General features: G+C 41.7%; 49 protein-coding genes and 3 tRNA genes (2 of these 52 cut by a window edge). 23 read left to right on the top strand and 29 right to left on the bottom strand.

The window, feature by feature from the left end; translation table 11 throughout:
* On the bottom strand, positions 1 to 181 hold the beginning of the coding sequence (trxB, locus tag KHS79_RS00465; protein WP_212715723.1) for a thioredoxin-disulfide reductase. It extends 770 nt beyond the left edge of the window; only the first 181 of its 951 coding nucleotides appear in the window; it begins with the start codon at positions 179 to 181; its stop codon lies beyond the left edge, outside the window.
* Between the two features lie 567 nt (positions 182 to 748).
* Here trxB and cysZ point away from each other — a divergent pair.
* Together cysZ and KHS79_RS00455 are read left to right on the top strand one after the other, a co-directional pair.
* Complete coding sequence (gene cysZ, locus KHS79_RS00460; protein ID WP_212715721.1) at positions 749 to 1,504, top strand: sulfate transporter CysZ; 756 nt, start codon at positions 749 to 751, stop codon at positions 1,502 to 1,504.
* A gap of 78 nt (positions 1,505 to 1,582) precedes the next feature.
* Positions 1,583 to 2,761, top strand: a complete 1,179-nt coding sequence (locus tag KHS79_RS00455) for a glycosyltransferase (protein WP_212715719.1) — start codon at positions 1,583 to 1,585, stop codon at positions 2,759 to 2,761.
* Positions 2,762 to 2,768: 7 nt separating this feature from the next.
* Here KHS79_RS00455 and KHS79_RS00450 read toward each other — a convergent pair whose 3' ends face one another.
* Positions 2,769 to 3,371, bottom strand: a complete 603-nt coding sequence (locus tag KHS79_RS00450; RefSeq protein WP_027706456.1) for a Yip1 family protein — start codon at positions 3,369 to 3,371, stop codon at positions 2,769 to 2,771.
* Positions 3,372 to 3,643: 272 nt separating this feature from the next.
* On the opposite strand from KHS79_RS00450, the gene KHS79_RS00445 reads away from it, so the two are divergent.
* The gene (locus tag KHS79_RS00445; protein WP_027706457.1) at positions 3,644 to 4,183 is read left to right on the top strand and encodes a hypothetical protein; all 540 of its coding nucleotides are present in this window, start codon (positions 3,644 to 3,646) and stop codon (positions 4,181 to 4,183) included.
* A gap of 108 nt (positions 4,184 to 4,291) precedes the next feature.
* Here the strand turns inward: KHS79_RS00445 and KHS79_RS00440 are convergent, their stop codons facing one another.
* Both KHS79_RS00440 and KHS79_RS00435 read right to left on the bottom strand, forming a co-directional pair.
* The gene (locus KHS79_RS00440; protein ID WP_212715717.1) at positions 4,292 to 6,787 is read right to left on the bottom strand and encodes an ABC transporter permease; all 2,496 of its coding nucleotides are present in this window, start codon (positions 6,785 to 6,787) and stop codon (positions 4,292 to 4,294) included.
* Positions 6,784 to 7,464: an ABC transporter ATP-binding protein gene (locus KHS79_RS00435; protein WP_212715707.1), complete on the bottom strand. Its 681-nt coding sequence runs from the start codon at positions 7,462 to 7,464 to the stop codon at positions 6,784 to 6,786. The genes KHS79_RS00440 and KHS79_RS00435 overlap by 4 nt, the downstream gene beginning before the upstream one ends.
* Between KHS79_RS00435 and KHS79_RS00430 the strand changes: the two genes are divergently transcribed.
* From KHS79_RS00430 to KHS79_RS00415, 4 genes are all read left to right on the top strand, one after another.
* Entirely contained in the window at positions 7,463 to 8,128 is a 666-nt protein-coding gene (locus KHS79_RS00430; RefSeq protein ID WP_233468147.1) for an arylesterase, read from the top strand. The two genes, KHS79_RS00435 and KHS79_RS00430, sit on opposite strands and share 2 nt — an antisense overlap.
* 572 nt (positions 8,129 to 8,700) lie before the next feature.
* A complete protein-coding gene (locus KHS79_RS00425; RefSeq protein WP_027706460.1) occupies positions 8,701 to 9,891 on the top strand; it encodes an acetate kinase in 1,191 nt (396 codons plus the stop codon).
* 103 nt (positions 9,892 to 9,994) lie between these two features.
* Entirely contained in the window at positions 9,995 to 12,127 is a 2,133-nt protein-coding gene (gene pta, locus KHS79_RS00420; protein ID WP_094788410.1) for a phosphate acetyltransferase, read from the top strand.
* Positions 12,128 to 12,391: 264 nt separating this feature from the next.
* Positions 12,392 to 13,312, top strand: a complete 921-nt coding sequence (locus KHS79_RS00415; protein WP_212715705.1) for an acyltransferase — start codon at positions 12,392 to 12,394, stop codon at positions 13,310 to 13,312.
* 37 nt (positions 13,313 to 13,349) lie between these two features.
* Here KHS79_RS00415 and KHS79_RS00410 read toward each other — a convergent pair whose 3' ends face one another.
* From KHS79_RS00410 to KHS79_RS00400, 3 genes are all read right to left on the bottom strand, one after another.
* Complete coding sequence (locus KHS79_RS00410; RefSeq protein WP_212715703.1) at positions 13,350 to 13,946, bottom strand: OmpA family protein; 597 nt, start codon at positions 13,944 to 13,946, stop codon at positions 13,350 to 13,352.
* A 129-nt stretch (positions 13,947 to 14,075) separates the two neighbouring features.
* Positions 14,076 to 15,263 (bottom strand): PleD family two-component system response regulator, encoded by a 1,188-nt coding sequence (locus tag KHS79_RS00405; protein ID WP_212715701.1) that lies wholly within the window; start codon positions 15,261 to 15,263, stop codon positions 14,076 to 14,078.
* Positions 15,264 to 15,307: 44 nt separating this feature from the next.
* The gene (locus tag KHS79_RS00400; RefSeq protein ID WP_212715699.1) at positions 15,308 to 16,969 is read right to left on the bottom strand and encodes a fatty acid--CoA ligase; all 1,662 of its coding nucleotides are present in this window, start codon (positions 16,967 to 16,969) and stop codon (positions 15,308 to 15,310) included.
* A gap of 419 nt (positions 16,970 to 17,388) precedes the next feature.
* On the opposite strand from KHS79_RS00400, the gene KHS79_RS00395 reads away from it, so the two are divergent.
* Both KHS79_RS00395 and KHS79_RS00390 read left to right on the top strand, forming a co-directional pair.
* Complete coding sequence (locus tag KHS79_RS00395; protein ID WP_212715697.1) at positions 17,389 to 18,576, top strand: thiolase family protein; 1,188 nt, start codon at positions 17,389 to 17,391, stop codon at positions 18,574 to 18,576.
* A gap of 106 nt (positions 18,577 to 18,682) precedes the next feature.
* Positions 18,683 to 19,006: a DUF3094 family protein gene (locus tag KHS79_RS00390; protein ID WP_212715695.1), complete on the top strand. Its 324-nt coding sequence runs from the start codon at positions 18,683 to 18,685 to the stop codon at positions 19,004 to 19,006.
* A 209-nt stretch (positions 19,007 to 19,215) separates the two neighbouring features.
* Here KHS79_RS00390 and KHS79_RS00385 read toward each other — a convergent pair.
* From KHS79_RS00385 to KHS79_RS00375, 3 genes are all read right to left on the bottom strand, one after another.
* Positions 19,216 to 19,291 (bottom strand) — tRNA-Lys (locus tag KHS79_RS00385).
* A 5-nt stretch (positions 19,292 to 19,296) separates the two neighbouring features.
* Positions 19,297 to 19,373 (bottom strand) — tRNA-Pro (locus tag KHS79_RS00380).
* Positions 19,374 to 19,378: 5 nt separating this feature from the next.
* Positions 19,379 to 19,454 (bottom strand) — tRNA-Asn (locus KHS79_RS00375).
* A 414-nt stretch (positions 19,455 to 19,868) separates the two neighbouring features.
* Here KHS79_RS00375 and KHS79_RS00370 point away from each other — a divergent pair.
* On the top strand, positions 19,869 to 22,349 hold the full coding sequence (locus KHS79_RS00370) for a DUF1631 domain-containing protein (protein ID WP_212715693.1): 2,481 nt from the start codon (positions 19,869 to 19,871) through the stop codon (positions 22,347 to 22,349).
* A gap of 11 nt (positions 22,350 to 22,360) precedes the next feature.
* Complete coding sequence (locus KHS79_RS00365) at positions 22,361 to 22,726, top strand: PilZ domain-containing protein (RefSeq protein WP_094788415.1); 366 nt, start codon at positions 22,361 to 22,363, stop codon at positions 22,724 to 22,726.
* Positions 22,727 to 22,763: 37 nt separating this feature from the next.
* Here KHS79_RS00365 and clpB read toward each other — a convergent pair whose 3' ends face one another.
* The 3 genes from clpB to rluD form a co-directional block, all read right to left on the bottom strand.
* Positions 22,764 to 25,337 (bottom strand): ATP-dependent chaperone ClpB, encoded by a 2,574-nt coding sequence (gene clpB / locus KHS79_RS00360; protein WP_094788416.1) that lies wholly within the window; start codon positions 25,335 to 25,337, stop codon positions 22,764 to 22,766.
* 307 nt (positions 25,338 to 25,644) lie between these two features.
* Entirely contained in the window at positions 25,645 to 26,409 is a 765-nt protein-coding gene (gene pgeF / locus KHS79_RS00355) for a peptidoglycan editing factor PgeF (RefSeq protein WP_212715691.1), read from the bottom strand.
* Between the two features lie 50 nt (positions 26,410 to 26,459).
* A complete protein-coding gene (gene rluD / locus KHS79_RS00350; protein WP_212715689.1) occupies positions 26,460 to 27,422 on the bottom strand; it encodes a 23S rRNA pseudouridine(1911/1915/1917) synthase RluD in 963 nt (320 codons plus the stop codon).
* Positions 27,423 to 27,793: 371 nt separating this feature from the next.
* Between rluD and KHS79_RS00345 the strand changes: the two genes are divergently transcribed.
* Positions 27,794 to 28,825 carry an outer membrane protein assembly factor BamD gene (locus KHS79_RS00345; RefSeq protein WP_084611042.1) on the top strand — a complete coding sequence of 344 codons (1,032 nt, stop codon included), beginning with the start codon at positions 27,794 to 27,796 and terminating at the stop codon, positions 28,823 to 28,825.
* Between the two features lie 105 nt (positions 28,826 to 28,930).
* Here KHS79_RS00345 and KHS79_RS00340 read toward each other — a convergent pair whose 3' ends face one another.
* The gene (locus tag KHS79_RS00340) at positions 28,931 to 30,541 is read right to left on the bottom strand and encodes an NAD+ synthase (protein WP_212715687.1); all 1,611 of its coding nucleotides are present in this window, start codon (positions 30,539 to 30,541) and stop codon (positions 28,931 to 28,933) included.
* 244 nt (positions 30,542 to 30,785) lie between these two features.
* Between KHS79_RS00340 and KHS79_RS00335 the strand changes: the two genes are divergently transcribed.
* From KHS79_RS00335 to KHS79_RS00325, 3 genes are all read left to right on the top strand, one after another.
* Positions 30,786 to 32,396 carry a sensor histidine kinase gene (locus KHS79_RS00335; RefSeq protein ID WP_212715685.1) on the top strand — a complete coding sequence of 537 codons (1,611 nt, stop codon included), beginning with the start codon at positions 30,786 to 30,788 and terminating at the stop codon, positions 32,394 to 32,396.
* Positions 32,389 to 33,771, top strand: a complete 1,383-nt coding sequence (locus KHS79_RS00330; protein ID WP_212715683.1) for a sigma-54-dependent transcriptional regulator — start codon at positions 32,389 to 32,391, stop codon at positions 33,769 to 33,771. The genes KHS79_RS00335 and KHS79_RS00330 overlap by 8 nt, the downstream gene beginning before the upstream one ends.
* Positions 33,772 to 34,235: 464 nt before the next feature.
* Entirely contained in the window at positions 34,236 to 34,868 is a 633-nt protein-coding gene (locus tag KHS79_RS00325; RefSeq protein WP_212715681.1) for a GspH/FimT family pseudopilin, read from the top strand.
* Positions 34,869 to 34,889: 21 nt separating this feature from the next.
* On the opposite strand, the gene KHS79_RS00320 is transcribed toward KHS79_RS00325, so the two are convergent.
* Positions 34,890 to 35,114: a DUF2835 domain-containing protein gene (locus KHS79_RS00320; RefSeq protein ID WP_212715679.1), complete on the bottom strand. Its 225-nt coding sequence runs from the start codon at positions 35,112 to 35,114 to the stop codon at positions 34,890 to 34,892.
* A 392-nt stretch (positions 35,115 to 35,506) separates the two neighbouring features.
* Between KHS79_RS00320 and KHS79_RS00315 the strand changes: the two genes are divergently transcribed.
* Entirely contained in the window at positions 35,507 to 36,121 is a 615-nt protein-coding gene (locus KHS79_RS00315; RefSeq protein ID WP_212715677.1) for a carbohydrate binding domain-containing protein, read from the top strand.
* Between the two features lie 111 nt (positions 36,122 to 36,232).
* On the opposite strand, the gene KHS79_RS00310 is transcribed toward KHS79_RS00315, so the two are convergent.
* Positions 36,233 to 36,976 (bottom strand): substrate-binding periplasmic protein, encoded by a 744-nt coding sequence (locus KHS79_RS00310; RefSeq protein ID WP_212715675.1) that lies wholly within the window; start codon positions 36,974 to 36,976, stop codon positions 36,233 to 36,235.
* 301 nt (positions 36,977 to 37,277) lie between these two features.
* Entirely contained in the window at positions 37,278 to 37,775 is a 498-nt protein-coding gene (locus KHS79_RS00305; RefSeq protein WP_094788426.1) for a hypothetical protein, read from the bottom strand.
* A 427-nt stretch (positions 37,776 to 38,202) separates the two neighbouring features.
* Here KHS79_RS00305 and KHS79_RS00300 point away from each other — a divergent pair, with 427 nt between their 5' ends.
* Both KHS79_RS00300 and KHS79_RS00295 read left to right on the top strand, forming a co-directional pair.
* Positions 38,203 to 39,378, top strand: a complete 1,176-nt coding sequence (locus KHS79_RS00300) for an efflux RND transporter periplasmic adaptor subunit (RefSeq protein ID WP_212715673.1) — start codon at positions 38,203 to 38,205, stop codon at positions 39,376 to 39,378.
* A gap of 14 nt (positions 39,379 to 39,392) precedes the next feature.
* Complete coding sequence (locus tag KHS79_RS00295) at positions 39,393 to 42,506, top strand: efflux RND transporter permease subunit (protein WP_212715671.1); 3,114 nt, start codon at positions 39,393 to 39,395, stop codon at positions 42,504 to 42,506.
* A gap of 115 nt (positions 42,507 to 42,621) precedes the next feature.
* Here the strand turns inward: KHS79_RS00295 and KHS79_RS00290 are convergent, their stop codons facing one another.
* The 3 genes from KHS79_RS00290 to KHS79_RS00280 all read right to left on the bottom strand — a co-directional run bounded on the left by KHS79_RS00290 (position 42,622) and on the right by KHS79_RS00280 (position 44,995).
* The gene (locus tag KHS79_RS00290; RefSeq protein WP_094788428.1) at positions 42,622 to 42,888 is read right to left on the bottom strand and encodes a hypothetical protein; all 267 of its coding nucleotides are present in this window, start codon (positions 42,886 to 42,888) and stop codon (positions 42,622 to 42,624) included.
* A gap of 111 nt (positions 42,889 to 42,999) precedes the next feature.
* Complete coding sequence (locus KHS79_RS00285; RefSeq protein WP_212715669.1) at positions 43,000 to 43,878, bottom strand: TPR end-of-group domain-containing protein; 879 nt, start codon at positions 43,876 to 43,878, stop codon at positions 43,000 to 43,002.
* Positions 43,879 to 44,107: 229 nt separating this feature from the next.
* Entirely contained in the window at positions 44,108 to 44,995 is an 888-nt protein-coding gene (locus KHS79_RS00280; RefSeq protein WP_233468146.1) for an ion transporter, read from the bottom strand.
* A 458-nt stretch (positions 44,996 to 45,453) separates the two neighbouring features.
* Between KHS79_RS00280 and KHS79_RS00275 the strand changes: the two genes are divergently transcribed.
* The gene (locus tag KHS79_RS00275) at positions 45,454 to 46,746 is read left to right on the top strand and encodes a hypothetical protein (RefSeq protein WP_212715667.1); all 1,293 of its coding nucleotides are present in this window, start codon (positions 45,454 to 45,456) and stop codon (positions 46,744 to 46,746) included.
* Between the two features lie 462 nt (positions 46,747 to 47,208).
* Here KHS79_RS00275 and KHS79_RS00270 read toward each other — a convergent pair whose 3' ends face one another.
* The 3 genes from KHS79_RS00270 to KHS79_RS00265 form a co-directional block, all read right to left on the bottom strand.
* On the bottom strand, positions 47,209 to 48,210 hold the full coding sequence (locus KHS79_RS00270; RefSeq protein WP_212715658.1) for a Gfo/Idh/MocA family protein: 1,002 nt from the start codon (positions 48,208 to 48,210) through the stop codon (positions 47,209 to 47,211).
* 75 nt (positions 48,211 to 48,285) lie between these two features.
* Positions 48,286 to 48,414 carry a hypothetical protein gene (locus KHS79_RS26045; protein ID WP_267910753.1) on the bottom strand — a complete coding sequence of 43 codons (129 nt, stop codon included), beginning with the start codon at positions 48,412 to 48,414 and terminating at the stop codon, positions 48,286 to 48,288.
* 672 nt (positions 48,415 to 49,086) lie between these two features.
* Complete coding sequence (locus tag KHS79_RS00265; RefSeq protein WP_212715656.1) at positions 49,087 to 49,485, bottom strand: hypothetical protein; 399 nt, start codon at positions 49,483 to 49,485, stop codon at positions 49,087 to 49,089.
* 414 nt (positions 49,486 to 49,899) lie between these two features.
* Here KHS79_RS00265 and KHS79_RS00260 point away from each other — a divergent pair, with 414 nt between their 5' ends.
* Positions 49,900 to 50,124 carry a hypothetical protein gene (locus tag KHS79_RS00260; RefSeq protein ID WP_212715654.1) on the top strand — a complete coding sequence of 75 codons (225 nt, stop codon included), beginning with the start codon at positions 49,900 to 49,902 and terminating at the stop codon, positions 50,122 to 50,124.
* A 132-nt stretch (positions 50,125 to 50,256) separates the two neighbouring features.
* Positions 50,257 to 50,955 carry a hypothetical protein gene (locus KHS79_RS00255; protein WP_212715652.1) on the top strand — a complete coding sequence of 233 codons (699 nt, stop codon included), beginning with the start codon at positions 50,257 to 50,259 and terminating at the stop codon, positions 50,953 to 50,955.
* A gap of 306 nt (positions 50,956 to 51,261) precedes the next feature.
* On the opposite strand, the gene KHS79_RS00250 is transcribed toward KHS79_RS00255, so the two are convergent.
* The 6 genes from KHS79_RS00250 to pdsR form a co-directional block, all read right to left on the bottom strand.
* Entirely contained in the window at positions 51,262 to 51,435 is a 174-nt protein-coding gene (locus KHS79_RS00250; RefSeq protein WP_212715651.1) for a hypothetical protein, read from the bottom strand.
* Between the two features lie 62 nt (positions 51,436 to 51,497).
* Positions 51,498 to 51,650: a type II toxin-antitoxin system HicB family antitoxin gene (locus tag KHS79_RS26320; RefSeq protein WP_407704214.1), complete on the bottom strand. Its 153-nt coding sequence runs from the start codon at positions 51,648 to 51,650 to the stop codon at positions 51,498 to 51,500.
* A 125-nt stretch (positions 51,651 to 51,775) separates the two neighbouring features.
* Positions 51,776 to 52,219, bottom strand: coding sequence for a TM2 domain-containing protein (locus KHS79_RS00240; RefSeq protein WP_212715647.1), 444 nt, complete (start codon positions 52,217 to 52,219; stop codon positions 51,776 to 51,778).
* Positions 52,220 to 52,851: 632 nt separating this feature from the next.
* Positions 52,852 to 53,247, bottom strand: coding sequence for an ASCH domain-containing protein (locus KHS79_RS00235; protein WP_212715645.1), 396 nt, complete (start codon positions 53,245 to 53,247; stop codon positions 52,852 to 52,854).
* Between the two features lie 69 nt (positions 53,248 to 53,316).
* The gene (locus KHS79_RS00230; RefSeq protein ID WP_212715643.1) at positions 53,317 to 55,425 is read right to left on the bottom strand and encodes an ATP-binding protein; all 2,109 of its coding nucleotides are present in this window, start codon (positions 55,423 to 55,425) and stop codon (positions 53,317 to 53,319) included.
* 8 nt (positions 55,426 to 55,433) lie between these two features.
* On the bottom strand, positions 55,434 to 56,135 hold the full coding sequence (pdsR, locus tag KHS79_RS00225) for a proteobacterial dedicated sortase system response regulator (RefSeq protein WP_027707103.1): 702 nt from the start codon (positions 56,133 to 56,135) through the stop codon (positions 55,434 to 55,436).
* 326 nt (positions 56,136 to 56,461) lie between these two features.
* Here pdsR and KHS79_RS00220 point away from each other — a divergent pair, with 326 nt between their 5' ends.
* Positions 56,462 to 56,911: a transposase gene (locus tag KHS79_RS00220; RefSeq protein ID WP_051310889.1), complete on the top strand. Its 450-nt coding sequence runs from the start codon at positions 56,462 to 56,464 to the stop codon at positions 56,909 to 56,911.
* A gap of 240 nt (positions 56,912 to 57,151) precedes the next feature.
* Positions 57,152 to 57,671, top strand: partial view of a phage tail protein gene (locus KHS79_RS00215; RefSeq protein WP_212715641.1) — the start only. Its footprint extends 641 nt past the window's final position; only the first 520 of its 1,161 coding nucleotides appear in the window; it begins with the start codon at positions 57,152 to 57,154; its stop codon lies beyond the right edge, outside the window.

The raw sequence follows: 57,671 nt of genomic DNA, 5'->3' as shown, positions 1-57,671 counted from the left end.
GTAATCCTTCCACATCACCAGGCCAGTTATCCACATCTGTTGTAGTAGTTAACTGTCCACCCATTTGCATGCCGGTAATCAATACAGGGTTAAGGTTAGCTCTAGCAGCGTAGACAGCTGCAGTGTATCCGGCAGGACCTGATCCTAATATCAACAAACGTGCATGCTTTGTATCGGCCATTACTTTTCTCCACTTAATTCTTTGCAAAGCCTTATATAATTCACTGCATTAGCGAGATGCGATTATACTTGCTACTTTCTGAGATACCGCCTTATACAGGCGATTATTCAGTCGACGAGTGAGTCTATTTCACAAAGCGGTAACTTTAACAGTTTCAAAGACTCTTTCGCCCTCTCTTTAGCAAAAAATAACATCCATAACGAGAGATACACAGTCGACAAAGCTTTTCATGTCGCTATGATACGTTAACTAGACAGCCACTGAGTAGTTGATAAAAACAATCAAGCTAATATAAAAAAACTATCAAACATCAAAACACACTGTTTAGCATGTAACACTGTGACCAAATAACCTCAATGTTAGATGAACTTGATACGCATACTATACCTAAAACGAAGGGTTTTTAGGGGCGGCCGTCAAGCGATGAAGCCTCCAGTAGCTTATATTAATAAGTGACTGGGGTGAAAAGCGCCGACAACAAACCCTAAAAATGATTCGTGAAGGGTATATGCTCCACGATATACTACGCAATGACTGTAAAGATTAATCAAAAACCCTTCAGACGCTATGGCTACTATGCAGCAATCCAATCAATCAACGCACTATTTTTTTGCCGGTTTAAAACTAATTTTTCAGCCGGGGATGCGCCGCTTTGTATTTATCCCGCTTACTCTTAATATCATCCTTTTTTCCGTGATGATTTATTATTCTATTGGCTTTATTGATTCACAAATTAGCAACTTCATAGCTTGGCTACCCGAATTCTTAAGTTTTCTTAGTTGGCTTATATGGCCTATAGCCTTAATCCTAATGTGTTTGCTGGTATTTTTTTCATTTTCGTTGATAGCTAATTTTATTGCAGCTCCGTTTAACGGCTTTTTATCAGAAGCGGTGGAGAAACATACTCGCCAACAACAAGGCCTACCAGTATCAGAAACCCCTCTAGACTGGAAAGAGCTTTCTTTGTTGATTCCTAGAACATTAAGCCGCGAGCTTCGAAAGCTAGGCTACATTGTCCCTCGCTGGCTATTATTAGTAATACTGACGTTTATTCCTGTCATTAACTTTATTGCGCCTATTGTCTGGTTGATATGGGGTGCCTGGATGATGGCGGTTCAATATGCCGATTTTCCCGCCGACAATAACAAAGTGCCATTTCCTGCACTTTTGAACAAACTAAAACAACGTAAAAGTATGACTTATAGCTTTGGCGGGCTTGTCTATTTAATGACGCTTATCCCCTTTGTCAACTTACTCGTTATTCCTGCAGCCGTTGCCGGAGGAACAATTCTTTGGGTCAATGAAAAGCTCTACGAGCAATAATATTAACATCATATTTTTTTCACACCTTCGTCATGGTGAAGATGCATAGTCTCTGGTAATTTGACTAGCAGCTTCCCTATGACCCACAAGCCAACCACCATTGCCATTGTCGCTAATACGCCTGTTCTATTTAATCAGGCACATAATACGATGCTGCGCCACTTGATTGATGGCATGCTCCATCATGGGTTACAAGTACAACTAATATGCCCACACACTCAAGAAGAAGACCATCGATATCATCCTGGATTAATCTGTGTAACACCTTCACACATGATGGCATCCAGCAAAAAAAAACTATCACTTTCCCCTATTGCATGGCTTGCTGACTATTGGGCACAAAACCCACCAGACGCCGTATATATTTCCTCACCCAGCTTTATGGGCTGGCAGGTAACACGTTTAGCTTCTCGGCTAGCCATCCAAACAGTGACAGGTTTTTTTGATTTGACAATACCCTCTCACTTTAATTGTGTAAAACATATTGCAAATCACTTGGTTTTGCCTTGGTTTAACAGCAAGAGCAAATATTCACTGGTTAACTCAATCCATCATGCTCGACAATTTCAATCATTACGCCTGAAGCGTTTAGCCATTCTTAGTCACGGAGTTGACAGCAAACGTTTTGCCCCCTGCTACCGCAGTACTGAACTTCGACAGCAGTGGCAAGCAGGCCGTCATGATCTAGTTTTTTTATATACAGGTCCATTGGATCAAGCTCATAATGCTGAACTTGCTCTACGCACATTTCGCATTATCAAAGATCACTTTCCTAGCAAACAGCATAAAATGTTATGTATTGGCAGTGGCAAACAAGCCGAGCATTTAAAACACCGTTTTCCTGGCATCACCTATATAAACCATGTTCCTGCCAGCCAACTGCCAAAAATATATGCGTCTGCCGACATATTACTACAGCCCAATAAACAAGGATTACTGGGCAATACTGTTATAGAGGCAATGGCAAGTGGTGTTGTTGTCGTTGGATTTAAACGAGGCGCAGTGGCTCAACATGTACAAAACCATGTATCAGGCCTGTCAATTTCTTTAAATGGCGGCTGGGTTGATGAAGAAACCTTTATTGATCGGGTATTAGCACTATGTGACCGACCGGATAAAATCGCCTCTATTAAACGTAATGCCCGCTATACGGCATTACGTCAGGACTGGCAGTATGTGACACAGCAGTTCATCCATTTGCTGCTCTCACCTGCACCTTATACTTCCAAAACACAAATACAGCCATCCCCGCTGTAAGAATGAGTTAAAAGCTGTAGACAGGGCCAATGCCAATTCCCCAAAAAATAGCAGTAACTACTTTCATTGATACCAACAAGACAAGGCCCACACACACCACTGATGTAGAAAACAAGAAGCCTCGCTCTGGCGGTATTTCCATCACCCTGGGAATACCTATGTATAATAAATATGCAGTATACCCAATGGCGATAATTATCGCGGTCATAGTAATTGGAATCGAAGGATAAATACCGACAATACCCACTAAATAAAGTGGTGTACCAACATAAGCTGTAAAAATAATACACTTTATTAAGCTAGGGTCAGTACCATAGGTTTTTGCCATCCAGTGAATAAAGGCCCCCATAATAAAAACCGCAACAATAATCGCTAGATAAGACATTAAAGACATCAACAAAGCGCTACCCGCTGTTAATTTAGCAGAATCCAACTCACCAATAGACCAACCTGTCCAGGTTGCGCCAACATACGAGCTAATCGCTGGTACAGCAGCCAAAATTAACACATGAGACAAATAGCGGTGTTTGTTTACCAGTGTTTCCTTGCGAATATCCACCCATTCTTCACGGGGATGTGTGAATAAACCCCAAACATGATTAAGTACCATCGCAAATCTCTCCCTTACATTTGCTTAATCTATAGCACTAAAGGTGTAACTTTAGCTTTTCAAGTTATACAAGATACTATGCCTTTAGCACCTTGTGATAAAACACAATTCACTACCACCTAAACATCTAACCTAATAATAAATAACGTTTTATCAAAGTTTTCTATAGCAAACCGAAACTTACGAATTTTTCTTAATGCTAATTTTGTATTAAAAAACCATGAAAACTTATACAAATATAAACTATTGTAAAAGGTAAAAGGAGGTGCGCTATGAGACAGCTTCATATCCTTACCAACAACATTAAAACCGTCAATCAACTTACCCAACAACTTTACAAGTCAGGAGTAAAAGAGAATAACATCCATGTTGTACATAAAGATCACTCCCTTATCCAGTTTCACGGACTTAATGACAGTAGTTTTTGGCAAGAGCTGGATATTATTCACTGTGGCCAACGCGGCCTACTGATAGGCTTGCTAGTAGGACTCACTGCAGGTAATGGGCTGCTATTGTTTTTCCCTGAAGCCAGTGAGCATCTAGCCCTAATCATCTTTGTTATCGGGCTTTTAACCGCATTTTCCACTTGGGTTGGAGGTATGATAGGCGCTGCACATGACAATTATCGAATAGCGCCTTACCACCACCATTTGAAAAAAGGGAGCTTTTTACTGCTAGTTGATATTGAGCCTAACCAATTAGTAACTGTTAAACAAATAGTGCAACAACAGCATAATGCTCAATATGTAGGTTCTACCTCTACTATCAGCAACCCTTTTAATGGTGGCGAACTAGTCCGTCATGACTTTTAAAAGGGCTTTTACTTACAAAAAGACACTAATGACCAATATATGCCCTAAGGCACTTAAGAACATGTACTACTTTTATAGAACATGTTCTACTTTGACAGTTAAAAAGCCTTACGGGCTATTTGTCAACAGCTTCATTGGTGAGGCTGTGGTCACTTGACGAGTGGTTAGCCAACCTATAGCACCAATTAAGCATGTACCACTAATAGGTAATACAAACCAATACAGCAGGTGAAAGCTAAAATCTAAATTAAAGACTTGCTCGTATAAAAACCAAGTAGTTAATTCGAGCCCAACTACCGCCAAAGTACCAGCCAGTGCACCTAACAGTGCAAACTCTGTAATAATTGTGCGTCGAATACGGGCTGTCTCTGCGCCTAATGCTCGAAGAATAACCGCTTCTTGAAGCCGTTCATCACGACTTGACGCAATCGCAGCAGCTAACACCGCCAGCGCAGCTGCCAACACAAACCCCAGTACACACTCAATGGCTAGCGTTACTTGCGTTAAAATCTGCCGAACCTGTCGTATGACTAAATCAATATCCAATAGCGTCACGCTAGGAAATTGCTTAATCAAGTCAATAATAAAGTGCTCTTGTCCGGGTGGCAGATAAAAACTCAATAAGTTAGTTGCAGCATATTCATCTAATACTTTTTTAGGAAAAATAAAATAAAAGTTCGGTTTAAATGATTCCCAGTTAACTTCACGAATGCTGGTCACTTTTACCGTGAATGTCTGCCCCGTGATATTAAACAGCAATTGATCACCAAGCTTTATGCCTAATTTTTTAGCCAGCTGCGACTCAATGGAAACTTCTTCTGAACTTACCTCCTTCGTCCACCACTGTCCTGCAACTAGTTTATTATCAGCCGGTAACTCATCTGACCATGTAAAATTAAGTTCACGTCGAAGGGCGTTATTATCTTGTGCTTCTTTTGTCACAGCTTGTTTGATAGGCACTTGATTAAGTTCTTGCAATCTTCCCCGGATAATGGGGTAAACAGCTGAGCGACTGACGTTCCCCTGAGTTAATTGCTGTAATAGCTCAGGGACCTGATCAGACATTATATTCATTGCAAAGTAGTTTGGTGTTTCAACAGGAAGTTGCTTCTGCCAATCGCTCAACAAATCAGTTCGTAACAAGAATATGAGCGCCATTACCATCAGAGTTAAACCCAACGCAAGCACTTGCCCCACTACAAACCTCAGATGTCGTAACAAACGACGGCTGGCAAAGCGTAATAACAGTGGTAGTTTTTCACGTTGCAAACGCTTGAGCAGAAGCCTGATCAACGCCAGTAATACCATGCTCAGTACTAATCCAGAACCTAACATAGCGACTAAAATGACTATGGCCAAAACCCAGTCCTGAGTGATCCACCACATCAAAAGGCCTAATGTGAGTACTGCAATACCATACCACAACTGACTTCGAATTGACGGTGGCAATAAATCTCTTCGTAGCACACGCAAGGGAGGAACCTGCTTTAGCTGCAATAAGCTGGGTAACGCAAAACCTAGCATAACGCCTAAACCAGCAAGCAAACCAATACCCCATGGCTGCCAGCCTACTGGGGGAAGTGATGGAGGCAGCAATTCCCCTAAAATTAAAATAACGCCATGATGTATTGCTAACCCTAAAATTGAGCCAATAAGCCAAGTTCCACAGACCAAGCACACCAGTTGCAGCATATGTAACTGCAACACAGCAGCCTGGGTGTACCCTACAGCTCGCATAATCGCAACCGCATCATAGTGTCGCTGTGCATAACGTTGCACACCAACCGCAATGGCAACACCCGCAAGCGCTAATGCAATCAGGCCAGCCAGCCTTAAATATCGCTCTGCTCGTTCTAAAGCATTACTTAATGCTGGTCGATTGGCTTTAACATCCAACAAGCGCTGACTGGGCTGTAATTTGGATGTAAGTCGTGTTTTTAGCTGCTCAATAGTCTCTGGTAAGCCACTAAACAAATAAAAGTAAGCTACTCGACTCCCTGGTTGAATGACTTTCGTTGCAGGCAGCGACTTGAGATTAAGCAAGACTCGAGGAGACAATGTATAAAAGTCACCACTTCTATCTGACTCATAAGTGAGTACCTGGGTCACTTTAAAGTTTGCATCTCCTATCGTTAAAGTCTCTCCAAGCTTAATATTGAGCAACCCAAACAGCCGCGGCTCAAGCCATACCTCTCCTTCTGCAGGGACTGCCTGAGTTTTTTGACCAGGCCCATAAACCTGCTGTCCAACCCTTAACTCACCGCGCAGAGGATACCCCTCACTCACAGCTTTTATAGCCGCCAGCTGAAAATTGTTATTGGCAACGACCACACTTGGAAAAGTGACTGTCTCAGCATGCTTTAGAGGTAAAGTCTTTACTTCAGCCAATAGTGAATCTTGCGCAGGATAAGCACTGCGTAACACCAAGTCAGCCCCAAGCAACTCAGTGGCCTGACGACTCATGACTTTTTCCAAGCGCTCCGTAATGCTGTTTATGGCAACTACTGTGGCAATAGCCACTAATAATGCGGCAATAATGACATTAAGCTCACCTGAACGAATATCACGCAATAACAGACGTATACTTAGCAGTACTCGTTTCATGATGCAGCTACCAACTGTCCAGCATCTATGTGAAGTTGTCTTTGACAAGCACTAGCTAGCTGCATGTCATGGGTTACCAAAATAAGTGTCGTATTTTCCTCTTCATTCAGCTGAAACAATAATTCAATAATACGCTCACCCGTATGCGTATCTAAGTTACCAGTTGGCTCATCCGCAAATAAAATAGGAGGACGATTGACGAAGGCTCGAGCAATAGCAACGCGCTGCTGCTCACCGCCAGAAAGCTGCTTGGGATAGTGCTGCAAACGATGGTCTAACCCTACACGCACCATAAGAGATTTAGCTTCCGTTTCAGGAGAAGGATGTCCAGCAAGTTCCAAAGGCAACATAACATTTTCCAGTGCTGTCAGCGCAGGAATTAAGTGAAATGACTGAAAGACAAAACCTACTTTTTCACCACGAAGCTTGGCTCGCTCATCTTCCCCAAGAGAGCTAATGACTTCACCATTCAACATGATGTCTCCCTGACTGGGTGTATCCAGACCAGCTAATAAACCTAACAAGGTCGACTTGCCAGAACCTGAGGCGCCAACAACAGAGACAGACTCCCCCTGCTTGATCTCAAAGCTAATACCCTCCAATATAGTGAGTACTCCATCGGGGGTTGTAACATGCTTACCGATATTTTTCGCCGCTACAGCACTGGGTATCGACATGGAATTCCTTCTTTCGTATTGGCAACAGACAGTTCGAGTTATTCTGATGACTTTGACACTCAGCTTAACGCAAAATGTATTCGCTAAAACCCTTTTAGTCGTAGGTGATAGCCTGAGTGCTGGTTATGGTTTAGATCCAGCCGCTGGCTGGGTCAACCAACTGGCAGAACGACTTAAAGCTCACGATATTCCTTTATCAGTAGCTAATATAAGCATTAGCGGAGAAACATCCGCTGGCGCATTACGCCGCCTACCCTCTGCACTTGCTAAATATACGCCAACTATCGTACTGATTGAACTCGGAGCTAATGATGGCCTACAAGGGCTTCCTTTAAAGCTTCTTGAGCAAAACCTTCGACAAATGATTCTGCTCTGTAAACAGCAAGGTGCCTTACCAGTACTCTTCACGATGCATATCCCGCCCAACTACGGCAAGCCCTACACAACAGCATTTAGTCAGCTTTTTTCCACCCTCAGCCAAGAACAAAACATTCCACTAATGCCTTTCTTTCTAGAAGGTGTTGCAGGAAATCCAGAGTTTATCCAGGCTGATGGTTTGCACCCCAACCAGGCAGCTCAGCCTATTATTTTGAAAAATGTATGGACTGTACTGGCCCCATTGATTAAACAACAGTTAACGATTGAAGAGAGCGCCACTCAATAATGAAATACCTGTAGCCTGTTTTATAAACAGCTGAATGGCAAACGTATTCAGCTATCATTTTCCTCTTCAATTTAAGAGAGTATTTAAGTGCAACCTGCTCAAGGTTTACCAGAACAGAAAACTTACGAAAAGTGTGTTTAATTGTAGTAATTTTAACAAATTTACATAACTGAAAAGTTTATAAAGCAAGTGAATCATTTTCCAAAACATACTGCTAATTCAATCTGTTCAACAACCTCCCACTCAGATCAATTAATACGTGTTTTTCCGTAGCTTTACGTATACCCGATATTGTTTTTCCGGTTACACTTCCCTGCATAATCGCTACAAGTCCATAATCATCCGTCATCAACCCTCATTCAGCACTATACTGACTTGGGGTAAATTGATCCGGGCGATCAAACAATAGCGTCTCACATCACGCTTTTATAGGTAAGCACACCAGTAAGCTTCCAGACTTGTGTGAATGATTGTCTCCAGCAGCCCTCAGCCTCTGACACCCGCAGACATAGGTGACCTAGTCAGTGTGTAAGGCCTGTCAAACTCTAGCTTTAGCAGTTGTGAAGGTAACTATGAGTAAGCAAAATATTCTTGTCATCAATTCAGGCAGTTCCTCAATCAAGTTTGCAGTCATCAACCCCCAAAATGAACATGAATATGTCAGTGGTTTAGCTGAGCGTTTAAGCCAGCCTGAAGCACGTATCATTTGGAAGCAAGATGGTGAAAAAACCATTTACGATATGCCTAATGCAGATCACGATATTGTCTGCCAGAAAATTCTCCACTTACTGGAAGAGCAACAACTGACAGAAACCCTTGCCGCTATTGGCCACCGTGTTGTACATGGCGGTGAGCACTTCAAAGCTTCTACCCTCATCAATGATGATGTAGTACAAGCCATTGAAGACTGTAAAGGGCTTGCACCTCTTCACAACCCAGCACATTTACTGGGCATTAGAATTACTCAAAAGTATTTTCCAAACTTGCCTCAAGCTGCTGTATTCGACACTTCGTTCCACCAAACTATGCCTCCTCAGGCTTACCTCTATGCTATTCCTCATTCTCTCTATCGCGACCATCATGTCCGCCGTTATGGTTTCCATGGTACCAGCTACCGCTTTGTCACAGGGGAAGCCTGCCAGCGCCTTAATATTCCTGTAAATGAAAGCAATATTTTATGTGCTCACTTAGGTAATGGTTGCAGTGCTGCTGCCATATATCATGGCCAATCAGTAGATACGACGATGGGCCTAACGCCATTAGAAGGGCTGGTCATGGGCACGCGCTGTGGGAATATTGATGCCAATATTTTCAACTTCCTTCATCAACAGCTTGGCTATGATATTGACCGTATTACCACATTACTTAACAAAGAAAGTGGATTACTTGGTCTATCTGAACTCAGTAATGATTGTCGTACACTTGAAGAAGCTATGGAGCAGGGTCACGAACAGGCAACACTGGCAATAGATGTATTCAGCTATGTGCTGGCTAAATCCTTGAGTGGCCTTGCCAGCTCACTGGACCATATTGATGCCCTAATCTTTACAGGTGGTATTGGTGAAAACTCTCGCGTAATACGTGCTAAGGTTTTACAACAACTGCGTATTTTTGGCTTTCAACTTGATGCTGATGCCAATGCAAACAACGGTAAAAATAACAAAGGCATTATTACTACTGCAGATAGCCCTGTTGCCTTGGTCATCAATACCAATGAAGAACTCATGATTGCTCGTGACGCAGCTCAACTTGCAGGCTGTTAATTTGAAGATATAGCCGCAGCAAGCTCATATTTGTCATAGCTTTTGTTTGCTATGTTCACAGTTTGCTGGGGGTATATACAGTTGCTGTAGAAGGATTAACTGTATGCATACTTTTTTTCTTGCACCCACAAGTGCTGGAGTCGGACTCACATCCGTATCTATGGGGCTGGTCCGTGCCTTTGATAACGTCGGCCTGCGGGTTCATTTTTTTAAGCCTATTGGGCAGCTTCACATCTCAGATCGAGGCCCAGAACGTTCAACACATGTCATTCAGCAACACATGGGGCTAAATCCACCCACTCCGATTTCACTGAGTGAAGTGGAAGATTTGCTGGGTGATAATCAAAAAGATAAGTTACTGGACCGTATCATTGAGCTGTTTGATCAAAGCGCTAAAGATGCTGATGTGGTTGTCATTGAAGGCTTAGTTCCCACTCGAAGTGCTCCTTATGTCACTCACTTAAACCGCGAAATTGCAAAAGCAATTGGTGCAGAAGTCATTTTGGTTGCTTCATGCAATGAAAGCACACTGGAAGAAACAGCAAACCGCTTAGAAATTGCGGCTGAGAATTTTGGTGGTATTGGTAACAACAAGCTACTGGGTTACATTCTTAACAAGGTTCCAAACGCCGACTATAAGAAAATTTGCCCTGGTAAGCCCATAGAGCTACGAAAACTTGCCGCCTTTAACCGCAAAGAGTTTGCCCCTATTGGTGCAGTTCCTTGGGATGAGGCGTTGTCTTCTCCGCGCACCAAAGATATTGCTGAATTACTGGACACCAAAATTATCTACGAAGGGGACATCACCTCTCGAAGAGTCACCTCTAAAGTGCTATGTGCACGAACTGCGGCCAATATGAGCCACCACCTTAAGCCTGGTAAGTTGATCATTACCCCTGGTGATCGTGATGATGTGATTCTTGCCTCCAGTATGGCCGCATCGAATGGCGTCCCTTTGGCAGGCTTAATGCTGACCAATGGTATCGAACCCGATCCTCGGATTTTTGAGCTGTGTAAAAAAGCTATTCATGAGAGTGGCTTACCTGTATTGCTTACAGGCTTAGACTCTTTCAACACAGCTGCAGCACTGACTCAAATGAATACTGAGGTACCTCTTGACGATTATGACCGTATGGAACAGGTCATGAACTTTGTGGCTGATCACCTCAATGCTGAGTGGTTAAAAGAACGCTGTGGTACAGCTATTGAAACTCGGATGTCTCCTGCAGCATTTCGTTATCAGCTCACCAAGCGCGCTAACGAAGCGAAGAAAAGAGTCGTGCTGCCAGAAGGTAATGAACCCAGAACAATTCAAGCCGCTGCAATTTGCCATGACCGAGGCATTGCCCAGTGTATCCTTTTGGGTAACCGGGAAGAAATCTATCAGGTTGCAGCAAACCACGGTGTTGAGTTACCTGAGACAGTCATTATTATGGACCCTGAGGCCGTCCGTGGACGCTATATCCAGCCAATGGTTGAACTGCGGAAGCACAAGGGCCTGAATGCTCCTATGGCTGAAGCACAACTGGAAGATAACGTGGTATTAGGCACTATGATGTTGGCTATGGATGAAGTTGATGGACTGGTATCCGGTGCTGTGCATACCACTGCGAACACCATTCGCCCTGCTTTCCAGCTGGTTAAAACCAAACCCGATGCCAAGCTAGTCTCTTCAGTTTTCTTTATGCTGCTACCTGATCAGGTACTGGTCTATGGTGACTGTGCAGTAAATCCTGAGCCTACAGCAGAAGACCTGGCTGATATCGCTATTCAAAGTGCTGAGTCAGCGAAAGTCTTTGGTATTGAGCCAAGGGTTGCCATGATCAGCTACAGTACAGGTTCTTCAGGCTCTGGCAGTGAAGTAGAGAAAGTAAGAAAAGCCACAGAGATTGCGCGTAGCAAGCGCCCTCACCTTTTGATTGATGGTCCCTTGCAGTACGATGCTGCTGCTATCGAAAGTGTTGCTAATAAAAAAGCTCCTGATAGCCCTGTGGCAGGTAAAGCAACCGTCTTTATTTTCCCTGATCTTAATACTGGAAATACCACCTATAAAGCTGTGCAACGTAGTGCAGATGTAATCAGTGTAGGTCCTATGCTGCAGGGGTTAAACAAACCTGTAAACGACCTATCCCGTGGTGCTCTGGTTGATGATATCGTCTTTACAATTGCTTTGACCGCAATCCAGGCGGAACAAGTACAGCGCGAAGCTGCTGCAAGAAAAGCAGAAAGTAATTAACCCAAACAGCGTGTGCCTTGTTCAAGGTATACGCTCCTCTTTCTTTAGTTCTACCTTAATTGCCATCTTATTTAAACAAGATGAAATCCTTTCCTAAACCTGTCAAACTCCGCGTTACTCATCGTACTCATATTGCACTTTTATTAAAATCCATCGTAAGCTGCTGCTTTTAGTGATAATACTCTCTTATTGCTTTGGATAGAGCACATAATAAACACTAAAAACCAGCTACCAAGGAAATCATAAAAAAAGAGACGAAAACACATGCTGTATTTTTTACCATCAACAGTTCGTGGATGCGTTGCAGGATTACTGCTGGTGCTTAATACGCTGACTTTGTGTTGGCCATTATTTATTATCACTTTTTTAAAGCTGATTATTCCTATTCAAGGGTGGCGGGCATGGTGCGCTAAAGTCTCTATTCGTATTGCTGAATTATGGATGACCATTAATAGCGGCTGGATTCACCTTACCCAAAAGCCAAAGTGGCATATTGAGGGTCTTGAGCAGCTCCAGAAAGAGGGCTGGTATTTAGTTACAAGTAACCATCAGTCTTGGGCTGATATTACAATTTTGCAGCATATACTCAACCGACGTATTCCTATGCTTAAGTTTTTCCTCAAGCAAGAGTTGATATGGGTACCTTTTATTGGGTTATGCTGGTGGGCTTTAGATTTTCCATTTATGAAGCGCTATAGCAGAGACTACCTTGAAAAATACCCAGAAAAAAAAGGTCAAGATTTAGAAACAACAAGAAAAGCCTGCGAGAAATTCCGAAACACACCCGTTGCCATTTTTAATTTTTTAGAAGGAACCCGCTTTACACCACATAAACACCGGGACCAACAGTCACCTTATCAGTTTCTACTGAAGCCCAAGGCAGGAGGTATTGGCTTTGTATTAGGCGCCATGGGTGATCAGCTAAAGAGTATGCTGAATATTACGATTTATTACCCTGCTCAGTACCGCTCTTATTGGGACTTTTTATGTGGAAAATTTCGTAATGTGGTTATTAAAATTGAGCAAACAGAAATCCCTAACGAGTTTAAAAACAAAGATTATCTCAATGACCCGGTGTTTCGGGAGCAATTCCAGTTTTGGGTAAGTGATCTTTGGCAAAAAAAGGATAAATTGCTAGCGGATATGCAGCAGCAATACACTCAAAGATCACACAATAACCCCTAAAAAAATATAGCTGCTTTAACGGCAGCTATATCACCATTTAATGTTTCGGGGGTTTGATATTAATTTCAACTCGACGATTCATCATACGGCCAGATGAAGTATCATTACTGGCTATTGGACTATCAGGTCCCATACCATAAAAAGTGACACGAGAAGCTGCAATACCTCTTTGTGTAAGATGATAAGCTACCTCTCTTGCTCGCTCTCGGGATAATCGCTGATTAAATTGATAGTCACCTGTATTGTCAGTATGTCCAATAATTTCAACCGTATTCTGATCAAACTCCGCTAAAACATTTGCTAATGCATTAAGTACTTTGCTAAAGTCCTGGCGGATATGTGTAGCATTGATAGCAAAACTCGCCTCCTCAGGCATTATCAATACTAAATGATCTAAATCGCGAGAAACACTTACTTTTGTTTTTTCTAATGCTTGACGCAAAGACTCTTCTTGCCGGTCAATATAAAAATTATCTTTAGCAGAATAGTTTTTGTTCGCATCAACCTTTGCCGTTTGCTTAGCGAATGGTTCCTTAAACCAGTCGCCATCAACTAACTTTTGGCATCCCACAACACCCCCACCCAATAAAGCAATGATCAGCCCGACTCGCGCATATTCCTGTAACTGCCTCATTATTTCCCCCACCTAATTTGGCTTTTTATAGTATGCTCCTTCACTTACTATGAAACACAGCGTTAAAGGCTAGTGCTTCATTTTTACCTCTCGTATCGTTGGCTTGAAAATTAGCCTCCCAACAGTGAGTCAAATAGTGTTAACAGACTCTAGTTCATTATCGATAATATCTTTCAGCAAGCTAGCTCTGCTTTCACTCTCTTGTCCATTAATAACAGCGTTTAACTTGTAAACTAAACGTTCAAACTCATTTTCGATATAAATACTTTGCTGGAAAACACTTTGTAGTTGTTTATTTGTCTCAGCCCATACCTGGTCTATTGTTTCCGAGGACGCAGGATATGATTTACCATGCACAACATCACCCAGTTGCAACGATAAATTATCAAATAAATCAGCAACCTCTCTAAGGGAGGCTTGATAGCCATCTTCTACTTTTTGTATAAAACGCTGCACCCTAGCAATAAAAATATTGATAAAAGCACGCTCAGCTTGCAATGCCATACTCATATCCAGCTGTTGGATTTTCTGTTCGACAATAGCAACATGAACACTTAACCATTGCCTGAATGCATCAACCTCTTTCCCAGAAAAGTCCGGTGCTTTTTTTAATAAGAGCGATACTCGCTCAGTATTGAATACACAACGTCGACCAAATACATGCCAGGCACCCTGTTTACATAACTTATCCAACAAGTGTGTTTCAAAGGCTTTCGTCATACCATGTGCTTCCATGGTTTTTTTGCCGAACTGAGCCCGCAACTGAACACTTGCGGCAATATCGAAGCTTTCCAGCTGAGTAAGCAAACATTGCCCTAACTGATCGAGATTTTCACTGCTGAAACAGTCCTGAACAAAGTCATAAGACACACCCTGAGGTAAATTATCGATACTTGTTAGCTGCTGTCTTAGGGAAAGTTTTAGGCGCTTTTTCAGCTGCTGATTAGCAATGGTGTGGTAGATTTCTTTAGTCAGCCTAGCATGTAATTCATTATCTCCCATAGCAACATGAATAACATCATTACACCCCATTTCATAAGCATGCATACGAAACTCAAGGTCTTTTTCGTAAGCCACCAGCACAATAGAGGTCCCTTCAGTCAGGCCATTCTCATATAAATGCTGACACATCGATAATGCTGTAGCCATCGACTCAATGGGGAAAATAACAATTAACTTTACTGACTCACTACTCGCCGCATGTTGCATTTCATCCACAGAGTTGAGCTTAAGCACATGAAAAAAACGCTCAACTCTTCCAACCCATGCTGTTGCAGGTGACTCATCAAAAACAGCGACTTTATACTCTAATTGCATAGCACACTCCTTGTGCTACTGAGCCAACCAGTAAAAAATAGCGCTTACTGGATTTTTTCTGCACGTATTTTTTTCTTATCAATTTTTCCTACACTGGTTTTAGGAATAGCATCAACGAACTCTATTACTTCAGGAATCGCCCACTTATGAATCTTCCCTTGTGCTACAAATTGCTGTAAGTGTATCTGTATATCTTCACCCTTTGTTTGCTTATCTTTTAATACAATCAAAGCACATGGTCTTTCCCCCCACTCAGGATGAGGTAAACCAATAACAGCAACTTCAGATACACCCGGGTGCTGACTGATTAAGTTTTCCAGGGTCAGTGAAGAAATCCACTCTCCACCAGTCTTTATGACATCTTTAATTCGGTCAGTAATTTGAATAAAACCAAGTGCATCAATGGTTGCCACATCACCAGTATGAAGCCAACCATCACGCCATAATGCCTCACTTCCTTTTTCTTCTTTTAAATAACCTTGAGTGAGCCAAGGCGCCCGACACACTATTTCACCTACTTGCTGACCATCATGGGCTAAATCATTACCCTCTTCATCAACAATTGCCAACTCCACCAAAGGTGCAGGTATACCAGTTTTAATTCTAAAATCAATTTGCTCATCCTCAGGCAAATTTCTTAGCTTTTCGTTTAAATAAGCAACTGATAGCAACGGACATGTCTCTGATAAACCATAAGCCCCTGTCAAAATAACGCCTTTTTCTCTGGCAGCAACAGTCAACCCTTTCGTTAAAGCCGAACCTCCAATTAAAATACGCCAACCAGATAAGTCTGCCTGCTTTGCAGCCTCTGAGTTTAAAAGCATATTTACAATTGTGGGTACACAATGAGAAAAGCTAACTTTTTCTTGCTGTTGTAATTTAATCAGCAAATCAGGCTCATAGCGTCCAGGATAAACTTGCTTCGTGCCCATCATTGTTGCTGCATAGGGCACTCCCCAAGCATGAACATGAAACATGGGTGTGATAGGCATATAAGTGTCGCCAGAGTTCATCAATGGCTGGCCCGCTAAACTGCCTAATGATAAAGAAATCACCAAGGTATGCAGAACAATTTGTCTGTGGGTAAAATAAACTCCCTTGGGATTTCCGGTAGTACCTGTTGTATAAAAAGTAGTAGCTACAGAGTGCTCATCAAAGTCAGGGAAATTATAGGTAGTCTCACTTTCAGCCAAAAGCGCTTCGTACTCTCCCTGAAATGAAACGCCTTGCGAAGACAAGTTATCATGCTTACTTTCAGATGGCTTGTCTGTTAATAGCCAGAATCCTTCAACCGTATTTAACTTGTCTTTTATTTGTGCCATTAACGGTACAAAGTCATCATGAACTAGCACTAACTTATCATCGGCATGATTCATTGTGTATAAAATCTGCTCGGGAGATAAGCGAATATTTACCGTATGGATAATGGCACCGATCATGGGAATCGCAAACATACACTCAAGGTAACGATGAGAGTCCCACTCTAAAACTGCTACAGTATCTCCAGGTCTCACTCCCGCTTTTGTTAAGGCATTTGCTAAACGACAGATACGCTCATAAAGCTCGCCGTAGGTATAACGAAATAAATCACGATAGACTATTTCCTGCTGAGGCTCATAACGCAGACCAGAGAGTAAAATCTGCTTAATTAAAAGAGGATATTCGTACGCACTGGCAGTGGGTTTAACAATTTTTGTTTTTAGCATGAATTGTCATCCTTAACGTGTCATATTAACGACTTAAATACATCATAAAGCCTTCGACACTGTGATCACGAAGTTGTAAAGCTTATTAATAAAGCTTAAATGCACATAAACTGACCGTCGAGTTACTGCTTTATATAAACTCCTAGTCATTCTATACACCACACTAACGTTTATACTCTTAACAGAATAAATATACGACATTGATCGTGCATGTAGCTAAGTGCAAAAAGCAATCTTTAAGACAAAAAAGTCATTAACATTTCCAAAACTTACCAGTCAGTTATTACGTAGTATTTCCCCTTTAAAAACAGTTAAAATCTCACTACAAAACGTAATAATCATCCCCTTACCCTCTAAGCAAAGGGTATTGCAGAAGAATAAATCTAATAACAAATTTTCTAATATGAACAGGTAAGCTCATGCAAAATAAGGATGCAGTTGTTCTGGTTGATGGCGCCCGCACTCCCATGGGCAGCTTTCAAGGTGCATTTAAAACACTGTCGGCTGTTGATTTAGCTGCTATTGCTGTCAAAGAGGCCATTCAAAGAAGTGCTTTGTCACCCACAGATATTCAAGAAGTTATCATGGGTTGTGTGTTACCTGCTGGTCTGAAGCAAGGTCCTGCTCGCCAAGCTAGTCTCCAAGCAGGCATTCCTGTAAGTACAGGCTGTACAACGATTAACAAGTTATGCGGCTCAGGTATGAAAGCAGTCATGCTTGCCCATGACTTAATTAAGGCGGGTACGAATACCATCATGCTAGCTGGCGGCATGGAAAGTATGAGTAATGCACCTTTCCTTCTTGAAAAAGCCAGACAAGGTTATCGAATGGGACATCAACAGGTGCTAGATCACATGTTTACTGATGGGCTTGAGGATGCAGAGACTGGCAAGCTCATGGGTTGGTTTGCACAACATACGGCAGATGAACATGAAATTAGTCGAGAAGCCATGGATCAATTTGCTATTAACTCATTGCAACGTGCCAATGATGCAATTCAAACCAATAAGCTCGACGCTGAAATTGTTCCTGTTCCTGTACAAACGCGTAAACAAACAACCCTCGTTCAAACCGATGAGCAGCCGGGTCAGGCAAATATTGAGAAAATCCCTTCCTTGAAGCCAGCATTCGCTCAGAATGGCTCTATTACTGCCGCAAACTCCAGCTCTATCTCGGATGGTGCATCAGCCATTGTGTTAATGTCTGAGTCAGAAGCTGTACAGCGTGGTTTGACTCCCAAAGCCCGTATTATTGCTCATAGCACCCACTCACAACATCCATCGACCTTTACAACAGCCCCTGTTGGCGCCATTAAAAAAGTTCTGGATAAAGCTCAGTGGCAAAAAGATGATGTCGATTTATTTGAGATCAATGAAGCTTTTGCCATGGTCACCATGTTTGCCATGCAAGCCTTAGATTTACCTCATGAGAAAGTCAATATTCACGGTGGTGCATGTGCTCAGGGCCATCCTGTTGGCTCAACAGGCTCCAGAATTTTGATTACGCTCATGTATGCGCTTGAGCATTATAATTTGAAACGTGGCATTGCTTCTCTATGCATTGGTGGAGGTGAGGCCACAGCAGTAGCCATTGAGCGGATTTCATAAAAAAATAACTGACTATCAAATACGACATGTAAAGCCAGCTTCAGGATAAGCAGGTTTTACATGTTGATTAAACTGAACCGTAAAATGCATGGAGCACATTAAGGCTATGTCTGCAGCAACCCCAAGCAAAAATAAACATGACCAGTCGCCCAGCTCAAAATCACTCTCTACTGAAGACCTCGCCCGTGTAAATGAGTACTTAAGTTCACCTGTCCACCAAATCGAACGATCACCCTTTAAGCCATTAAAGTTACTTGGCTGGCTTATGCTGATTATTATTGGGCTGGGGGTAATCAGTCGTGAGTTAGGTAATTACTTTATGAGTCAGCTTTTTGGCGGATATACCCTTTACGAATCATTTTCAGGGTTTGTTGTCATCGCTCTTGACCACCAAGGATGGTGGAAATGCAGTTTATGCATGAGCATTTAACTGCCACCCCAGTCACTTATTAATATAATCTCCTGGGTCTTCATCATTTGACGGCCGCCCCTAAAAACCCTTCTTTTTGGGTATAGGCTAGGTCAAAATAGATTAAGCTGCAGAGCCGCTATTTGCTTAGATCAGAGGCAAGTGGAAAGATTTTAAATTTAAGGATTTTAAGTAAGGTATGGTTGATATAAAAGAGAGGTCTTTAATGATGGTGGGTCGTGCAGGATTCGAACCTGCGACCAATTGGTTAAAAGCCAACTGCTCTACCGACTGAGCTAACGACCCAAAGATGGTCGGGGTAGAGAGATTCGAACTCCCGACATCCTGCTCCCAAAGCAGGCGCGCTACCAGACTGCGCTATACCCCGTGATTTGGCTCCCCGAGCTGGACTCGAACCAGCGACCCAATGATTAACAGTCATTTGCTCTACCAACTGAGCTATCGGGGACCGACTCAACGCTGAGGTTTTTGCTGTCTCCCTCAACGTTGGTGGCGCGCATGATACCGTACTGGTAGAAACTGTCAACCCCTTTTATAGCAAAATTAGCTAACTCTTTTGTAGCTAGACATATTTTAAACAATTTCGTATAAAGCCGCTGCAAGCAATACCAGCCTAAACAATTTTGGTTTAATTAGAGTAAAAGTGGCTCATCCTATCAATCCACACCCAAAAATTGTTTGCCAACTATACTCAAGGTAATGTGTTCAAAAACCAGAGCTGATGAGTTGATCTATTCACCAAACCACGACCGAGCAGATTATCCGTGATCTACTCTCACCAGAACAAAGCAAACCCAATTTTTAGCAGGACTATGCAACCTGTTGTCGATGTTTTCGGGACTCCCAGAGCGCAAGGACAGATATGACAAAGCCTGAAAATAACAAGATCGTCGATTTAGCCTCTAAACAAAAAGGCCCGCGCAGGCAAATTGAGCCTCGATTTGAAAAATTACTGCAAAGTTGCCGTCAAATCACGATGAATCATACAGCAGAAATGCTGACCAACCTGTTCAACAATATTGATGATGCTTTCTTTGCTGCAGCAGACCAGGCAGAAACCAACAGCATCCAAACCATCTTCTTTGATGCCATGCGAGAGCTTCGCATGCAAAGAGCTTCTATTGAGCGAGCTTTTCATCAACATCTAGCACAACACTTTGAAAACCACCTTTATGGACCTCAAAACCAAAACAGTAATGGATTTGAAGATATTACCGCAGACCAGCTCAACCTCGTGCAGCAAGAGGAATTTGAGCAAACTGTCCTGCTGACAAGCATTGCCAGTCGAGCAGTAGCCAAAAATAACGAAGCTTTATATAGCCTCAGCCAACGTTTTGCTTTATTGCTAAAAGCTGAGCGACTGCCTATTGAAAAAATCCCATTTGCCCCAGTGAGCATTGCAGAGTGTTTTGCAAAAGCTATTAGCGTCGTAGCACTTAATAAGCGTATTAAAAAGGCTTTATTTGAGCTATTTGAGTTATACGTTATGAGTGAGCTAGCTACTGTTTATGAGGCACTTAATGACCGATTAATTGAGGCAGACATCTTACCGAACATTCGGTACAGCAAAGTTAAATCAACCATTACATCTCGTGGTCAAAGCTCTTCTCAGCCACAAAATCAACCGACAGCCAAACAGGCCGAAACAGAGAGCGCACCATTAACTACAAAGGTCTCTGCACCAACTTCACCACAGACAACAGCAGACAGTGAGCCTGGTTACAGTGAGAGCACCGCTGATCCCTCTCAAAAAGCCGCCACCTTATTCAATGCCATTCATGACCTGTTAGCTGACTATCGCGATATTTTTAGTGGCACCTCCCACCCCGTTGACGGACTAAGCACACCGCAGCTTGCAACAGGCTCAGCTGTAAATCGTCCATTTCGAAGCATTCATCAGTTTAATGCTGATGTTGACAATAATACTCCAGACTATTCAACAACAGATGTCGTTGACGCCCTTAACACTCTGCAAAACCATGCTCAGCGGCCGCTAACTGAACCATTTCCAAAAGAGCAAGTTGTTAATGAGCTAAAGGAAGAGCTTGTTGCAACACTTAGCCAAGGCCATGAGCATGCGCAACCTATCGCTTCCAATGATGCAGATATTATTGACTTGGTAGGTATGCTCTTTGACTTTATTCTTGATGAACAAACCCTTCCAGATAAAGCCAAAGTCATCCTCAGCCACCTGCACACCCCCTATCTCAAGCTTGCATTAATGGATAAGGCCCTTTTTACCCTGCACACTCATCCTGCCAGGCGACTTCTCAACACTATGGCGCAAGCTGCCATAGACTGGGTGGAAAACAATGAAGATAGCCATGGAGTTATCGACAAAATTCAGTTTACTGTCCGTACAATACTTAATGAATTCAATACTGACATTGAGTTTTTCGAGTTACTTTTCCAAGAGTTTGACCAGTTTATTAAACAACTGGAGCGACAAGCAGAAATCATCGAACGGCGAACGGTTGAAGCTGAAAAAGGACATGATCGTCTACAGGCAGCTAAAGAAGAAGCCAAGCAAGTTATTCAGCAGGCTATAGCCAGCTTCAAGTTCAAAGTACCTCAACCTATTCACCACTTTTTATTCTCGCTATGGCATGAGGTATTAGTGTTTCACTACCTGCGAAAAGATGACAAGCATAGTGAGTGGCAAAAAGCTCAAGACTTGGCTCATGAGCTTTTGTGGAGTATCTCACCCAAGTTAACACCAGGAGATAAAAACTTACTTCGGCAGTCTCAACCCCATCTGATTAATGAATTGCGACAGTTTATTCTTGCTTTAGGCGGCCACCAGGAAAGCTATATAAAAGAAGCCATGCGCCCGCTGGTCAGCTGTCAGCGTGCAGCACTAAATGCTATTGAGGAAGAAGTAATACACTCACCGCCTTCAACTGCTACTAAGTCCGCTCAGGAAAAAGAAGAAGATATTACTAAGCACGAAGAAGCAAAAACCAGCTCAGCCGCAGTAGCTCCTCAAGACACATCAGATGACATCTCTGATCCTGAAGCCGTTGAAGCGATAGAGCAGTCACTATCGCTCAAAGAGAAGTTAAGCAAGATTGACTACGGCACCTGGTTTTCATTTAAGGTGCAAGATGATTGGATAAGGCTAAAGCTGTCCTGGTACAGCAATACAACCTTTCACTACATGTTTGTTGATAGCTCTGGGCACAAGACCATGGTTAAAACACTGAGTGAGCTGGTTGAAGACTTTCAAAGTAATAAAGCGGACTTTTATACATTACCCGCCAAAACTCCGTTAATGGATCGTGCATTAGAAAAGATTCACTCTTTTTTAAAGCGGCTTTCCCGTCCCAAAAAATCCAAAGAATGAAGGCTTAGGGTATGAATGATCGGCGCAAAGAACAGCGTATATCCATTGCACAACCGCTTGAGGTATACGATGTTCACACTGAGCATAAGCTTGGCTCATTAGTAGACCTGTCGTACAGCGGATTTATGCTGCTCACCACACAGTCCATTTCACCAAGCCGCATTTTTCAATGCCGCCTACATCTAACCGATGTCCCTAAAGAAGAACGCACTCTTAATTTAGGCGTTGAATGCTTATGGGCCACCCCCAGCAATGCCCCCACCCTATTTTGGGCGGGGTTTCATATCATTGATATTAGCGAATCAGCTCAAAGTGCTTTAGAGCAGTTTATTGATGCTCACAGCGAAGCTTATCAAACCAGTGAGTCCAATAGCTAAATCAGCAAAGCCCTAATTTAACTGACTTAGAAACTGCTTACTCCTGGCGAAAGCTAATCTCATCATCCGCCAAGTAGGCAACTATCGTACTTCCTGGCGCAAACTGCCCCCCCAAAATATATTGAGCCAAAGGGTTCTCAAGCCAGCGTTGTATAGCACGTTTTAGAGGACGAGCCCCATAAACAGGATCAAACCCTACTTCAACTAATTTACTCATCACCTCACTACTGACCTGAATGTTTAAATCCAAGTCAGCGAGACGACGCTTCAAAAGGTTGATCTGAATTTCCGCAATGCCTTTAATCTGCTCTGCGGCCAATGGATGGAAAACCACAAGCTCATCAATCCTATTAACAAATTCTGGCCTAAAGTGGGTTGCTACAATATCCATCAAGGTATTTTTTACCTTTTTAAAATCCTGCTCATCAATCCGTTGTAACACATCCGAACCTAAGTTAGATGTCATCACGACAACCGAATTTTTGAAGTCAACGGTACGTCCATGACTATCTGTTAGCCGGCCATCTTCCAGGACCTGAAGCAAAATATTAAAGACATCAGGATGCGCCTTTTCCACCTCATCCAACAGAATCAAAGAGTAAGGTTTTCTTCTAACAGCCTCAGTGAGGTAGCCACCTTCTTCATAACCAACATAACCAGGAGGTGCCCCCACTAAGCGCGCTACAGAGTGTTTCTCCATAAACTCTGACATATCAATGCGCACCATGGCTTCTTCAGTATCAAATAGAAACTCAGCCAGCGCCTTACATAATTCTGTTTTACCGACACCTGTTGGCCCCAGGAACATAAACGAACCGTTAGGTCGGTTAGGATCAGCAAGCCCTGCCCGTGAGCGTCGTACTGCATTGGACACCGCTCGTACGGCCTCTTCCTGCCCCACAACACGGCGATGCAGAGCTGACTCCATACGTAACAGTTTATCCCGCTCCCCCTCCAGCATTTTGGCCACAGGAATACCCGTCCACTTGGAAACCACTTCAGCGATTTCTTCTTCACTGACTTTGTTGCGCAGCAGCTTCATTGAACTCATCTCTGCCTGGCCTGCTAAATCAAGCTTTTTCTCCAGCTCAGGAATGCGTCCATACTGCAACTCAGACATCCGGGTTAAATCCCCACTACGCCTTGCTGCGTCCAGTTCAGTCCTAGCACGCTCCAAATCTTCTTTAACCTTTTGTGAGCCTTGCAAAGCTGCTTTTTCAGCCTTCCAGACTTCTTCAAGGTCAGCGAATTCTCGCTCAAGACGTTCAATGTCACCTTCTAACTTTTCCAACCGCTTACGAGAAGCCTGGTCTTCTTCTTTTTTGAGTGCCTCTTGCTCAATTTTTAATTGGATTAAACGACGCTCAAGCTTATCCATAGATTCCGGCTTGGAGTCCATCTCCATCCGAATCCGACTAGCTGCTTCATCAATTAGGTCAATTGCCTTATCAGGTAGCTGCCGATCAGTTATATAACGATGAGAGAGTTTCGCAGCTGCAATAATTGCTGAGTCAGTAATATTAACCCCATGGTGTACTTCATAACGTTCTTTCAAACCACGTAAAATGGCTATGGTGTCCTCTTCACTAGGCTCATCAACCAATACTTTCTGAAAACGTCGTTCTAACGCAGCATCTTTCTCAATATACTGGCGGTACTCATCAAGCGTGGTAGCACCAACACAATGTAGCTCCCCCCTGGCAAGCGCAGGCTTAAGCATATTGCCTGCATCCATAGCACCTTCAGCTTTGCCAGCACCAACCATGGTATGCAACTCATCAATAAACAGAATGATGCGCCCTTCCTGCTTGGAAAGCTCATTCAGCACAGCTTTTAGGCGCTCTTCAAAATCACCACGAAATTTTGCTCCAGCAATCAACGCCCCCATGTCTAAGGCTAAAATCCGCTTATCTTTTAAGCCATCTGGGACTTCACCATTAATAATACGTTGCGCAAGACCTTCAACGATTGCAGTCTTACCCACCCCTGGCTCCCCAATCAACACTGGGTTATTTTTAGTCCTGCGCTGCAAAACCTGAACTGTGCGACGAATTTCATCATCTCGACCAATAACAGGGTCTAACTGACTTTTTTCAGCTCTTGCCGTTAAATCAATTGTGTACTTGTCTAATGCCTGACGATGCTCTTCAGCATTAGGGTCGTTAATCGACTCACCACCGCGCAGGTTAGCAATAGCGTTTTGTAATGCCTGCTTACTGATACCCTGCCGACGTAATAACTCACCTAACGCTCCTTTATCTTCCATGACAGCCAACAATAAGGTTTCACTGGAAATAAACTGGTCACCTTGCTGCTGGGCCTGCTTATCGGCCATGTTAAGTAAACGTCCCAGATCTGGTGACATTTGCACATTACCATCAGGGGTCTTCAAGGTAGGCAAGCGACTCAGCGCTAAATCTAAGTCCTGACGCAGTTGTTGGAGGTTGAACCCAACCTGCATTAATAAAGGCTTTACGGAGCCACCCTGCTGCTCAAGCAGAGCCACCATAAGGTGCAATGGTTCTATGTAGTTATGGTCTTTACCTACGGCTAGAGACTGAGCATCAGCAATCGCTTCCTGGAGTTTTGCAGTCAGTCGGTCAATTCTCATCTTCGTTCACCCTATCTTTAGCAAACTGTTGATAAACCTGCCAAGCGATGGTGAGTATGCCCTGAACTCTCTTTTTTATTGATTGTTAGGAGTCAGACCATTTACTCCTTTGCCAATTAATACGGTACTTGGCGTTGGAATTCTGAAAAGGAGAAGCTATTAACTACCTGTGACTGTCCTTCTTCTCCGGACAGAATCTACTTGTTTACTAATATGGAGTTCAGAGAGGGGGATTCAAGGCCAGCAGGTTAAACCCAATGACCTTCGATAGGAGATTACTAAAAATCAGCAACTTAAAGAGCGTTGCCTAAGCAAACCAAATAACGCTAGCCATGCGACCTGTTTGGTTTTCTCGTCGATATGAATAAAAGTATTCAGGCTGGCTAAAGGTACACAAATTTCCACCATAGATCGCTTCTATTCCCAGAGAATACAAGCGTATTCGTGCTAATTCATATAAATCAGCAAACCAGTGCCCTTTACGCTGACTTGGTTGAAAGCAACGGTTTGTATCCTGGTGACCTGCAAAGGCCTGCATGACCTCTTCACCAACCTCATACTGCTGCTGACTAATGGCAGGTCCCAACCAGACCATAAGTTGCTCGGGGGGTTCCTCTAGAATATGAATGGTATTTTCAATAACACCTTCAGCCATTCCTCGCCAACCCGCATGAATAACAGCTACTTTGCTTCCACTCAGGTTAGTGACAAAAACTGGCAGGCAGTCTGCCGTTAACACGGCACCCGCAAGGTTAGGCTCCGTTATAATCACAGCATCAGCTGTACGTTCCTTGCCATCATTACAGGCATTAATCACTTCCACGCCATGCTCTTGCTTCAACCACTGTATAGGCTGGGAAAGCGCCCAGTCTTCCATTAAAAGTTTACGGTTTTCAGCAACACGGTCTTCATTATCCCCAACATGTAATGCCAAATTAAAGTAGCCATAAGGCGGTAAACTGTTACCTGATACCCGTGTAGTAACCAAAGCATGAACATTAGCCGGTGCAGGCCACTCTGCCAGCAAATAACGATGCTTGCATAGCTTTTCTGCTTTGGTTTCCACCTTCATTCCTATTCCTCTTCTATTGATAGGTGTTGCACTTTTGATAGGTGTTACACTTAGCCTTGCTCAAACGCACTGATCAATTGCTGAAAATCTGCAGGGCGATCAACTTGCCACTCGCAGTATTCCTCTTGACTTGGGTGAATTAACCCCAAACGTCTGGCATGAAGGGCCTGTCGAGAAAAACCGTGTAACACAGACTGCAGCTGAGGTGAAGCACCCTTGGGTAGACGTAACCGGCCACCATAAAGCGTGTCTCCCACTAAAGGATAGTGCAAATAGCTCATATGTACGCGAATCTGATGGGTACGACCAGTTTCTAACTTCACTTTTACGAGCGTAGCTGACTCAAAACGCTGTAAAACACGATAGTGGCTCACAGCTGGCTTACCTGTTTCTACCACTGCCATTTTTTTGCGGTCATGAGGGTGACGGCCAATGGGCTGCTCAACAGTCCCTCCAGCGGTCATAGCGCCATACACTAAGGCCTCATACTCACGACTCACTGTTCTAGCCTGAAGCTGCTCGACGAGGTCACAGTGCGCTGTTAAATTTTTAGCTACAACCATCAGGCCTGTCGTATCTTTGTCTAAGCGATGAACAATGCCTGCTCGCGGTACAGTGGCAAGCGCAGGACAATGATGTAATAAGGCATTCAACAATGTGCCCTGAGCATGCCCTGCCGCAGGATGCACAACCAATCCTGCAGGCTTATTGAGAACAATGAGATCATCATCCTCAAAAACGATATCCAGTGGAATATCTTCTGCAACCCAACGCTCTTCAGCTTCCAGCGCTGCTTGTACAGTTAATGTTTCACCACCCAGCAGCTTATCTTTAGGTTTAGCCTGGTGTTGATCCACCTTCAGTTGTCCTGACTTTATCCAAGCCTGTAATCTTGATCTAGAATACTCACTGAAGCAGTGTGCTGCGATCTGATCCAAGCGTTGCCCACTCATCGTCATGGGCACTACTGCTTCTAATTCTATCTGTGTTTCGTGCTGTGTATATTCAGTCATAAACCTGCTGTCATGTCGCAAAACCGTAATAGGTAGCTTTTATGCTTTGGATTCAATAGGTTGCTGTGGTTAAATAACACTAATCGTGGGTCATTGAGCAAATAATGCATAACCGATAAGGCTAGCCCCAGCAGCGCTGGCAGTAAGTCTATCATAGCCTTATCCAACTTAGTGCATCATCTGGGGGAGATACCAGCAAACAAGTTTTTGAAAAAAGCTTGGACTGGTTCAAACCTCATGTCACTGATCCGGTTGAACACTTAAGCAGAAAATTACAAGATAAATGGTTCACTGATTGCTGTTAAAGCACGAATCAATTCACTTAACCTGTTGGCCTACACGTTAAGTACTAATAGGGATAAGCACACAACATGCGTATTGCTAAACACTTAATCATTCTCAGCTTTATTAGCTTATTAGTAGCATGTGCCTCAGACTCCAAAAAAGAGATTGATGAAAGCCTGACTGAGTCAGAGCTTTATGAGCAGGCACAAGTGGCTCTTGATACCAGTAATTACAATGATGCAATTGATAAACTGAAAGCCCTGGAAGCCCGCTTTCCTTTTGGCTCCTACGCTGAGCAAGCCCAGTTGGACTTAATCTTTGCTTATTACAAAAACCAAGAGCAAGGATCCGCGATTGCCGCAGCAGACCGATTTATCCGCTTGCACCCCAACCATGAAAATGTTGACTATGCCTACTACCTGAAAGGCTTATCTTCATATACGGCTGATGTTGGCATTGTTGAGCGCTATGTTGAGATTGATATGAGCAAGCGTGACCCAGGCCAGGCACGAGACTCATTTAATGAGTTTTCTGAACTATTACGCCGTTTTCCAGACAGTCGCTATGCACCGGACGCTCGAAAACGGATGATATTTCTTCGTAATCAACTCGCTGCCTATGAAGTGCATGTTGCAAACTATTACTTGAAGCGCAAAGCTTACGTGGCTGCCGCTAATCGTGGTAAATATGTGGTTGAAAACCTGCAAGAGACCCCAGCAGTGCCTGATGCACTAGCAATTATGGTCGAAGCATACCAGCACTTAGGCCTGACAGCTGCAGCGAACAATGCACTGGAAACGCTGAGATTAAATTCACCTAAACATAAATCCCTGGATGAGAACGGCAAATTCGTCAACTACAAGGTTTACCATGATGTTGACCCATCAATATGGAACATTATGAGCTTTGGCTTGCTGGATGACCCTGAAGATGTTGAGCCACCGTCTCGCCGGAAAAGTCGTGACCAATTAGATCTGGAAGCTGAAGTAGGCCATGAACGCTCTTGGCTAAACGTTATCAGTTTTGGCTTAATTGGTGATGATGGAGAAGAAAATTCCGAAACGTCTAAAACAGGCAAAACGGAAACAGCTGAAGATATCTTGCAGCGCGATGAATAGTGTTATTCTTTCATTAAAAAACGGGGCTAATGCCCCGTTTTTTGTGTTCACTGCCTAGCGAGGTGATTAGTAAACTTCCTATTAAGTAAGCCCACAATAGGTAGCCTATTCACCTAATTTCCAGCCATTAGTCACAGGGTATCGCCTGTCTCGCCCAAATCCACGACGAGTAACTCTCACGCCAATAGCCGCTTGACGCCGCTTATACTCATTAATATCAACTAAACGCAGTACACGATAAACGTCGTCTTTTGCAAAACCCTGCTCGACAATAGCATCAGCACTTAAATCATGCTCTATATAGTTCGCTAAAATAGCATCCAGCACATCGTAACTTGGTAAGCTATCTTCGTCTACCTGACCTGGCGCCAACTCAGCCGATGGCGGTCGGGTTATAACCCGCTCAGGAATAACAGGCGAGATTGTATTTCGATACCGCGCCAACTCAAAAACCAATGTTTTTGGCACATCTTTTAACACATCAAAGCCACCAGCCATATCACCATACAGCGTGGCATAACCAACAGCCATTTCACTTTTGTTACCCGTTGTCAGTACCAAATAACGCTTTTTATTAGAAAGCGCCATCAGTAGTACACCCCGACAACGTGCCTGAAGGTTTTCCTCTGTCGTATCTCGAGTCGTGTCTTTAAACTCATCTGATAGGGCTGACATAAATGCATCAAACATAGGTTCAATAGGCAGCACTTTGTAGTCTACCTTTAATGCTTTTGCTTCAGCCTCAGCATCTTCCAGACTCATGGATGAGGTATAGTGGTAAGGCATCATAATGGCAGACACACGTTCATGGCCCAGCGCATCGACAGCAACAGCTAAGGTCAATGCGGAGTCAATACCACCAGACAATCCTAAAATAACGCCCTTAAAGCCATTCTTTTCGACATAGTCTCTTACCCCCAACACCAAAGCCTGATAAATACTTGGCATTTTTGCTGGCGGATGAACTTGTTTTCCAGTCACAATGGATTTTGATGTTAAGTCAACCTCAACAGGGTAAAGCCCTTCTTGATAATAGTCTCCACCTACTGCTATGACACCATCAGCACTCATCGCAAAGGAGCCACCATCAAATACCAGCTCATCTTGCCCTCCCACTTGGTTAACATAAATCATGGGAAGTTGGCTTTCAGTACAGCGCTGTCTAGCAACTTGCTGGCGATCCGCTACTTTATCCATATGATAGGGAGAAGCATTTAAGCACAATAGTAACTCTGCACCTGCTTGCTTAGCTGACTGGACAGGACCTGGCTCCCAGATATCCTCACAAATACAAAGCCCGATCTTAACGCCATTATGGTCATATACTGTGGTTTCATGGCCTGGTGTAAAGTAACGTTTTTCATCAAATACTTGATAGTTCGGTAGCAATTGCTTGGCATAGCGGGCTTTAATCTTGCCATCCCTTATCACTACAGCCTGGTTTTGACCATCAAAGGGCAAGCCAATAACAATATCAATTCCAGTTACCTCTCCTAGCTGGGTTAATGCCTTCTCAACCCTCAATTGCATACTGTCTCGTAAAAGCAAGTCTTCTGGCGGATAGCCACACACACTTAATTCAGAAAATACGATGATTTCTGCTTGATATAACTGCTTTGCCTGCTCAGCAGCTGCAATAATTTTTTTCGTATTACCCTGAATATCCCCAACTAAAAAATTCAGTTGAGCCATGACAATCGAAAGCTTCGCGGACATAAAAACCCTAGTGGTCAATTGAAAAGTTTGCGCTATTTTGGGGGAAACAAAGCACACTGTAAAATAGCTTAATACGTTACATCATCAACAGTGTTTGTAGTATAGCGACTTCCCCTTTTACATCACTGAGCTGCCACCTTGAACAAACATTCATTTGCTACACTGAACTCAAAATAAAAACCAGAGCACTGAAAGCGACTTAACGCTTGTCTTATTCACTTTCAAAATAGTCAATAACATCCCGATGCCGGTCACTGTCTACAACAACGAATTATCCAATCGACGATTTCATGCACTGAGGGTATATAATCTATATCGCGCGATTTTAGGCCTGCTTTTCATCGCTGCGGCATTCAGCCCTATCGGCAAAGAGCTGATCACACCAGATACATCAATCCATTTCAAAGTATTTGCATTTATTTACCTTGGCATCAATATGCTGATCATTGCTATCAGTAGAAAGCCGCCAAATACGATACAGATTTTTACTATTGTCTGTTTGGATATTGTTTTACTAAGCTTGCTTTTTTATTTAAGTCGTAAACAGGCAACAGGCTTGGGCAACCTGTTAATTGTTTCTGTTGCAGCAGGCAATATCTTATTAAAGGGGCGAACCGGTATTGCCATTGCGGCACTGGCAACCCTATGCATTATCGCTCTGAGTATTTATCAAACGCTGGTTCCCGACCAACAAAGCAAATCAATTAATGCTGGTCTGTTAGGTGCAATTATCTTTGCAACAGCCATTTTTGTGCAAAGTCTATCTGAGCGGATACGACGTAGTGAGGAGCTTGCCAGGCAGCGAAGTACTGAGTTCTATAACCTGCAAAAGCTTAATCAGCTAATCATCCAGCGTATGCGAACAGGCATTCTGGTCATTGATGCCCATGAACGTATTATTATGATGAACCAAGCCAGTCACTTTTTTTTAAATAGCCCTGTGCAAACGCCCACCCTGCTCCAGGCTTCTCCTGACTTACATGCCTGTTACCAGCAATGGAAAGAAAGTCCTGAGCAAACGCCTAAACCCTTTCAAACCAGTCCAGACCGCCCTAAAGTGCAGTCAAGTTTCACCCAGATATACGACAATGAGTCGAGTAAAGTAATTATTTTTCTTGATGATCTGACAGCATTAAATCAGCAAGCTCAACAGCTCAAACTCGCATCTTTGGGAAAACTTACTGCGGCCATTGCCCACGAGATCCGCAACCCGCTTGGCGCTATTAGTCATGCTGCACAATTACTGAATGAGTCAGACCAGTTAAACAATGCTGATCAGCGGCTCATTGAGATTATTCAAAATCACTCACGCCGGATGAACATCATTATTGAAAATGTTCTGCAACTTACTCGTCGTAAAACCAGTAATCATCAAACTCTTTTACTCAATGACTGGATTAAGCAGTTTTTGACAGAAGAACCCTTTCCAGGCTTCAGTAACCCAGTCATTAGCTTCCTCCCCTCCCCTCTACCCATTCAGGTTATGGCTGACCCCGACCAGATCACTCAAGTTGTCACGAATCTTTGTCAAAATGGACTACGTTATAGCTTTAAGAAGAATCAGCAAGCCACGCTACAATTACATACAGGGTTACGAGAAGATAACGGTCTACCGTATCTTGATATCACTGACAACGGACCAGGTATGAAACCCGAGGTTAGAAACCACTTATTCGAACCCTTTTATACCACTGAACCAAGAGGCACAGGTCTAGGGTTGTATATATCCAAAGAACTATGTGAAGCCAACCAGGCAACCCTAGAGCTAGTTCAGTACGAACCAGGCTGTACCTTCAGAATCACATTCACTCATGGTCAACAAGAAAGCTTGCATTTAAACGATACCGATGAATAACCCAAAAGTTCTCATTGTTGATGATGAACCCGACATTCGAGAGTTACTGGAAATTACTCTAGGCCGCATGCGTCTTAATACTTTAGCTGTCGATAGCGTCAGTAGCGCAAAGTCTGCCCTGGCCGAGGATACATACAACCTTTGTCTTACTGATATGAACTTACCTGACGGTAACGGCATCGATTTAGTTAAGCATATTAGCCAACACTACAGTGATATGCCCGTTGCGATGATTACAGCCTATGGCAGCATGGATACGGCGATTGAAGCCCTGAAAGCTGGAGCCTTTGACTTCGTCAGTAAACCTATTGATTTACAACGACTTCGAGAGCTTATTAACAATGCCCTGCAGCTTGTTACCCCAATAGCAGATACCACCATTAACAAACAAACTCAGCTACTAGGGCAGTCAGCCGTCATGATTCAGCTGGGAAAGCAAATCATCAAACTGGCCCGAAGCCAAGCACCTGTTTACATCAGTGGTGAATCCGGAACAGGTAAAGAAATGGTGGCTCGTTTGATTCATGAGCAAGGGCCCCGTGCCGACCAGCCTTTTATTCCAGTTAACTGTGGTGCAATTCCTTCAGAGCTGATGGAAAGTGAATTTTTTGGCCATAAAAAAGGTAGCTTTACAGGTGCTACCAATGATAAAGAGGGCCTTTTTCAATCGGCAGATGGAGGTACTTTATTTTTAGATGAGGTTGCAGATCTTCCTGCCCCTATGCAAGTAAAACTGCTACGTGCTATCCAAGAAAAAGCTATTCGTCCAGTGGGAAGTCAGCAAGAAATCAAAACTAATACCCGTATTCTGAGCGCTACCCACAAAGACCTAGCCGAGATGGTGGCTAATGGTCAATTTAGACAAGACCTATTTTATCGTATTAATGTGATTGAACTTAATGTCCCTCCGCTCCGCGAGCGACAAGAAGATATTCTACTCCTGGCCAACTTCTTTTTAAGGCAACTTGCAGAGTCATGCCAAACACCCCCACCTCACCTTACTCCTGAGGCTGAAAAAGCACTACTTGCTTATAATTTTCCAGGCAATGTTCGAGAGCTAGAAAACATTTTAGAGCGTGCTTTTACATTGTGTGAAGCAGATGAAATATCAGCAAGTGACTTAAAATTAAATGTTGATAGCGCCACACCTGCTACCAGTATCACACCAGATTCTGATCAACAATCCGTAACAACAGAATCACCTATCCCTCTTGATGGAAGCCAATCGCTAGAAGATTACTTAGCGGAGTTGGAACGTAAAGCCATTGTCCAGGCACTTGAAGAGTCTCGCTGGAACAAAACAGCCGCCGCAAAAAAATTAGGAATAACTTTCCGCGCACTTCGCTATCGCCTGAAAAAGCTAGGATTAGACTAGGGCCTGTTAACACTATTTGAATATCACTGTTATGACGGTAAAAGCACTAATCTAGGCGCGAAGAGTGAAGTTTAGTTGTTCTAAATGAACAATGAGCAACAACGAGTAGTGCTTTTACCGTCATAACCCTTCGGGCCGTGATTATTTTTCCACCTAGCAGTGTTACAAGTCATTTATGTAGAATAACACAGCATTCCTTGTGCCTTGCTAGGCGAAAAAATAGTCTACGGCAGTGTTGATTCAAATAGTGTTAACAGGCCCTAGCCAAAACTGAGCTAAATCAACGTTAACCCAGAGAACATTTTCAAGCACAAAAAAGTTGCTGAAGAATTAACAGATTTTTTCCCAAAAACAAATATGATCATTTTTTATACAGATTTATTTTTACTTTTTAGGGAAAGCAACTTACCTCGTATATACACCTTTTGTTAACGGTATATGCACTATTAGACCAAGGAGGGCACATGCAATCATTTGTAATCCATCAAAATTCTACGCCTCCCCAACAAACACCATCAATTAATAACATTAACACTCCCCATAATATGCGAGGGTTTACACTGATAGAATTACTGGTGACTTGCAGTATTCTATTAATTCTCATTGGCTATGGCCTGCCAGCACTCAATCAATTTATACAAAGCAGCTCAACCCGGACCAGTATCAACACAATTCATAGCGCTATCGCTACAGCGCGTACGCAAGCTGTGGTACACAAAACCACTGTCACACTATGCCCTTCAGCAGATGGCATTTCCTGCCAGGCCAAGTGGCAGCAACATATCATTGTTTTTAGCGATCCTAATAAAAATAAGCAGATTGACGCGGGAGAAGCGCTTTATCAAATATTTGATTTAAACACTCGAGTTAAAATATCAAGCCGATTGTCAGCAGGTAGAAGTTATCTACGCTTTAAACCTGATGGCATCATTTCTGGTACAGCAGGCACTTTAACCGTCTGCCCTTCCGACAATAATAATCGTCATGCACGACAGCTTATTGTTAGCTTTACTGGACGAACAAAACATGCCGCAGATACAGATGGTGATGGCATAATTGAAACAAGAAAAGGCAAGGACGTTCAGTGCACCAGCTAATGCGCTTCAGGCTATAACAACTTAACAAGAGATATCTTTAATAGACTTAAAGTGTCCTGCATTATCAAACTCAATAACAAACTGTCCATGTATTCCTTCATGCGTTAAGAAACGCTGTAAGATATTAGCAGGGAAACTAACTGAACGACCATCGACCGTGTGCGCTATTACTTGTTTTGCAGAGCCTCTGTAATAACGCAAAAACTCCTCTGTAGATATACTCAATGCTACTGTAACACTCGGCATAATGACCCCCCCCCCTTTCCAATATTAAGCATACCAGGCTGGCAGAACACTTAGCCACAGATATAAGCAGACACTTATAATTGAAATAGATCACATAACAAACGATTAAACTTCACTATACCTTTGCAAAACCCGCCTTGTGCCTTACATTCTTGATTCGCCTTTTTACCTGATACTTAATTTTTAACAAAACTTAGTCTATGCAAGTTAAGCTGTGCTCAAGTAAGACAATCACCAACCTCCAGAGTACTCTTGTAGAGTACTTGTGTAAGTGTAAGGTACTGTGCAATCAAAGGCTTGAGGACAAAAATACTCTTTTTGTTTTGTGTTTCTTATGAATTGTATAACCACAATAAAAAAGCGATAAAAAGTTTACCTATAAGGAGAAAGGTATGCTCAACTCTAGCAAGGAGCGACTCGTTACCCGCTATCGTCTTCAGTTGTTATGGGGAATAATCAGCTATACTTGCCTTATTCAAGAAATCTATGCCAATCACCTTCAGCCTTATTCAGAAAAGCTTAAGGCAACGCATAACTACACTTCTTCATACTCCATAAAAACTTTACCAAGCCTGCATTTTGATTTTGAGTATGACTCTCAACATTGGCAAGGTATGTTTGGTGCCAGTGTAGAACAACAATATACCCAGTCAGAGCAAGGTGGTGTCTTACATATTTTTAATCGCCATAAATGGTTTTCAGCGGCTAAACTACCTGCAAAAAAATTACTTCTCGCAGGGCACCAGTATCAACTAAGCTTTGAGATTAATATTCCTAGCACACAACAATACAGTGATAATGTTTGCGTACACCTCTTTATTGACAGTAATGAAGGTCTACAAATACAAGATATCTTTCTTGGCAAAGTACCTACTCAACAATGGTGGCCCGTGACAGGAAGTTTCACTACACCCACTAAATTAAATATTAAAAGCCTGGATATCATGATTTTTGGTCCTCATAGTGATAACTTTTTTATCGACAATGTTCGACTATCACTAAAATAAGAACACACAACTTAAAATAAAAAACTCTTGACTGATTAATCAAGAATAATTGATAAGCTTAAAAAAAAGGATATGCAGACGTCAATTTTACAGTATTAACAGTTGATGGCATTAACGTCGAAAAAATTCATCTACCCATCGTTGAATAATTCCAGACTCTCTTAACTCAACGATGACAGCATTCATTTTAGGTTTTAAGTAACGAAACTTTGAGTGTTTAGAAAAAGCAAAATAAAACTTTTCTTCAACAACAGGGGTAGGAATTACCTCAAAAACGTCTTCATAACCATGTATCTTAAGTTGGGCTGATGCAGGATAAAGCCCATATAGAAAATAATCGATCCGGCCATGGGCAAGTTTCCGAAAGTTATCTACAGATTCATGCTCCCACTCCATATAAAGATACTTTTCAATAAAGCGGTCAAATGCTTCTCCAAAGCTTTCACCTAAATTAGTGGAACCTTTCCTGCCAATCAAGTCTTTCCATTGACGATAAGGAAACGCATTGCCTTTCTTAACAAAAATGACAACAGGATCTGTCATGAACCACTCAGCATAATCCAAATAGGCTGTTCGATGTTCATTCAGATACACTCCAGCAATCATGTCAATTTCCCCTTTCTCAGCAGCCCAGTGGACACGCTTCCATGGACCTGAGGAAACAAGTTGATATGAAATGCCAAGCTGATCTGCAATGGCCGTTGTTACCTTGGCAGCAACACCGGTGATTAATTCTCCTTCAGCCTGAGATACGGGGGGATAGCTTGAATGCCCCGATACTATTAAGTCATCACTATAGCTATTACATGAAAAAATCACTGCCAGCCACAGAGTAAGGTGCCAAATATTTATCATTGTTATCTAGTTTTTAAACCTGACTTTTTTAGTGTGATTACCCAAACTTTAGCCACTTTTATGGATCGCATTCATCATCCCTTGCTTACTAAATTTAGCATGAATACTCTTAGCGATTAGCAATAGAGACCATATCAAGCAATAAACTAAAGGGTACCTCTAAAAATAAAAAAAGCATTATGTGTATAATGCTTTTCAAAAGGAAATATGTAGTTAGAAATCACTTACAATGTAAACTTCACTTGTGAAATACTCAGTCAATAACTACCACTCCTTCAGTTACCACCCCACTCTTTAGCTATTACGCTACTAATAACATCGAATGGCAGTCTCGTAACGACTTCCACGACTGCATAAACACATTTACTGTCTTACCTTCTGAGCCATTCTCAAAATTCTCCAGCCAAAAATGAGCTAGTTGATATGGGTCGGCTGTTGCGGGTAGAGCAACGCCAGATTGAAGATAAAGCTGCCAGGCAATTGCCGTTGCATATGATAGGTTACCTAAAAGCTCTAACTCAGGTTGAATTAAAAACAACTGCTGAGATGCCAACCCACGTACTTTACTAGCTAAATCAGGATGCTGAGCTAAGTATGCATCCCACAGGTAACGGTGACTTTCAGCTGAAATATGATAGACCCCTAACCCCTCATTACCATCATATTGATGTGTGGCAAGACTGCTTTCTGCATAGGCTGTTGTGACCATTAAACAGGCTGCCACAGGTGAATGTACATTCAAATATGACAACGTTGCAGGAACCACTGTATGAAGGAGGTTGATCACTTGATTATTCATCTCACACCTCCTGACGAACCTCTTTTACCATCGCTTACTACTTATATCGGCTTCCAAAAGAAAAGGATTAATAAAATCAATAAAATTTTATTTTTAATGTCAATCTTTGTACTACTAACGCTAACTATAATGTAATATTATTTAAATACTTAGAACACTATGTTCTTTCAATACTTTTTTCATCTCTATTAATTAAGATACTAAAGATACATTTTTAGATTCATGTTAATTAATAATAACTATCACTCAGTTATAACTATAATCTATATATAAAAACTATACTCTATAAATAAAATAGCAAGGAACTCAGCACACTTTACTTTACATAAATAGTAACTTACTCAGCTCTATAACGATGAACGATGACCAAGCTAGAATGTACTTTTTTTAATATTCGAAGTAAGCAATGCCTTAAGGAGCCACAGGGATGTCTGTCGTATCTTACGAAAGGAAACAACCAATCTCGCTGATAGCAACTTTAATACTGATTACGTTTCTAGGTATAAGCACCACTGGTTGTGAGCAAGAACCAATCACTCAAGAGCCTCCTGCCGTCATCGTAACCACTGTTAAAGAAGACAAAATATTTCATTCCATCGACCTGGTAGGTCGAACCGAGGCCAGTGAAGATGTAAATATTCGCTCTCGAGTTGAAGGAACATTACTGGAAAGACACTTTAATGAAGGTGATGAAGTCAAAAAGAATCAGCTATTATTCACGCTGGACCCAGCCCCTTACCAAGCTGTTGTAGACCAAAGCCAATCAGAAATTGACCGCTTACAAGCCATATTAGATGAAGCAACAATTAACTTTGATCGAGGGGAACGACTTGTCAAAAAAGGAACTATCAGTCAGTCTCAAATGGATGAGTTAACCAGTAAAAAAATTCAAGCTGAATCAGCACTTAAAGGCGCGCAAGCCCAACTCGAAAAAGCTGCTTTAAATTTAAGTTACACCAAAATTACAGCACCTATCACTGGTCGTATAGGCAAATCATTATTAAGTTTAGGAGACCTTGTCACACCTAATCAGGATACACTGGCAACCATCGTTAAACTTGATCCAATCTACGTCAATTTTCAGGTTAGTGAAAAAGCATTTGTGGATTTCCAAGAGGAAGCAAGAAAACGAATTTCGGCCGGCCAGGAGGAACCTTCAGTAGTCCCCCGATTAAGGCTTTCAAATGACACCATGTACCCTCATGAGGGACAGTTTGATTTTATGGATAATCGGGTTGACCAAACTACAGGCACCATAAAAATTCGCGCAGTCTTTCCTAATGAAAATAAAACACTGCTTCCAGGCCAATATGTAACGCTCATTTTACGGCAAAAAACACCACAGCAAGCTCTGCTGGTTCCACAAGCTTCCGTTCAAGAAAATCAACAGGGCAAATTCGTTCTGGTGGTGAATAGTGAAAAAGTGGTTGAAGCCCGCCCAGTTAAACTAGGACAACGCGTCAAAACACGATGGGAAGTGATAGACGGATTAAATCCTGGTGAAACGATTATTACAGAAGGTATTCAAAAAGTTAAAATTGGTGGAAAAGTCAAACCGACTGAACAACAGGTTGCGCCTTTTAAAGAAACAACAGCAAGTTAATTAGGAGGCATACCATGATCAGCCAATTTTTTATTTATCGGCCAAAATTTGCCTTTGTCATTTCGATTATTATTACCCTTGCAGGTTTACTTGCTATTCCTGTGTTACCCGTTGCTCAGTTTCCCCCTATTACCCCCCCCGTTATCGAAGTCACAGCCAACTTTCCTGGTGCCAGTGCCAAAGTGGTTCAAGATACCGTCGCCAACCCCATTGAGTCTCAGGTCAATGGGGTTGAAGATATGATTTATATGTCGTCTAAAAGCGCTAATGATGGCAGCTATCGATTATCTGTTACCTTTGCCGTGGGTACCGACCCAAACATGGCCCAAATTAATGTTCAAAACCGTGTTGCTTTAGCCAATCCACAGCTTCCAGCTGAGGTTACACGACAAGGGGTAGCAGTTGATAAAAAGTCATCTGACATGCTGTTAATTGTTAATTTGATTTCCCCAAATAACACTTATGATGGCCTGTTTTTATCGAACTACGCCAGTATCAATATTAAAGACACATTAGCAAGGGTATCAGGGGTCAGTGATGCCCAGATTTTAGGTGCGCAAGACTATGGAATGCGTATTTGGCTTGACCCGGCAAAAATGTCGACTTATGCCATCACCACGCAAGACATTGACAATGCTATTAATGAGCAAAATGTTCAGGTACCCGCCGGCCAAATTGGTGCAGCACCTTCACTCCCTACTCAACAGTTTCAATACTCTTTACAAGCAAAGGGACGACTCTCATCTCCTGAGGAATTCGAGCAAATTATATTAAAATCACGCAATGATGGATCATCAATTTACTTGAGGGATGTTGCACGCATTGAGCTAGGTTCTGCCTCTTATGGCTGGTTTGGTGAGCTTAATAATAGCCCCAGTGTTATTCTCGCCGTCTACCAGTTACCTGATGCAAATGCTTTGGAAGTGGCACAAAAAGTCAAAGACGAAATGGAACGACTGGCCAAGCAGTTTCCGAATGATATCAGTTTCGAAGTTTTATACGACACAACACGATTTATTGAAACATCCATTGCCGAAGTGGTTGAAACCCTTTTTGTGGCTGTTGTACTGGTCATACTTGTCGTCTTTCTATTCCTGCAAGACTGGCGATCAACACTAATTCCCTCTATTGCCATTCCAGTATCCCTCATAGGCACGTTTGCTGTTCTACTGGCTATTGGCTTTTCAATTAACACCATTTCACTTTTCGCTCTTATTCTCGCTATTGGTGTCGTTGTTGATGACGCGATAGTGGTCATCGAAAATGTTCAGCGATTAATGGAAGAAGAAAAACTATCTGCAGTCGAAGCTACCGTTAAAGCTATGCAGCAAGTAAGTGGACCAATTATTGCGACAACTCTTGTATTGCTTGCGGTTTTTACACCTGTGGCGCTTATGCCAGGCATTACAGGACAAATGTACGCCCAGTTTGCTATCACTATTTCTGTATCTGTACTTATTTCATCTATTAATGCCCTAACCCTTAGCCCAGCACTGTGTGCTACCCTCCTAAAACCGTCTACCTCTCCTCCCTTTTTTATTTTAAGGTGGTTTAACCAGTGGTTTGACAAACTGACAGGAAGTTATCAGCGCACTGTCACCATTCTAGTAAGAAAACTATTTATCGTTGGCCTACTCTTTTTAGCCCTAATCGCTATTTTACTTGTATTTGCAAAGCAGCTACCTACAGGCTTCATCCCTGAAGAAGACCAAGGCTATTTCATGATAGATGTGCAGTTGCCTGATGGCGCGTCCTTGAATAGAACTGCAGAAGTTATGCATCAAGTGACGGATATGGTTAAAAGCGTACCCGGCGTTTCTGATGTAATGATTGTAGCTGGCTACAGCATTCTCAACGGTGCTATGTCATCTAATGCTGGACTGGCCATTGCTGTACTAAAACCCTGGGATGAACGAGAAGAACCCGAGCTTTTTCAATCAGCCATTATCCGACAAGTGCAGGCTAAACTTTCCACCATTGCTCGCGCCAAAGCAGCTGCATTTAGTACTCCAGCAATTCCTGGTCTTGGTACCACAGGTGGTTTTGAGTTTGTACTCACAGACCAGCTTGGCCGTGACCCAAGAGAAATAGCACAGGTTATGGGTGGTTTACTACTAGCGGCCAATTCAACAAAAGAAATAGGCGTTGCATTCAGTACTTTTCGGGCAAATGTGCCACAAATGTTTATCGATGTTCAGCGCGAAAAGGTTAAAAACTTAGGCGTGCCGCTTTCTGACATTTTTGGTACGCTGCAAACACAACTTGGTTCACTCTATGTTAATGATTTCAACAAGTTTGGTAAAACCTATAAAGTGTTATTGCAAGCTGAGCCAGAGTTTCGCAATGACGAAAATGATTTAAAACGCTTTTATGTTCGAAGTGCCACAGGAGAAATGGTGCCTTTGAGCACACTTATTTCAATCACCCCTCTATTAGGCCCTGATGTCATAAATCGTTATAACCTTTTTACCAGCGTTACCATTAATGGTCAGCCAGCTGCCGGACATAGTTCAGGACAAGCCGTCACTGCGATGGAAAAGGCTGCCAAAGCAACACTGCCTGACGGTTATAGTTTTGAGTGGACAGGTATGACCTATCAGGAGCTTGCTGCTGGTAATCTTGCCCCCTTACTTTTCTCGCTTGCGTTAATATTTGTCTATTTGTTTTTAGTTGCACAGTACGAAAGCTGGCTTATTCCTTGGGCAGTCATACTTGCGGTCCCTATCGCTATTTTAGGTGCCTTTTTAAATGTATGGATTGCGCAATCGGATGTGAACTTATACACCCAAATTGGTTTAGTGCTATTAATTGGACTTGCCAGTAAAAATGCAATTTTGATTGTTGAATTTGCTAAAGAAAAACGTGAAGCAGAAGGTTTATCTATTCAGGATGCCGCAGTGACTGCAGCTACACTTCGCTTCAGAGCGGTTCTTATGACGGCCTTTTCATTTATTCTTGGCGTTGTGCCATTAGTGATTGCTACTGGAGCAGGTGCTGCAAGTCGACATTCCATTGGTTACAGTGTCTTTGGGGGTATGCTTGCGGCTGGTATTGTTGGCACTCTTCTGGTACCCGTATTTTATACCGCCATACAACACTTAAGAGAACGTTTTAAAAAGCAAAGCTAAGCAGGATTTCATACACCTGCTTATCACTTATACCCAAAATGAAGGTTTTTTAGTGGGGCAGGTCTACTAAGACTAGCCTCACTAAAAAATAATTCGTGAAAGATATATATTTATTTTACGCGTACTTAGGTAGTACTTGCGTAATAATGACATACCCAATTCCACAATAAATGGCCTGGATAAAGCAAGCATCAGAATACAAGGGCAGGCGCTTTCTAACTATTATCCCCTGAATAACACCAATAATTGGTACGCTTGATACCAAGATCCCAAGGAACTTTAACCCGCGCACAGGTGTTCTATCCCCTTTAGTCTTTACTGCCGTTAACACACCAGCTAATAACAGGGTTGATAGCATGAAGATCAGTTGAATAGACTCCATCAAAATACCTCACTGAATAAACATAACACTCTATGCCCTCTTATGAGGATAGAGTGAAGCAGAAATTACCATTACCCAAACTTGAGACTGGCAAGGCCATGCTCTTAGCTATTAGTGATGTGAAACTAACGCTAAGAAACGATCACTCTCTGATAATGATTTGAAAGCAGGCTCTTCTTTCATTTCATCCACATAAGTACTCGATAAATCCAGTGCTTTGGTAAGATCATCTATTGCCAGATCATCTTGGCCCAACGTCGCATGAGCACAGGCTCGCTGATAATAGGCATAAGGATATTCGGATGAAATTTCTAACGCTTTATTACACAAACTTAATGCCCACTGAGGCTCTTCGAGCTCTAAGGCCGCATCAGCCTTATAAGTTAAAGCCTCTACATCCTCAGGGTTTAAACTTAATATTTGGTCGTAAATTTTTATCTTAGACTGCGGTGTTGATTCCAGGCCTGAACGCATCCACAACGAATGAATATTGTTAGTAAGTGCTATTTCTTCCTGAGCTTGAATAATTTGATCTGTACGCTGGCGCAGTTTTTTCTCTAGTTCAGCAAGCCGCTTTTCATAACCTTGCGAAATTAAACGCACCCTTGAGTCTACCAACTCATCCACTTTGCTTTTTACATCTCGCAGGGAACTCCAACCAGCAATGATCAATATTGACGTGGCAGCTGTGATAATGAAAAAAATGTTATTGACCGTATCTGTAGTATACCGAAGGGATCTATCTGCTGTTTGTAATTGAGTACTCGCTAAATCACGTGTGACATCATTTTTAAGTAAAAGGAGGTCTTGACGGAGTGACTTGAGTTCATCCAGTACATATCGTTCCATAAGAGGACGTTCTAACATACTGGGCTTATCTTGCGTGTCAGGGGCTTTCTTCTCAGCAGCAAAACTCTGTCCAACCTGCAACACCAGTACTAAGGAGATCATTAAAACGATCATATTTACTGGTTTACGCAATAAAAGCATTACGCACTACTCCTCAACTTGACTATACAACGAATAACACTTTTTTTGGATATACCCTTCGCTTTGGGTATCAATATAGCCACATTTAACTCTGAACGTACGTTAAGGTACACAGCAAACCATGTATCTTAAATGCAGCCTTCTAAAAGTGTAACCGGTTCTACTTGTTTTTCATAAAACCTGTAAAGTTTTTGGTCGAGGAGTACAAGTAATCTGTTAATAATTTCAGCTAACTCTTTTTACTTTGCATTACCAACAAAGACTTCAACTCACTGATTTCACTTCTTAATGCTTTCACTTCCTGGTGTAAATCATGGGTTATCACATCTCGTACATTGGTAACATGCTCAATCGTGTCTTTATGTTCGGCTTCACTGTAATCTTGAATAGCATTCACAATAATAGCAATAAACAAGTTCAGCATGGTGAAAGTCGCAATCAAGATAAAAGGTACGAAAAAAGCCCAGGCAAAAGGAAAGTTTTCCATCACTGGTCGGGCAATTCCCATAGACCAGCTCTCTAGTGTCATTATTTGAAATAATGTGTAGAGTGACTGACCAATATTGCCAAACCACTCTGGATAGGCTTCTCCAAATAGGTTTGTTGCAATAACGGCAAACACGTAATAAATAATCAATAAAAGAAGCGCAATAGAGCCTAAACCTGGAATAGCCTTTAACAACGCACTCACAACCTTACGCATCGAAGGTACTGTTGTTAATAGACGTAGCACCCGCAAAACTCTCAAAGCCCGCAATACAGCAAAAGAGCCTGTCGCAGGTAACAGTGCGATAACCACAACGCTAAAATCAAATATGGACCATGGATCTTTCCAAAACTCTAAACGGTGAACGATTAATCGAGCAGTAATCTCGATAACAAATACAGTCAAGATGATTTGATCAAGTACTAAAACCCACCAACCAATAGACTCCATAGCCCACTGCCAAGTTTCAATCCCTAAAAGTATTGCATTCAATAAAATTAATATGACTATGCCATTTTGCACCTTAGGGTGATTAATAAACCATGTTAGCTGCCCTGACCAACTCATTCCTTCTGTACTTTTCTGAGGTTTTAAGTCATCAGATGACTTATATTTTGTTTTACTACTCATAAGGTAAGACGATGCCTCCAGTTCGCCAGTTACTCCGCAGAGTACACAAGCTGCTACTGATACATACCCATTATTTTGGGTACAACAATCCACAACGAGATCAAAATAAAACTAATGTGCACTCATTAATTCCAGGTATAGCGCTTTATAGGGCAACCAGTGTAAATATCAAGTGCTAAAGCAATTTTTTTAGTAGCAAGTATTTGAGTCTAGATTCATATTTTTCTAAAATGTCCCGTCTTTGCCCAACAATACCCATAGAGAAGGGTATATACTCTACCCAATACGAATGGTTTTTAGGTGCGGCCATCGAGTGACGAAGTCCCATGAGCCTATATTAATAGGTGATTGGGGTGAGGAGTAAAGATAACAAAACCTAGAAATCATTCGTGAAGGGTATCTCTTGCGAGTCAATATCTTTCAGCGATAAAGGTCAAAGGTTTAACCCGATATTTATCATGTCATCACGAGTTCAACAGTACTTACTGAAGTATGCCGAAACAGAAGCACAACAAATTTTACCCTTAATACAAACAAGGCAGTTTAAAAGCGTACTGGTCGTGCCCTGTTTTAATGAGACGCTTCAATCTTTGGAACGTCTTTTACAACCACTCAATATTAAAGATAGCTGGCTAGTAGTGCTGGTGGTTAATGCTCCCAATAACGCCACACCACAACAACTCGCTAGCAACCACAAGCTATTAAACCAACTCAATGTTGATCATAAAACCTGCCTGAGCAGTTTGATATCCTTTAAGCAACAATGGTTGTATATTGTTAACCGCTCTACTGCACCTAACCTGATTCCAGCTAAATCAGGCGTTGGTCTTGCCAGAAAAATAGGTGCTGATATTGCCTGCCGTTTTATACACCAAGGTATAGTACGCTTCCCCTGTATTTTCTCAACAGATATGGATGCAGTATTACCCGCAGACTATTTAGAGCAAGTTATAGAACATCCTTGCGCACCAAATAACTACAGTGCCTTTATTTATAATTATCAACACCTGGCTGATGCTCATGATTTAACCGTTAGCCAACAGCTGTACGATATTCGACTTCGTTATTATGTATTAGGCTTACATTGGGCAGGCTCACCTTATGCCTTTCATACAACAGGTAGCTTATTAGCTATTCACTCAGAAGCCTATACAAAAGTAAGGGGTTTTCCCTGTCGAAATGCAGGTGAAGACTTCTATTGCCTGAATAAACTAGCCAAGGTAGGCAAAATCATTTCACTCAAAGGTCAGCCCATCATTATCGATGCACGCCTGTCTGATCGCGTCCTTTTTGGTACAGGTCCCGCATTGCACTCTATTTCAACCCTCAGCGAGCCCAAAAAAGACTACTTATACTACAACCCTGAATGTTTTAATGCACTTAAGCAATTATTATCTATTTTTAAAACAAAAAAAAATCTGACAAAAGACTATATTGAAAAGCAACTTGGACAATTACCTCAAGAAGTGACTAATGCACTAACCACCTTAAAAATAAATCAGTTTAAAAAGCATATCACTCAGCAGAAGCTGGAAGGTGATAAGTTAAAAGAGCACTTTCATCACTGGTTTGATGGCTTTAAAACGCTTAAATTCATACACTATTTGCGAGACAATCACTTTCCTTCATTAACCTTGAATAAACTTCAACAACATCCACTATTTCAACAGCTGACAAACATTACTGTAAATACTTTACTGTCACCCGCAGAACTAGAAAAACAGCTAGCCTCAAAAGAACTTCAAGAGTAGTATTTCCAGCTTATATACCCAATACGAATGGTTTTTAGGTGCGGCCATCGAGTGACGAAGCCCCATGAGCCTATATTAATAGGTGATTGGGGTGAGGAGTGAAGATAACAAAACCTAGGAATCATTCGTGAAGGGTATATTTACAAACAGTGCGTGATGAATATGTACTGTGCTAATGCAAAGCAAGAATCAATTTGCTCCTCCCGCAGTAGAAGACCATCCTTGGTCACTACTGCTAACGGTGCTCCCAGCACCTGCTTCACAAACAAATGCATGCTCTGCAAATAACCTTTTTTGCTATACCCCCCCATTCCAAAATCAAATTTAATGGGATGACTATCAATGTGTGTTAATGATAAGCAGTGGTTGGAAGACTCATGAATGATTTGCTGCAAGGAAACTAGCAATAGCCACTTTAATTGACAGATCTTTATTCAGCAATAGCGGTATAATATTATCAACCTATTTTAATCGTAGCAAATGACTAAAACCACCGATTATTAAACATGTTTCCATGATTTCAATAACTTTTCGAGTTGAGGCTGAATTAATAATATCTGACTCTGCTTTATTGTTGATGATTAGAGATGATATATGATCAATTTCATACTCAAAACCTCCACCCTTACTGTCAATAGTTAGCTGTTTCTTAACCCCTTTATATGTTATATCTATTATTTTTGGATTCCACCACTTATCATGAATGACAATATCTAGATCAGGTCCATTTATTATTGCTTTTCGTTCAAGGTTACGCGTTATCGATGCACTAATATTGCCTAATACATCACCAGGAAATTTAAACTCAGCAAGTTCATCAACTCTTGACTCTGGATTATCTACATAAAAGTTAACTCTAGGTGGCAATATTTTTCCATTTACAAGCTGGCAGAGATCAACATAAAGCCATAGACCATAGACGCCAACATCTAAAGTAGCCCCTCCACAAAGATCAGGGTTGAATATAGGCTGTTCAATATCAAACTTGTGCCAATTACCAAAGGCCGCTGTAATAGAGTTTATTTGTATATTGTTATCAGAAATAAACTTTCGCATAGCTTGATAAGCAGGAAAAGTCACTGATTTCATTGCTTCAATTAATAGCAAGCCCTTTTTTGAAGCTAGGGTATACATCGCATCCCAATCTGCCACATTAGTAAATGCAGGTTTTTCAACCACCACATGCTTGCCGTGTGATAAAAACAATTCTGCCATACTTCTATGAAATGGATGAATCGAAGCAATATAGACAACATCAACAACAGGATCGTCAGCTAATTCCTGGTATGAGCCATAGCACTTCTCGCAACTAAACCTGTCAGCAAAAACCTTTGCCCGTTCTGAACATCGCGCAGACACAGCATAGAGTTCAGCATGATCGGCATGACTAGTTAAATCCTGAGCAAACCGATGTGCAATTTTTCCTAAACCAGCAATCCCCCAACGTACCTTTCTCTTCATCATACAACTGGCCTTTCAGCTCGACTAACATGGCAAGACATGAGTAGTTTATAAATGATCAAAGGGGAAAGTCTATTCCTAAATATAACTTACCACACATCGTGCCAATGCAGAGCATGAATTAATTTGCTCCTCCCGCAGCAGAAGACCATCCTTGGTCTCTACTGCTAACGGTGCTCCTGGCACCTGCTTCGCAAACAAATTCATGCTCTGCAAATAACCTTCTTGCAATATCACACACCCACTACTTAAGCCCGATTAAACCAACACCTGTTGTCTTTCAATATCTGTATACCACAAACAACTGCTGGATAGCTCAAGTGAAGCTGTTTGCTGCAAGAAAATGGCAACCAAGTTGTAAAGAATAGATTCACGACGAGTTAGAGGTTTCACCGTTAGGCAATCGCTCTTCCCCCATATTATTGTCAGAAGATATGGTACACTTTATCTGCTGTATAGCGTGGAATTGAATTGAAAGCACAAAAAGCCATACGATGAGTAAGGACAAAAGAATTCTATCCGCAGAGGATAAGTACCTCTTATAGGAAAGAAACAGACAAGTGCAAGTAAGATCCCTTAGCCTATCTAATTTATCAGTCCACTTATACTGCTATGTCGTCACTGCCATGCAATGATTACTAACCTGCCTATACGGCAGTTAACAGTCATCACTTGAAGCTAAGCGGTTAGTTTTTATAAACGAAGGTTTGCTTGATGCTTATTCAGTCACTGTAGCCTCACCTAAATCCTAGAACGAGATGATAAATTTTTCATGCCCCCTTGGATAACGCATACAAAAATAAGTTTTTGGCATGTTCACTCTTTCCAATCCAAGAGGACAAGTAATAACAAACCCTATCGATTAGTAAGAGGAAACTCCTAGGGAGTAAAATATGTGATGGTTACTTTTGAAACCATGATATCATCCACAGCTGCTCTAATAGTCAATATTCTTTCTGAGATATTGTCACCAAAGATATTACCAATTCTTGCGTAGTGAACCGATCCCCTATGAAACACACCTTCATTGAGTATCAAGTCATCACCAAGAAAAACATTTATTACTCCCTTTGTACGATCACCAATCCTGTCATGAGCGTTAATCGAAATAGAGTCAATGTAAACATCTTTTGGCAGCAGTAAAGTATGAACCTTCAGGGGACATCGATCAGTTACATCTACAGCTAAACATTTGTCATAGGTATAGACGTTTTCAGCAGCAAAAATAGCGTTACAAAAAAATGTGATTCCAGCTAATAGCAATATTTTTTTAAGCATTATTTTATGATCCTTTTCTATAATGCAGTAACCACTCGAGAACAGCTCGAATTAAAACGTTATATAGAAAACCACACAAACAAGTGACAAAAATAATAATTTTTTTTTACCATTTCCTTTCTGCTAGAACGTGGCAATAATTCCTTTGCAACTTGTACTCTCGCTGATGGTTTTACTCTGTACACCCACAATTGTTGGTATAAATGCTCAGCTATGGGCAACAAAGCACAAAGGTTAGAGGATCCTGTAAAACGAGTCTAAAAGTTAAAACTTAACAGGATAGTGACAAAATAAGCTACGATAGTGGTATAGGTGCTCAATAATATGAGTAACTTGAGGATGGCCTACTACATTGCTCAATTATTGTTTTTTTTGTTAATCAACTCTGTCAACATGAAACATGGAGGTATAGGTATGAGAGTACGCTCTATACTATCAGCACTCGTCTTAATAGGTATAACAATTCAACCAGTTATGGCATGTAATTCCAATCACGAAAAAGACGAGTCAAGTTACGACACCGAGCAAAGCTCACCTGTTGTTAATGTTAAGCAGGAACTAGAAGATAATACTGAAGAGAAAGTGTCTTTGTTTCTATGCCCTAATGGCAATTGTGGTTGTACAGGACCTGATTGCTAAAGTAGGCTTTTCTGTCTTATAGGCACTTTTTAGGTTTGGTTTACACTTGCCTGATGATCGCGAGACCATCTCTCACTAAGCTATCTAGATAGCCTTCAGTAGCTGCCTCGACTTCCGCTTGGAGAGTTTACGGTGAACAAAAAAATATTCCATACTCCATTGATTGTACTGTTATTTTTAATCCCGTTGTTCAGCGGCTGTTCGAGTAATATCATAGGCTCCAAACTTTCTAGTTCAAGGTCATATGACCGTTATGATTTAAAAATTGGTGATACCTGGGATGTCAAAGCTATTTCAGACGACACTATTGAAAGAATAATCGCCACTGTGACTGATGATAAAACATCAAGTAATAGTTATTTAACTAAGGTTGATATTCATATTAAGGATTATGATAAAGTCATTACAGGGCACTGCAAAATAGATAAAGAGAATTTAGATCTTCTCGAATTAGATGCTACTTTTGTAAAAGATAGAGTGCCAATTAGAATTACTCAAAAAAATGATTATATCTATACAGATCGCACTCCATTCCCTATAAAAGTTGGCAAAAAATGGGAAGTACTTGTAACGGAAACCAAGCGAACCATGCAAGGAAATGAGGTATCCCAAGAAAGTAGCACCAAAAAAATTAGATATGAAGTATCTTCTATTGATACGATAACCGTTGAAGCTGGAACATTTCACTGTTTCAAGCTCAAAATATTTGAAGATGACAAGTTTGTCTCTGTATCCTGGCTATCTCCTGAAACAAAGTTCATTTCAGTCAAGGAAGTTAATTACGACAAAAATGAGTCGCATGAGCTTCAATACTATAAAGTTAACTGGTGATTAGCATTTTTTTGCGATAAATCCTCGACCAATCTGGATAAGAACAAACCTTAGAACGTGTCTTGTTCTACAGCATTGAGAAGCCCTAAGGCCCTGATTACACCTCCATAATCAGGATTGAGCGTGCTTTTTTGCTTCAGGTTTTGATCCCTAGAGCGTTAGTAGTTTTGCTCTGCACATCAATGGTTCTTAGCATGGATGATAGCTACAGGCGGGAAAGGATACGTATAAAAGCCCGTACAGGACGTCACTAAGAATAAGCACATAGAGAGGAAAAAGTGAGCTATGAAATTGCTATCAAGCCCATTATTTAGAAAGCCCAAATAGCGCCTCAAAAATTGTCCAAAAAACTTCTATAACTGCTCCTACTACTTCAGAAAAGACAGAAACAATATGAATAAAAAACACCATTAACGCTACAGCCCCAATGACGAGGACTACTACTAAGGGAATAATCCACTTCCAATGCTTTTCATTCATTGAAATCCACCACTATATAAGTTCATTGGATAATAGGTACGTTATGATAGAGTATAGCTAAGTCAAAGTTTATTTTGAGCGATGGCAGCAAGAAAACCTGACCGTGATTTATACTCAGGATGAAGTATTACAAGATCATTAATATGCTTAACCAAAAGCGCAGGAAGCGTCACATTAATACGCTCTGCTTTAAAGCAGCTGTACCCAAAATCTATATAAAACCCTTCACGGCGTATTCAACAAGCATTATGTAAACATCGCCCAATGGTACTTGACTAAAATAGCTTGTAAAAAAATAGCCTTCATATGAAGGCTATCATTATAAATCATCTTAAATAAACTAAAACCATGGCTTTTTGCCAATAATATACGTTTGCTCAAACTCTTCGTCAGATTTAGTCAAGTAAAGAACAAACTCAATAAATGCAATAATACCAATAATCATTGAAGGAATACCCAAAAGAATAATCCCAAAAATAAAAATCAGCAACATGATAACACCTTGCTTGGTGTATCCTAGATAAAATTTATGGGCACCAAAAGCGCCAAGGAAAAAAGCAAACAACGCTGCTGCAACTTTCTTTGAGGCACCACTATTTGAAGAGCTATCAGCATAAATATCAGCTGCCAACTCACCATTTACTGTAAAGTCAACTTTCAATGTTGCACGTGGCTCAGAAGCGGACTTCCAATCTGCTGCTTGAAAATTATATCTGTTCCCATCATCACCAGAAATAATACCTGTCTTGGTGCTAGCGTCAAAGTTAAGTATTTTACCTTTCATAAATCAACTCTTAATATATACCCAAGACGAAGTTTTTTAGGGGCTATTGTCAAGCGATAAACTCCCAGAGCCTATATTGATAAGTGACTGGGGTGGCAGTTAAATGCGTCTCGGCAATAGCTCCTGCATTGCTCTACTATATGACATCTATGTCATTATGCATAAACTGCACTCCAACCATGCTTGGTCAGCGCACCGACAACAACAACTCCTAAAAATGATTTGTGAAGGGTATAGTGCTTTGATAAATTGCCTATTAATTGCCCATAATAAACTGTCAATACAGCTTCTAAGCAACTCTTTAGCCTGCAAAGATATATCCTAACTAATAGGCAAAATATAAAATCAAATATGAGTCAAGAATTTACATAAAACCATCAATACGACGCATTAAGTAACCAAATTTTCTTGATCCTTAAGGAAGGGGCGACAGACATACCAGAAAATATACCCAATACGAATGGTTTTTAGGTGCGGCCATCAAGTGACGAAGCTCCATGAACCAATATTAATAGGTGATTGAGGTGAGGAGTGAAGATAACAAAACCTAGAAACCATTCGTGAAGGGTATAACCATACATTAAACATGGTCACCATCTGTAGATGGCAAATAATGAAGCCAGCGCTAAACTCTACATAACTTCTATCGCATAAACGCCGTACTTTACTATACCCTGCTTATAGCCCGGAAAACTATGTATCAACTCAATAGCCTCCGCAACAGATTCCAAAGTGGGTAACGTATTTTCCATTCCCTCTGTATTAAGCAGTTCTTTTACTGTCTGATAATGATCAACTCGAATAACACGGCGTTCTAAAGATTCACCCGTTTGTTCGTTAATGAGACGTAAAGTATGTCCAGGTTTAATGACACTATAATCAAATGGTCGGACATCACTATTCGCCCGAACCTCAACAGACTTTGAGCCTTGTTTGATCCACTCAAAAGGCATATCCATCAAGCCAATCACATGAATATCACCTTCTGAGTATTCTATTTTGACCGGCTTACCCTTAATTTCTATCATGAATCCTGATGACACCAAAAATACCTCTTTTTCCCTTCGCTGAAGAAACCGCTTTAATAAATGGCTAAATTATTTTGGGTTATAACGGTTGACTATGGGCAACACAACAGTAAATATCACACCATGCTCTCCTTCTGCATTTTCTGCCATAATACGCCCCTGGAACCAGTCAACAATTAATTTGGCAATATGTAAACCAAACCCTAAGTGTTGTTTAGAAGAGGTTTCTTTACGAACAGATACCAAAGAATCAAATAGCTGATCACGCATTGAATCTGGTAAAGATGAGCCTTGATTAAATACCGTTAAATAATAGTTTTCTTGTTCTTGTTTAAGTGCTATTCGAATTAATCCTTGAGCAGGGGTAAAATCAACCGCGTTATCCACCAGTTTATCCAACAACTGTACGATAAAGTCAGCTTCTCCCCATAGTGAATAAAACCCTGGTTGTATATCTACCTGCAAGCAATGGTTAGAGTAAACATCCTGGTAGGCCAAAACCATACCATTGACTACCTGATCAAGAGGAAAACATTCTGGTTCTGCTTGCGCTAAGCTCTGCTCCACACGTTTTGCTTCACTCATGGCATCAATTAAATGCCGTAATCGATCAGCACCATCTTTGGCTCTTAATACATAGTCTTTTGCCGTATTAGACAACGAGTTTTCCATTTCCAGATTTTCAAGAGAAGAACGCATCACGGCTAACGGAGTTCTTAACTCATGGGCTAATTTACTCGATAAACTTTGCAGATAATGCATATAGTCCCAAAGTCGCTGATGCAAAACTTTGAAACTCCGGGACAAATCGCCTATTTCATCTTTTCGTTTTGAAGCAGGAAATACCTGTGCCAGTTGCCCTTCCGCTGTCAACACTTGCTCGGCCAGGCGGCTTAAACGCCGAATACGACTGGATAATAGCACTGCATAACCCACAAGCACTACCACAACAAGGGTGATAACCCAAAATGTTACGCCTATCATTCCCAGCCAGGCTTTATCTGTGAGCGATACAATTTCATCAGAAGCATTTGCAACAAGCACAGCGCCAATAACCTGATCATCTTGTACTACTGGAGTACCTGCCACGACTTTATTGGTGTATTGCTTACTACCTTGAAACCACTGAGAAGCTAAACTGTCTTGTAAAACATGCTGCATAAATTCAGCGCTTACTCGACCTGACCGCAATGACCATTTTGGAAGAGATTCTGAAGAAGACAAAATCCAATGTAACAAAGTGCGCTGCCAATAAGGCACAACGATATGATGCTGCTCAATATCTTCAGCTAATGCCGTGTTTTTATTTTTAGGTTTGGCTGAGGCAAGCACCCAGCCTTGAGGGGTAACCAGCACTACTTGTTGTCCTAATGACGCAAAAGGAGATAACAAAGCTTTCAGGTGTGGTGTTGGTGTAACCAGCTGGTAAGGGATAGGTTCTGCTCCGGCCAATGCCGCTATAAGACTATCTTCCCCAATGACAGGTTCATTAAAAAGCGCACCGACAGTTTGAACCTGATTTATAAAGTCATAGTCAACCATACCTGCTGCAACTCGATCACCCACCCGTTGATGTGCAATACGTAGCTCAATATTGATACCCTGAGCGGTCTCTTGCCACTGCCCCTGAATATCCGGTTCTGGAATAAGGATGACTTGTTTTTCTTCAACAATAATCTGTTCGGCAATCACCTTGCCAGGTGCAGGTGTACGTACTAAATAAGCTTGATGTTCTTGACCTTTTTGTACTCGAATTAACAGCGCATCAGAAGCAAATAAAGAACGCTGCATAGGAGTTTGGTAGATAACTCGATCATCTTGATAGGTAATGTGCAAATAGAGCGCCTGGTCACCTCCTGCACCTAAACGCATCGCCATTGACTCTTTCTTTAAGCTAAGAAAGTGATTAATTTGCTGATTAGAAAACGGCCAGTCTTCATGATAGCCATCAATCACCAAAGGCATATTCAGTGAGTGAGCATACAGCACTTGCTCCCCTTCTACTTTTGGCCAGGTAACCCTGGTAAGGGTGCTTGCAATCGCATTAGCGGTTGCTTGCACTGCTTGCTCCTGTCCACTGCGCAGGGCAGTTTCCATTTCTTTAACATACTGGCAGCCAGCCCAAGGTAGCGCCAGGGTAATAAGACTAATAATAAATAACTGAATATGAAGACGCATATAGGCTGCTATTTTTGAGGGTGCCAGCGATAGCCAAACCCATATACCGTTTCAATAGACTGGAAATTAGCATCTAGCTTAGAAAACTTTTTGCGAATACGCTTGATGTGGGAGGTAATGGTATTATCATCAAGCACAACGTTTGCAGCATCCATCAGTTGCTGGCGGTTTTTCACATGTCCTGGGTGTTTTGCCAACGCATAAACCAGCCAAAATTCTGTTAAGGTTAGTGGCACCAGCTGACCTTGCCAGTTTGCTGTCATCCGATCAAGGTCCATCACCAAGTCCCCACAGCATAATTGTTGGCCTTGATCTGCGGGTGCTTTTGATTGAAGTGCATCCACACGGCGAAATAACGCAACAATCCGCGCAACCATATGCTCTAAGCTGATGTCTTTTGTCAGATAATCATCAGCTCCCAAGCGCAAGCCAGAAATTGCATCCAACTCACTGTCTCTCGCCGTCAAAAAGATGATCGGCAACTGTGGTGCAATAGCCCGAAGCTCACGACAAAGATCAAAGCCCCCTTCAATCTCATCTTCCAAACCAACGTCAATAATTGCCAGCTCAGGAAGCTGCTGATTAAATGCTGCCATAGCTTCTCGGCGATTACTGTACATGCTGACATGATAACCATAACGTGTGAGTACCGCCCGATAGTTCTCACGAATGGCCGCTTCATCTTCCACAATGGCGATATAACGCTGCATTTAAGCCTCCACCAGAACAAACTGTCGCCAATTATGCGGCGCGATGACCATGATGACAACTATTACCACCATCAAGAATAAGCTATCAAGAACTACAATGAACTATTTAAAGCTTAGCACGGAAGAAGTTAGCAGAAGTTTGCCAACAATGTTCACACGTTATACCCACTGATAAAGGTACAAAAGACGACTGATCATGACATATGAGTTAGAAATTACCCATCTAATTCAGCCGAAAAACCCTGATAGAGATCAATATACGTATATTGACGACTAATACAATGAACAAATCCGCAATACATTCATCATTGCAGAAGGGATTCATCATGGAAATTGATTTAATATCGCTTGTCAAAACTCAGGGGTTTGAACACTTCGCAGATAAGTTTGGTACCGAAAGCCAGTGTCATGAGCTCTTATTTCAGCTCCGCTGGCCCGATGGATTTCGTTGCCCTAGCTGTGGTTGTGCCAAGCATTGCACCCTTAAAACCCGTCCACTCTACCAATGCAACCATTGTCACCGGCAGCAGTCACTTATCAGTGGCACAATATTTCAAGGCACTAAGCTTCCTCTTAAAGACTGGTTCAAAGCAGCCTATTTTCTTGCCCATCAAAAGAAACTATCTGCTTTATCATTAATGCATGAACTTAAAGTGTCTTACGACACCGCCCGTAGAGTAAAACGCAAACTTATAAAACAACACCAATTAACAACAGAAAAAGCCAAAACAGCACACCGTGTTAACCACTTACCTATTATCACTACACCTTTGTGATTTTTACCATGAGTACTCAGTGTGAGTTAGAACGCTCTTGCTCACACGAGTAGACCTTTGGTAGTAAATAACCTATTTCTACTAACGTCTTGAGCTAATCATCTTGAATCAATGCATCACTTAACCGTATATTTCCAAAGAAATTGAAAAATTTCACCTAATGGACTTTCATTTTCACCAGTAAAATACTTAAAGAAAAAAATTCTTGCGAATTTCAACAACAAAAGTATTTACTAAATAATGAATAATCAATACTACAGTATTTTAACTGATATAGGTAAAGCACAGCTAACCAACGCTATTTTACAAGATACCAAACTAAAGCTTACAACAATCAAAGTAGGCGATGGTGGTCAAGATAGTGGTGCAGAAGTATTTCCCACCGAGCAAACTCGGCACCTCACCCGAGAACGCTGGCATGGTAAAATCAACCATTTATATCAAGATGAAAAAAATCCACTTTGGGTCGTTATTGAAGCAGAAATTCCTGCTACAGAAGGTGGTTGGTGTATCACTGAATTTGGATTATTTGATGAGCAAAACAACTTAATCAGTGTAGGGAAATATCCTAAAACCTATAAGCCTAAACTCGAAGAAGGAAGCGGGAGTAGCCTTTATTTAAAAGTTATCATCGAAGTCGCTAATGCTAAACATATTGAATTAAAAATCGATCCAAGTGTCACTTTAGCTTCCAGAGAATATGTAGATAAACAACAGGAAGAAAATCTACACTTATTTAAAAAGATGATACCAAGAATAG

Origin of the sequence: Zooshikella ganghwensis, assembly GCF_018263875.1 — a bacterium.
Taxonomy (GTDB): Bacteria; Pseudomonadota; Gammaproteobacteria; order Pseudomonadales; family Zooshikellaceae; genus Zooshikella; species Zooshikella ganghwensis.
This window is presented reverse-complemented; position numbering and strand designations above follow the sequence as displayed.

What these genes read in the sequence shown, in the direction of transcription:
- KHS79_RS00430 (WP_233468147.1), top strand. Translation starts at nt 7,463, where the DNA reads ATGGAATTCCTTCTTTCGTATTGGCAACAGACAGTTCGAGTTATTCTG.
- KHS79_RS00345 (WP_084611042.1), top strand. Translation starts at nt 27,794, where the DNA reads ATGCGTATTGCTAAACACTTAATCATTCTCAGCTTTATTAGCTTATTA.
- pta (WP_094788410.1), top strand. Translation starts at nt 9,995, where the DNA reads ATGCATACTTTTTTTCTTGCACCCACAAGTGCTGGAGTCGGACTCACA.
- KHS79_RS00455 (WP_212715719.1), top strand. Translation starts at nt 1,583, where the DNA reads ATGACCCACAAGCCAACCACCATTGCCATTGTCGCTAATACGCCTGTT.
- KHS79_RS00315 (WP_212715677.1), top strand. Translation starts at nt 35,507, where the DNA reads ATGCTCAACTCTAGCAAGGAGCGACTCGTTACCCGCTATCGTCTTCAG.
- KHS79_RS00320 (WP_212715679.1), bottom strand. Translation starts at nt 35,114, where the DNA reads ATGCCGAGTGTTACAGTAGCATTGAGTATATCTACAGAGGAGTTTTTG.
- KHS79_RS00405 (WP_212715701.1), bottom strand. Translation starts at nt 15,263, where the DNA reads ATGCAATTAGAGTATAAAGTCGCTGTTTTTGATGAGTCACCTGCAACA.
- KHS79_RS00395 (WP_212715697.1), top strand. Translation starts at nt 17,389, where the DNA reads ATGCAAAATAAGGATGCAGTTGTTCTGGTTGATGGCGCCCGCACTCCC.
- KHS79_RS00260 (WP_212715654.1), top strand. Translation starts at nt 49,900, where the DNA reads ATGAGAGTACGCTCTATACTATCAGCACTCGTCTTAATAGGTATAACA.
- KHS79_RS00410 (WP_212715703.1), bottom strand. Translation starts at nt 13,946, where the DNA reads ATGAGGCAGTTACAGGAATATGCGCGAGTCGGGCTGATCATTGCTTTA.
- KHS79_RS00450 (WP_027706456.1), bottom strand. Translation starts at nt 3,371, where the DNA reads ATGGTACTTAATCATGTTTGGGGTTTATTCACACATCCCCGTGAAGAA.
- clpB (WP_094788416.1), bottom strand. Translation starts at nt 25,337, where the DNA reads ATGAGAATTGACCGACTGACTGCAAAACTCCAGGAAGCGATTGCTGAT.
- KHS79_RS00445 (WP_027706457.1), top strand. Translation starts at nt 3,644, where the DNA reads ATGAGACAGCTTCATATCCTTACCAACAACATTAAAACCGTCAATCAA.
- cysZ (WP_212715721.1), top strand. Translation starts at nt 749, where the DNA reads ATGGCTACTATGCAGCAATCCAATCAATCAACGCACTATTTTTTTGCC.
- KHS79_RS00235 (WP_212715645.1), bottom strand. Translation starts at nt 53,247, where the DNA reads ATGATAGAAATTAAGGGTAAGCCGGTCAAAATAGAATACTCAGAAGGT.
- KHS79_RS00340 (WP_212715687.1), bottom strand. Translation starts at nt 30,541, where the DNA reads ATGTCCGCGAAGCTTTCGATTGTCATGGCTCAACTGAATTTTTTAGTT.
- KHS79_RS00265 (WP_212715656.1), bottom strand. Translation starts at nt 49,485, where the DNA reads ATGCTTAAAAAAATATTGCTATTAGCTGGAATCACATTTTTTTGTAAC.
- KHS79_RS00300 (WP_212715673.1), top strand. Translation starts at nt 38,203, where the DNA reads ATGTCTGTCGTATCTTACGAAAGGAAACAACCAATCTCGCTGATAGCA.
- KHS79_RS00330 (WP_212715683.1), top strand. Translation starts at nt 32,389, where the DNA reads ATGAATAACCCAAAAGTTCTCATTGTTGATGATGAACCCGACATTCGA.
- KHS79_RS00370 (WP_212715693.1), top strand. Translation starts at nt 19,869, where the DNA reads ATGACAAAGCCTGAAAATAACAAGATCGTCGATTTAGCCTCTAAACAA.
- KHS79_RS00390 (WP_212715695.1), top strand. Translation starts at nt 18,683, where the DNA reads ATGTCTGCAGCAACCCCAAGCAAAAATAAACATGACCAGTCGCCCAGC.
- pdsR (WP_027707103.1), bottom strand. Translation starts at nt 56,135, where the DNA reads ATGCAGCGTTATATCGCCATTGTGGAAGATGAAGCGGCCATTCGTGAG.
- KHS79_RS00240 (WP_212715647.1), bottom strand. Translation starts at nt 52,219, where the DNA reads ATGAAAGGTAAAATACTTAACTTTGACGCTAGCACCAAGACAGGTATT.
- KHS79_RS00305 (WP_094788426.1), bottom strand. Translation starts at nt 37,775, where the DNA reads ATGAATAATCAAGTGATCAACCTCCTTCATACAGTGGTTCCTGCAACG.
- KHS79_RS00310 (WP_212715675.1), bottom strand. Translation starts at nt 36,976, where the DNA reads ATGATAAATATTTGGCACCTTACTCTGTGGCTGGCAGTGATTTTTTCA.
- KHS79_RS00280 (WP_233468146.1), bottom strand. Translation starts at nt 44,995, where the DNA reads ATGAGTAGTAAAACAAAATATAAGTCATCTGATGACTTAAAACCTCAG.
- KHS79_RS00400 (WP_212715699.1), bottom strand. Translation starts at nt 16,969, where the DNA reads ATGCTAAAAACAAAAATTGTTAAACCCACTGCCAGTGCGTACGAATAT.
- KHS79_RS00440 (WP_212715717.1), bottom strand. Translation starts at nt 6,787, where the DNA reads ATGAAACGAGTACTGCTAAGTATACGTCTGTTATTGCGTGATATTCGT.
- KHS79_RS00335 (WP_212715685.1), top strand. Translation starts at nt 30,786, where the DNA reads ATGCCGGTCACTGTCTACAACAACGAATTATCCAATCGACGATTTCAT.
- KHS79_RS00295 (WP_212715671.1), top strand. Translation starts at nt 39,393, where the DNA reads ATGATCAGCCAATTTTTTATTTATCGGCCAAAATTTGCCTTTGTCATT.
- rluD (WP_212715689.1), bottom strand. Translation starts at nt 27,422, where the DNA reads ATGACTGAATATACACAGCACGAAACACAGATAGAATTAGAAGCAGTA.
- KHS79_RS00365 (WP_094788415.1), top strand. Translation starts at nt 22,361, where the DNA reads ATGAATGATCGGCGCAAAGAACAGCGTATATCCATTGCACAACCGCTT.
- pgeF (WP_212715691.1), bottom strand. Translation starts at nt 26,409, where the DNA reads ATGAAGGTGGAAACCAAAGCAGAAAAGCTATGCAAGCATCGTTATTTG.
- KHS79_RS00325 (WP_212715681.1), top strand. Translation starts at nt 34,236, where the DNA reads ATGCAATCATTTGTAATCCATCAAAATTCTACGCCTCCCCAACAAACA.
- KHS79_RS00270 (WP_212715658.1), bottom strand. Translation starts at nt 48,210, where the DNA reads ATGATGAAGAGAAAGGTACGTTGGGGGATTGCTGGTTTAGGAAAAATT.
- KHS79_RS00415 (WP_212715705.1), top strand. Translation starts at nt 12,392, where the DNA reads ATGCTGTATTTTTTACCATCAACAGTTCGTGGATGCGTTGCAGGATTA.
- KHS79_RS00425 (WP_027706460.1), top strand. Translation starts at nt 8,701, where the DNA reads ATGAGTAAGCAAAATATTCTTGTCATCAATTCAGGCAGTTCCTCAATC.
- KHS79_RS00285 (WP_212715669.1), bottom strand. Translation starts at nt 43,878, where the DNA reads ATGCTTTTATTGCGTAAACCAGTAAATATGATCGTTTTAATGATCTCC.
- KHS79_RS00230 (WP_212715643.1), bottom strand. Translation starts at nt 55,425, where the DNA reads ATGCGTCTTCATATTCAGTTATTTATTATTAGTCTTATTACCCTGGCG.
- KHS79_RS00435 (WP_212715707.1), bottom strand. Translation starts at nt 7,464, where the DNA reads ATGTCGATACCCAGTGCTGTAGCGGCGAAAAATATCGGTAAGCATGTT.
- KHS79_RS00250 (WP_212715651.1), bottom strand. Translation starts at nt 51,435, where the DNA reads ATGAATGAAAAGCATTGGAAGTGGATTATTCCCTTAGTAGTAGTCCTC.
- KHS79_RS00290 (WP_094788428.1), bottom strand. Translation starts at nt 42,888, where the DNA reads ATGGAGTCTATTCAACTGATCTTCATGCTATCAACCCTGTTATTAGCT.
- KHS79_RS00220 (WP_051310889.1), top strand. Translation starts at nt 56,462, where the DNA reads ATGGAAATTGATTTAATATCGCTTGTCAAAACTCAGGGGTTTGAACAC.
- KHS79_RS00275 (WP_212715667.1), top strand. Translation starts at nt 45,454, where the DNA reads ATGTCATCACGAGTTCAACAGTACTTACTGAAGTATGCCGAAACAGAA.
- KHS79_RS26045 (WP_267910753.1), bottom strand. Translation starts at nt 48,414, where the DNA reads ATGAATTTGTTTGCGAAGCAGGTGCCAGGAGCACCGTTAGCAGTAGAG.